The sequence below is a fragment of the Streptomyces sp. NBC_00158 genome, assembly GCF_045160885.1.
GTDB lineage: Bacteria > Actinomycetota > Actinomycetes > Streptomycetales > Streptomycetaceae > Streptomyces.
Map to the genome: position 1 here is coordinate 5,590,530 of NZ_CP108161.1, position 55,950 is coordinate 5,646,479.

The 55,950-nt window shown below is 72.3% G+C and carries 52 protein-coding genes (1 of these 52 cut by a window edge); 31 read left to right on the forward strand and 21 right to left on the reverse strand.

Annotation, left to right across the window (positions count from 1 at the left end; genetic code table 11):
* Positions 1–90: 90 nt before the first annotated feature.
* Positions 91–1,746, forward strand: a complete 1,656-nt coding sequence (gene pgi, locus OG553_RS25730; protein ID WP_405983132.1) for a glucose-6-phosphate isomerase — start codon at positions 91–93, stop codon at positions 1,744–1,746.
* A 73-nt stretch (positions 1,747–1,819) separates the two neighbouring features.
* Here the strand turns inward: pgi and pgl are convergent, their stop codons facing one another.
* The 5 genes from pgl to tkt all read right to left on the reverse strand — a co-directional run bounded on the left by pgl (position 1,820) and on the right by tkt (position 8,842).
* Positions 1,820–2,602 (reverse strand): 6-phosphogluconolactonase, encoded by a 783-nt coding sequence (pgl, locus tag OG553_RS25735; RefSeq protein WP_405981251.1) that lies wholly within the window; start codon positions 2,600–2,602, stop codon positions 1,820–1,822.
* Positions 2,603–2,961: 359 nt separating this feature from the next.
* Entirely contained in the window at positions 2,962–4,071 is a 1,110-nt protein-coding gene (opcA, locus tag OG553_RS25740) for a glucose-6-phosphate dehydrogenase assembly protein OpcA (RefSeq protein WP_405981252.1), read from the reverse strand.
* Positions 4,068–5,597, reverse strand: coding sequence for a glucose-6-phosphate dehydrogenase (zwf, locus tag OG553_RS25745; protein WP_401253616.1), 1,530 nt, complete (start codon positions 5,595–5,597; stop codon positions 4,068–4,070). Before zwf ends, opcA begins: the two co-directional genes overlap by 4 nt.
* A 2-nt stretch (positions 5,598–5,599) precedes the next feature.
* Positions 5,600–6,718 carry a transaldolase gene (gene tal / locus OG553_RS25750; protein WP_405981253.1) on the reverse strand — a complete coding sequence of 373 codons (1,119 nt, stop codon included), beginning with the start codon at positions 6,716–6,718 and terminating at the stop codon, positions 5,600–5,602.
* A 36-nt stretch (positions 6,719–6,754) separates the two neighbouring features.
* A complete protein-coding gene (gene tkt, locus OG553_RS25755) occupies positions 6,755–8,842 on the reverse strand; it encodes a transketolase (protein ID WP_405981254.1) in 2,088 nt (695 codons plus the stop codon).
* Positions 8,843–9,163: 321 nt separating this feature from the next.
* On the opposite strand from tkt, the gene OG553_RS25760 reads away from it, so the two are divergent.
* From OG553_RS25760 to OG553_RS25770, 3 genes are all read left to right on the forward strand, one after another.
* Positions 9,164–10,105 carry a heme o synthase gene (locus OG553_RS25760; RefSeq protein ID WP_125817115.1) on the forward strand — a complete coding sequence of 314 codons (942 nt, stop codon included), beginning with the start codon at positions 9,164–9,166 and terminating at the stop codon, positions 10,103–10,105.
* Positions 10,106–10,120: 15 nt separating this feature from the next.
* A complete protein-coding gene (locus OG553_RS25765) occupies positions 10,121–10,498 on the forward strand; it encodes a hypothetical protein (protein WP_405981255.1) in 378 nt (125 codons plus the stop codon).
* Between the two features lie 122 nt (positions 10,499–10,620).
* On the forward strand, positions 10,621–11,715 hold the full coding sequence (locus OG553_RS25770) for an amidohydrolase family protein (RefSeq protein WP_405981256.1): 1,095 nt from the start codon (positions 10,621–10,623) through the stop codon (positions 11,713–11,715).
* A gap of 32 nt (positions 11,716–11,747) precedes the next feature.
* Here OG553_RS25770 and OG553_RS25775 read toward each other — a convergent pair whose 3' ends face one another.
* The 4 genes from OG553_RS25775 to OG553_RS25790 all read right to left on the reverse strand — a co-directional run bounded on the left by OG553_RS25775 (position 11,748) and on the right by OG553_RS25790 (position 15,709).
* A complete protein-coding gene (locus OG553_RS25775) occupies positions 11,748–12,737 on the reverse strand; it encodes a COX15/CtaA family protein (protein WP_405981257.1) in 990 nt (329 codons plus the stop codon).
* Positions 12,738–12,741: 4 nt separating this feature from the next.
* On the reverse strand, positions 12,742–13,884 hold the full coding sequence (locus tag OG553_RS25780) for a hypothetical protein (protein WP_405981258.1): 1,143 nt from the start codon (positions 13,882–13,884) through the stop codon (positions 12,742–12,744).
* Between the two features lie 134 nt (positions 13,885–14,018).
* Positions 14,019–14,786, reverse strand: a complete 768-nt coding sequence (locus tag OG553_RS25785) for an ABC transporter permease (RefSeq protein ID WP_405981259.1) — start codon at positions 14,784–14,786, stop codon at positions 14,019–14,021.
* Positions 14,783–15,709, reverse strand: coding sequence for an ABC transporter ATP-binding protein (locus OG553_RS25790; RefSeq protein ID WP_405981260.1), 927 nt, complete (start codon positions 15,707–15,709; stop codon positions 14,783–14,785). Before OG553_RS25790 ends, OG553_RS25785 begins: the two co-directional genes overlap by 4 nt.
* A gap of 261 nt (positions 15,710–15,970) precedes the next feature.
* Between OG553_RS25790 and OG553_RS25795 the strand changes: the two genes are divergently transcribed.
* From OG553_RS25795 to OG553_RS25835, 9 genes are all read left to right on the forward strand, one after another.
* Entirely contained in the window at positions 15,971–16,708 is a 738-nt protein-coding gene (locus OG553_RS25795) for a helix-turn-helix transcriptional regulator (RefSeq protein ID WP_405983133.1), read from the forward strand.
* Entirely contained in the window at positions 16,705–18,120 is a 1,416-nt protein-coding gene (gene sufB / locus OG553_RS25800; protein ID WP_125594328.1) for a Fe-S cluster assembly protein SufB, read from the forward strand. Before OG553_RS25795 ends, sufB begins: the two co-directional genes overlap by 4 nt.
* A gap of 83 nt (positions 18,121–18,203) precedes the next feature.
* On the forward strand, positions 18,204–19,382 hold the full coding sequence (gene sufD, locus OG553_RS25805; RefSeq protein WP_405981261.1) for a Fe-S cluster assembly protein SufD: 1,179 nt from the start codon (positions 18,204–18,206) through the stop codon (positions 19,380–19,382).
* Positions 19,382–19,699, forward strand: a complete 318-nt coding sequence (locus OG553_RS25810; protein ID WP_042820167.1) for a bifunctional 3-phenylpropionate/cinnamic acid dioxygenase ferredoxin subunit — start codon at positions 19,382–19,384, stop codon at positions 19,697–19,699. The genes sufD and OG553_RS25810 overlap by 1 nt, the downstream gene beginning before the upstream one ends.
* Before the next feature lie 7 nt (positions 19,700–19,706).
* Positions 19,707–20,471, forward strand: a complete 765-nt coding sequence (sufC, locus tag OG553_RS25815) for a Fe-S cluster assembly ATPase SufC (protein ID WP_365156108.1) — start codon at positions 19,707–19,709, stop codon at positions 20,469–20,471.
* Positions 20,468–21,724 carry a cysteine desulfurase gene (locus tag OG553_RS25820; protein ID WP_362468568.1) on the forward strand — a complete coding sequence of 419 codons (1,257 nt, stop codon included), beginning with the start codon at positions 20,468–20,470 and terminating at the stop codon, positions 21,722–21,724. The genes sufC and OG553_RS25820 overlap by 4 nt, the downstream gene beginning before the upstream one ends.
* Positions 21,725–21,746: 22 nt before the next feature.
* Entirely contained in the window at positions 21,747–22,208 is a 462-nt protein-coding gene (gene sufU, locus OG553_RS25825) for a Fe-S cluster assembly sulfur transfer protein SufU (protein WP_405981262.1), read from the forward strand.
* Positions 22,205–22,549, forward strand: coding sequence for a metal-sulfur cluster assembly factor (locus tag OG553_RS25830; RefSeq protein ID WP_007263433.1), 345 nt, complete (start codon positions 22,205–22,207; stop codon positions 22,547–22,549). The genes sufU and OG553_RS25830 overlap by 4 nt, the downstream gene beginning before the upstream one ends.
* Positions 22,550–22,796: 247 nt before the next feature.
* A complete protein-coding gene (locus OG553_RS25835) occupies positions 22,797–24,104 on the forward strand; it encodes a hypothetical protein (protein WP_405983134.1) in 1,308 nt (435 codons plus the stop codon).
* Here OG553_RS25835 and OG553_RS25840 read toward each other — a convergent pair.
* Entirely contained in the window at positions 24,091–24,939 is an 849-nt protein-coding gene (locus OG553_RS25840; protein WP_405981263.1) for a hypothetical protein, read from the reverse strand. The genes OG553_RS25835 and OG553_RS25840 overlap by 14 nt on opposite strands.
* A 106-nt stretch (positions 24,940–25,045) precedes the next feature.
* Here OG553_RS25840 and OG553_RS25845 point away from each other — a divergent pair, with 106 nt between their 5' ends.
* Together OG553_RS25845 and OG553_RS25850 are read left to right on the forward strand one after the other, a co-directional pair.
* A complete protein-coding gene (locus tag OG553_RS25845) occupies positions 25,046–25,369 on the forward strand; it encodes a DMT family transporter (protein WP_405981264.1) in 324 nt (107 codons plus the stop codon).
* On the forward strand, positions 25,369–25,899 hold the full coding sequence (locus OG553_RS25850; RefSeq protein ID WP_405981265.1) for a TetR/AcrR family transcriptional regulator: 531 nt from the start codon (positions 25,369–25,371) through the stop codon (positions 25,897–25,899). Before OG553_RS25845 ends, OG553_RS25850 begins: the two co-directional genes overlap by 1 nt.
* Positions 25,900–26,073: 174 nt before the next feature.
* Here OG553_RS25850 and OG553_RS25855 read toward each other — a convergent pair whose 3' ends face one another.
* On the reverse strand, positions 26,074–26,949 hold the full coding sequence (locus OG553_RS25855; RefSeq protein ID WP_405981266.1) for a winged helix-turn-helix transcriptional regulator: 876 nt from the start codon (positions 26,947–26,949) through the stop codon (positions 26,074–26,076).
* Positions 26,950–27,045: 96 nt separating this feature from the next.
* Between OG553_RS25855 and OG553_RS25860 the strand changes: the two genes are divergently transcribed.
* Together OG553_RS25860 and dapD are read left to right on the forward strand one after the other, a co-directional pair.
* Positions 27,046–28,302, forward strand: a complete 1,257-nt coding sequence (locus OG553_RS25860) for an MFS transporter (RefSeq protein WP_405983135.1) — start codon at positions 27,046–27,048, stop codon at positions 28,300–28,302.
* Between the two features lie 9 nt (positions 28,303–28,311).
* Complete coding sequence (dapD, locus tag OG553_RS25865; RefSeq protein WP_405981267.1) at positions 28,312–29,292, forward strand: 2,3,4,5-tetrahydropyridine-2,6-dicarboxylate N-succinyltransferase; 981 nt, start codon at positions 28,312–28,314, stop codon at positions 29,290–29,292.
* Positions 29,293–29,391: 99 nt separating this feature from the next.
* Here the strand turns inward: dapD and OG553_RS25870 are convergent, their stop codons facing one another.
* From OG553_RS25870 to OG553_RS25880, 3 genes are all read right to left on the reverse strand, one after another.
* Positions 29,392–30,009, reverse strand: coding sequence for an RICIN domain-containing protein (locus OG553_RS25870; RefSeq protein ID WP_405981268.1), 618 nt, complete (start codon positions 30,007–30,009; stop codon positions 29,392–29,394).
* A gap of 339 nt (positions 30,010–30,348) precedes the next feature.
* The gene (locus OG553_RS25875; protein ID WP_405981269.1) at positions 30,349–30,603 is read right to left on the reverse strand and encodes a hypothetical protein; all 255 of its coding nucleotides are present in this window, start codon (positions 30,601–30,603) and stop codon (positions 30,349–30,351) included.
* 244 nt (positions 30,604–30,847) lie between these two features.
* Positions 30,848–32,689: an endonuclease/exonuclease/phosphatase family protein gene (locus tag OG553_RS25880; RefSeq protein WP_405981270.1), complete on the reverse strand. Its 1,842-nt coding sequence runs from the start codon at positions 32,687–32,689 to the stop codon at positions 30,848–30,850.
* A 387-nt stretch (positions 32,690–33,076) separates the two neighbouring features.
* Between OG553_RS25880 and OG553_RS25885 the strand changes: the two genes are divergently transcribed.
* Both OG553_RS25885 and OG553_RS25890 read left to right on the forward strand, forming a co-directional pair.
* Complete coding sequence (locus OG553_RS25885) at positions 33,077–34,579, forward strand: hypothetical protein (protein WP_405981271.1); 1,503 nt, start codon at positions 33,077–33,079, stop codon at positions 34,577–34,579.
* Positions 34,580–34,799: 220 nt separating this feature from the next.
* Positions 34,800–36,248, forward strand: a complete 1,449-nt coding sequence (locus OG553_RS25890; protein ID WP_405981272.1) for an alkaline phosphatase PhoX — start codon at positions 34,800–34,802, stop codon at positions 36,246–36,248.
* Positions 36,249–36,302: 54 nt separating this feature from the next.
* On the opposite strand, the gene OG553_RS25895 is transcribed toward OG553_RS25890, so the two are convergent.
* From OG553_RS25895 to OG553_RS25910, 4 genes are all read right to left on the reverse strand, one after another.
* A complete protein-coding gene (locus OG553_RS25895; protein ID WP_405981273.1) occupies positions 36,303–36,479 on the reverse strand; it encodes a hypothetical protein in 177 nt (58 codons plus the stop codon).
* 113 nt (positions 36,480–36,592) lie between these two features.
* A complete protein-coding gene (locus OG553_RS25900) occupies positions 36,593–37,786 on the reverse strand; it encodes a TerD family protein (protein WP_405981274.1) in 1,194 nt (397 codons plus the stop codon).
* A 53-nt stretch (positions 37,787–37,839) separates the two neighbouring features.
* A complete protein-coding gene (locus tag OG553_RS25905; RefSeq protein WP_405981275.1) occupies positions 37,840–38,061 on the reverse strand; it encodes a hypothetical protein in 222 nt (73 codons plus the stop codon).
* 97 nt (positions 38,062–38,158) lie between these two features.
* Positions 38,159–39,685, reverse strand: a complete 1,527-nt coding sequence (locus tag OG553_RS25910; RefSeq protein WP_405981276.1) for an aldehyde dehydrogenase (NADP(+)) — start codon at positions 39,683–39,685, stop codon at positions 38,159–38,161.
* A gap of 136 nt (positions 39,686–39,821) precedes the next feature.
* Between OG553_RS25910 and OG553_RS25915 the strand changes: the two genes are divergently transcribed.
* The 9 genes from OG553_RS25915 to OG553_RS25955 all read left to right on the forward strand — a co-directional run bounded on the left by OG553_RS25915 (position 39,822) and on the right by OG553_RS25955 (position 48,907).
* Positions 39,822–40,622, forward strand: a complete 801-nt coding sequence (locus OG553_RS25915; protein ID WP_405981277.1) for an IclR family transcriptional regulator — start codon at positions 39,822–39,824, stop codon at positions 40,620–40,622.
* Positions 40,623–40,715: 93 nt separating this feature from the next.
* Positions 40,716–41,723, forward strand: a complete 1,008-nt coding sequence (locus OG553_RS25920; RefSeq protein WP_405981278.1) for a hypothetical protein — start codon at positions 40,716–40,718, stop codon at positions 41,721–41,723.
* Positions 41,724–41,793: 70 nt separating this feature from the next.
* Positions 41,794–43,134, forward strand: coding sequence for a sensor histidine kinase (locus OG553_RS25925; protein WP_405981279.1), 1,341 nt, complete (start codon positions 41,794–41,796; stop codon positions 43,132–43,134).
* Positions 43,131–43,796 (forward strand): response regulator, encoded by a 666-nt coding sequence (locus OG553_RS25930; protein ID WP_405981280.1) that lies wholly within the window; start codon positions 43,131–43,133, stop codon positions 43,794–43,796. The genes OG553_RS25925 and OG553_RS25930 overlap by 4 nt, the downstream gene beginning before the upstream one ends.
* A gap of 62 nt (positions 43,797–43,858) precedes the next feature.
* Positions 43,859–45,307, forward strand: coding sequence for a peptidoglycan D,D-transpeptidase FtsI family protein (locus tag OG553_RS25935; protein ID WP_405981281.1), 1,449 nt, complete (start codon positions 43,859–43,861; stop codon positions 45,305–45,307).
* Positions 45,308–45,369: 62 nt separating this feature from the next.
* The gene (locus tag OG553_RS25940) at positions 45,370–45,861 is read left to right on the forward strand and encodes a GNAT family N-acetyltransferase (protein WP_405981282.1); all 492 of its coding nucleotides are present in this window, start codon (positions 45,370–45,372) and stop codon (positions 45,859–45,861) included.
* A gap of 62 nt (positions 45,862–45,923) precedes the next feature.
* Positions 45,924–46,631, forward strand: a complete 708-nt coding sequence (locus tag OG553_RS25945) for a DsbA family oxidoreductase (RefSeq protein WP_405981283.1) — start codon at positions 45,924–45,926, stop codon at positions 46,629–46,631.
* A 229-nt stretch (positions 46,632–46,860) separates the two neighbouring features.
* Positions 46,861–47,733, forward strand: a complete 873-nt coding sequence (locus tag OG553_RS25950) for a DNA/RNA non-specific endonuclease (protein ID WP_405981284.1) — start codon at positions 46,861–46,863, stop codon at positions 47,731–47,733.
* 106 nt (positions 47,734–47,839) lie between these two features.
* Complete coding sequence (locus OG553_RS25955; protein ID WP_405981285.1) at positions 47,840–48,907, forward strand: aminotransferase class V-fold PLP-dependent enzyme; 1,068 nt, start codon at positions 47,840–47,842, stop codon at positions 48,905–48,907.
* A gap of 47 nt (positions 48,908–48,954) precedes the next feature.
* On the opposite strand, the gene OG553_RS25960 is transcribed toward OG553_RS25955, so the two are convergent.
* Complete coding sequence (locus OG553_RS25960) at positions 48,955–50,028, reverse strand: pyridoxal-phosphate-dependent aminotransferase family protein (protein ID WP_405981286.1); 1,074 nt, start codon at positions 50,026–50,028, stop codon at positions 48,955–48,957.
* Between the two features lie 64 nt (positions 50,029–50,092).
* On the opposite strand from OG553_RS25960, the gene OG553_RS25965 reads away from it, so the two are divergent.
* Both OG553_RS25965 and OG553_RS25970 read left to right on the forward strand, forming a co-directional pair.
* Complete coding sequence (locus OG553_RS25965) at positions 50,093–51,187, forward strand: amidohydrolase family protein (protein WP_405981287.1); 1,095 nt, start codon at positions 50,093–50,095, stop codon at positions 51,185–51,187.
* A 216-nt stretch (positions 51,188–51,403) separates the two neighbouring features.
* A complete protein-coding gene (locus OG553_RS25970) occupies positions 51,404–52,333 on the forward strand; it encodes an SCO1860 family LAETG-anchored protein (RefSeq protein ID WP_405981288.1) in 930 nt (309 codons plus the stop codon).
* A 13-nt stretch (positions 52,334–52,346) separates the two neighbouring features.
* Here OG553_RS25970 and OG553_RS25975 read toward each other — a convergent pair whose 3' ends face one another.
* Positions 52,347–53,534, reverse strand: coding sequence for a CapA family protein (locus OG553_RS25975; protein ID WP_405981289.1), 1,188 nt, complete (start codon positions 53,532–53,534; stop codon positions 52,347–52,349).
* A gap of 630 nt (positions 53,535–54,164) precedes the next feature.
* Positions 54,165–54,419 carry a hypothetical protein gene (locus OG553_RS25980; RefSeq protein ID WP_405981290.1) on the reverse strand — a complete coding sequence of 85 codons (255 nt, stop codon included), beginning with the start codon at positions 54,417–54,419 and terminating at the stop codon, positions 54,165–54,167.
* Positions 54,420–54,764: 345 nt separating this feature from the next.
* Here OG553_RS25980 and OG553_RS25985 point away from each other — a divergent pair, with 345 nt between their 5' ends.
* Positions 54,765–55,950: the 5' portion of a transcriptional regulator gene (locus tag OG553_RS25985; RefSeq protein WP_405981291.1), read on the forward strand. It continues 59 nt past the right edge of the window; the window shows 1,186 of its 1,245 coding nt (coding positions 1–1,186); it begins with the start codon at positions 54,765–54,767; the stop codon falls past the right edge of the window.

Genomic DNA, 55,950 nt, shown 5'->3' on the forward strand with positions numbered 1-55,950 from the left:
GCCCCTTTGTGTGCGTTGGCCCCCTTCCGATCCCTTAGGTTGGACGGTGGCGGGGCACGACAGGACGGAAGAAGTGGGTTGATGTCCGAGATGAACGCAGACAGCCGTACGAGGCTCAACCGGACCCCCGAGTGGCACGCACTCGGCGAGCACCGGGAAGAGCTGGGGCAGACGCATCTGCGGGAGCTTTTCGAGTCGGACCCGGACCGGGGCACCGGCTACACGCTGCGGGTCGGCGACCTGCACATCGACTACTCGAAGCACCTCGTGACCGACGAGACGCTCGGGCTGCTGCGCGAACTGGCGTCGGCCACCGGCGTGGCCGGGCTGCGGGACGCGATGTTCCGCGGCGAGAAGATCAACGTGACGGAGGGCCGCGCGGTCCTGCACACCGCGCTGCGCGCCCCCCGGGGAGCGGTCGTCGAGGTGGACGGCGAGGACGTCGTCCCCGGCGTGCACGAGGTCCTCGACAAGATGGCGGCCTTCTCCGACCGGATCAGGTCGGGGGAGTGGACCGGGTCCACCGGCAAGCGCATCAAGAACGTGGTCAACATCGGCATCGGCGGCTCCGACCTCGGCCCCGCCATGGCGTACGAGGCGCTGCGCGCCTTCACCGACCGCGGCCTGACCCTGAAGTTCGTCTCCAACGTGGACGGCGCCGACCTCCACGAGGCCGTGCGCGAGCTCGACCCGGCGGAGACGCTGTTCATCATCGCCTCGAAGACCTTCACCACCATCGAGACCATCACCAACGCCACCTCGGCGCGGGAATGGCTGCTCGCGGGACTCGGCGGCGACCAGGCCGCCGTGGCACGGCACTTCGTGGCCCTGTCCACCAACGCCGAGAAGGTCACCGAGTTCGGCATCGACCCGGCCAACATGTTCGGCTTCTGGGACTGGGTCGGCGGACGCTACTCCTTCGACTCCGCCATCGGCCTCTCCTTGATGATCGCCATCGGTCCGGACTCCTTCCGCGAGCTGCTCGCCGGCTTCCACGCCATGGACGAGCACTTCCGCACCGCGCCGGTCGAGAGCAACGCCCCGTTCCTGCTGGGCCTGTTGGGCATCTGGTACGGGGCCTTCTTCGACGCGCAGTCGCACGCGGTGCTCCCGTACAGCCACTACCTCTCGCGTTTCACCGCCTACTTGCAGCAGCTCGACATGGAGTCGAACGGCAAGTCCGTGGACCGGGACGGCAATCCGGTGGACTGGCAGACCGGCCCGGTGGTGTGGGGCACGCCCGGCACCAACGGACAGCACGCCTACTACCAGCTGATCCACCAGGGCACCAAGCTGATCCCGGCGGACTTCATCGGCTTCGCCCGCCCGGTCGCGGAGCTCTCGCCGGCGCTGGAGGCCCAGCACGACCTGCTGATGGCGAACTTCTTCGCCCAGACGCAGGCCCTGGCCTTCGGCAAGACCGCCGACGAGGTCCGCGCCGAGGGCGTCGCCGAGGCGCTCGTCCCGCACAAGACCTTCCAGGGCAACCACCCGACGACGACCATCCTCGCCACCGAGCTCACCCCGTCGGTGCTGGGACAGCTCATCGCGCTGTACGAGCACAAGGTGTTCGTCCAGGGGGCGGTGTGGAACATCGACTCCTTCGACCAGTGGGGCGTCGAGCTCGGCAAGGTCCTCGCCAAGCGCGTGGAGCCGGCGCTGACCGAGGGCTCGCACGTGGAGAGCCTCGACCCGTCGACGCGGGCGCTGGTGGCCACGTACCGGGAGCTGCGCGGGCGCGGCTGACCCGTGGACGGGGAAGGGCCCCGCACCGGATGCGATCCGGTGCGGGGCCCTTCCCCGTTCGCGAGGCCCTCGTTCAGGCGGAGGCCGGGGGGTAGAGCCCGGCGGGCAGCTTGGCCGCCGCCGCGCGGTCCAGCAGCCACAGGGTGCGGCTGCGGCCGTACGCGGCCGCGGCCGGGGCCTGGACCTCGCCGGCACCGCCGAGGGCGATGGCGACCGCCCCGGCCTTGTCCTCGCCGGCCGCCAGCAGCCAGACCTCGCGGGCCGCGCGGATCGCGGGGAGGGTGAGCGAGACGCGGGTCGGCGGCGGCTTCGGGGCGCCGTGGACGCCGACGACCGTGCGCTCGGTCTCCCGGGCCGCGGGGTGCTCGGGGAACAGGGACGCCACGTGGGTGTCCGGGCCCACGCCCAGCATCAGCACGTCGAACGTGGGCACCGGGCCGTGGTCCTCCGGCCCGGCGGCCTTCGCCAGTTCTGCGGCGTACGCGGCCGCGGCGGCGTCCACGTCGTCCCCGTACGGGCCGTCGGAGGCGGGCATCGCGTGCACGCGGGCCGGGTCCACGGGGACGGAGTCCAGCAGCGCCTCGCGGGCCTGGACGTGGTTGCGCTCGGGGTCGTCGGAGGGGACGTAGCGCTCGTCGCCCCACCACAGGTCGATGCGGGACCAGTCGATCGCGTCCCGCGCGGGGGCGGCGGCGAGGGCCGCGAGCAGGCCGTTGCCGTTGCGGCCGCCGGTGAGGACGACGGAGGCGCTGCCGCGGGCGGCCTGCGCGTCCACGATCTTCGTGATGAGCCGGGCCGCCGCGGCCTGCGCCATCAGCTCCTTGTCCCGGTGGACGACGACCTGGGGAGTCGTCATACCCATGTGCTGCCGCCTTCTTGGTAGTTCTGGTTGGTGTGCCCGCTGCGGGGCCCCTGTGGGGTGTGTCGCGGGTGCGCGGGTGCGCGGGTGCGCGGGTGCGCGGGTGCGCGGGTGCGCGGGTGCGCGGGTGCGCGGGTGCGCGGGTGCCGCTGCGCGGAGCCCTTCCCCACCCCGCCCCTTCCCGAAACCGGGGCTCCGCCCCGGACCCCGTACGGGCGCTGCGCGCCCGTCGCCTCAAACGCCGGCGGGGCTATTCATAGCCCCGCCGGCGTTTGAGGCGCGGGTCCGGGCGGAGCCCGGGGAACGGTGGAAGGGCGGGTAGGGGACCGCTCCGCGCAGCGGCCCCCGCCCTGCTGCTACTGCTTGGCCGCAGCCCGCTTGGCCGGCTTCCCCGCCGGCTTCGCGGGAGACCCCTTGCCGTCGGAACCGGCGTCGGCCTCGGCACGGGTACCGGACTCGGCGTCGGCGTTCGCACCGGCACCGGCGTCGGCCGCCTCGGCACGGGCGCCCCCGGCAGGCTTCGGCTTCGCCGTGCCCGCCGTCGCCGCCAGCCGGTCGACGCCGAACTTCAGCGACGCCTCGTACGTGTTGTCCGGGTCCAGCCGGCGCAGCTCCTCCGCCAGGAGTTCCGCCGTGTCGCGGCGCTTGAGCGCCACCGCACGGTCGGGCTGGCCCGGCATGCACAGCGTCGCCAGCGCGCCGTCCGCGCGGTCCAGGACGATCACGCCGTCCTTGGTCTCCAGACGTACGGCCGTCAGCCCCGGACCGTCCGACAGGGTCCGCTTGACCGGGACCCCGAGGCGGTCCGCCAGCCACATGGCCAGCAGCTCGCAGCTCGGGTTCTCGTCCTCGCCCTCGACGGTCGCGGAGACCACCGAGACCGTCTGCTGGTCGAGCGCGGCGGCCAGCATGGAGCGCCACGGGGTGATCCGGGTCCAGGACAGGTCGGTGTCACCCGGCGCGTACGCCTCCGCCCGCAGGCCGAGGGCCCCGATGGGCTCCTCGGAGGAGTACGTGTCCGTGATCCGGCGCTGCCCCAGCGCGCCCAGCGGGTCGCCCGCCAGGTCCGCGGGAGCACCCTCCGGCCACCAGACCACCACGGGGGCGTCCGGCAGGAGGAGCGGCAGCACGACCGACTGGGCGTGGTTGACCAGTTCGCCGTGCAGGCGGAGCACGACCGTCTCCCCGGTGCCGGAGTCCGCGCCGACGCGGATCTCCGCGTCGAGACGGGCGTCGCGGCGGCTGCGCGGGGAGCGGCTGACCCGCTTGACCACGACGACGATCCGCGAGGGGTGTTCGTGGGACGCGTCGTTCGCCGACTTGAGCGCGTCGTACGCGTTCTCTTCGTCGGTCACGATCACCAGCGTGAGGACCATGCCGATGGCCGGCGTGCCGATGTCCCGGCGCGCCTGCACCAACGCGGCGTTGATCTTGCTGGAGGTGGTCTCCGTGAGGTCGATCTTCATGGCCGGCGCCAGCTCCGTCCGTCTCGTGCGAGCATCTCGTCCGCCTCGACCGGCCCCCAGGTGCCCGCCGCGTACTGCGCGGGCTTGCCGTGCTTGTCCCAGTACTCCTCGATCGGGTCGAGGATGTTCCAGGACAGCTCGACTTCCTGGTGACGCGGGAAGAGGTTCGCGTCGCCGAGGAGGACGTCGAGGATGAGCCGCTCGTAGGCCTCGGGGCTGGACTCCGTGAAGGACTCGCCGTAGGCGAAGTCCATCGTGACGTCCCGGACCTCCATGGAGGTTCCCGGCACCTTCGAGCCGAAGCGGACCGTCACGCCCTCGTCCGGCTGGACCCGGATGACCAGGGCGTTCTGCCCCAGCTCCTCGGTCGCGCCCGATTCGAAGGGCAGGTACGGGGCCCGCTTGAAGACCACCGCGATCTCGGTCACCCGGCGGCCCAGGCGCTTGCCCGTCCGCAGGTAGAACGGGACGCCCGCCCAGCGGCGGTTGTTGATCTCCAGGCGGATGGCCGCGTAGGTGTCGGTCTTCGACTTGGGGTCGATGCCGTCCTCTTCGAGGTACCCGACGACCTTCTCGCCACCCTGCCAGGCCGCCGAGTACTGGCCGCGCACGGTGTGCTTGCCCAGGTCCTCGGGGATCTCGACGGCGCTGAGCACCTTCAGCTTCTCCGCGACCAGGGCCTTGGGGTGGAAGGAGCCGGGCTCCTCCATCGCCGTGAGCGCCAGCAGCTGGAGCAGGTGGTTCTGGATGACGTCACGGGCCGCGCCGATGCCGTCGTAGTAGCCGGCCCGGCCGCCGATGCCGATGTCCTCGGCCATGGTGATCTGCACGTGGTCGACGTACGACCGGTTCCAGATCGGCTCGAACATCGTGTTGGCGAAGCGGAGCGCCAGGATGTTCTGGACGGTCTCCTTGCCGAGGTAGTGGTCGATCCGGAAGACCTCGTCACGGGGGAAGACCTCGTGGACGACCTGGTTGAGCTCTTCCGCGCTCTTCAGGTCGTGGCCGAAGGGCTTCTCGATGACGGCACGCCGCCAGGAGCCCTCCTTCTGCGCCAGCCCGTGGTTCTTGAGCTGCTGGACCACCTTGGGGAAGAACTTCGGCGGCACCGACAGGTAGAAGGCGAAGTTGCCGCCCGTGCCCTGCGCCTTGTCGAGCTCTTCTATGGTCGCCTTGAGCGTCTCGAAGGCCGCGTCGTCGTCGAACTCGCCCTGCACGAACCGGCAGCCCTGCACCAGCTGCTGCCAGACCTCCTCGCGGAAGGGGGTACGCGAGTGCTCCTTGACGGCCTCGTACACCTCCTGGGCGAAGTCCTCGTCCTGCCACTCGCGGCGGGCGAAGCCGATCAGCGAGAAGCCCGGGGGCAGCAGGCCGCGGTTCGCGAGGTCGTAGACGGCGGGCATGAGCTTCTTGCGCGACAGGTCACCCGTAACGCCGAAAATGACCAGGCCGGACGGCCCCGCGATGCGCGGGAGCCGCCGGTCCTGTGCGTCACGAAGCGGGTTCGCTCCGTTTACCGACAAAATACTCAGTCCTCCGCGGGGGCGAGGCGCGTGAGCTCCGCCTCGGTCGACTTCAGCAGGTCGTTCCAGGACGCCTCGAACTTCTCGACGCCTTCGTCTTCGAGCAGCTGCACCACATCGTCGTACGAGATGCCGAGCTCCGCGACCGCGTCCAGCTCGGCGCGCGACTGCTCGTAGGTGCCGCGGATGGTGTCGCCGGAGACCTCGCCGTGGTCGGCGGTGGCCTCCAGGGTGGCCTCGGGCATGGTGTTCACGGTGCCGGGCGCGACCAGGTCCACCACGTACAGGGTGTCCTTGTACGCCGGGTCCTTGACGCCGGTCGAGGCCCACAGCGGGCGCTGCTTGTTGGCCTGCGCCTTGTCGAGGGCGGCCCAGCGCTCGCTGCCGAACACCTCTTCGTAGGCCTCGTAGGCCAGACGGGCGTTGGCGAGGGCCGCCTTGCCCTTCAGGGCCTTGGCCTCATCGGTGCCCACGCCGTCGAGGCGCTTGTCGATCTCGCTGTCCACGCGGGACACGAAGAAGGAGGCGACCGAGTGGATCTTGGAGAGGTCCAGGCCGGCGGCCTTCGCCTTCTCCAGGCCCGCCAGGTACGCGTCCATGACCGCGCGGTAGCGCTCCAGCGAGAAGATCAGCGTGACGTTGACGCTGATGCCCCGGCCGATGACCTCGGTGATCGCCGGCAGGCCGGCCTTGGTCGCCGGGATCTTGATGAGCGTGTTCGGGCGGTCCACCAGCCAGGCGAGCTGCTTGGCCTCGGCGATGGTCGCCGTCGTGTTGTGCGCGAGGCGCGGGTCGACCTCGATCGACACGCGGCCGTCCTGGCCGTCGGTCGAGTCGAAGACCGGACGCAGGATGTCGGCGGCGTCCCTGACATCCGCCGTCGTGATCATGCGGATGGCCTCGTCGACGGTGACCTTGCGGGCGGCGAGGTCGGCGAGCTGCTGCTCGTAGCCGTCACCGCTGCTGATCGCCTTCTGGAAGATCGACGGGTTGGTGGTGACACCGACCACGTGCTGCTGGTCGATGAGCTCGGCGAGGTTGCCGGACGTGATGCGCTTGCGGGACAGGTCGTCCAGCCAGATCGCCACGCCCTCGTCGGAGAGGCGCTTGAGTGCGTCTGCCATGGGAATTACATCTCCTACTGGTTCAGGTACCGGTCTTCAGCGCGCGGCGGCGGTGAGGGAGGCCTTGGCGGCCGCGGTCACGGCTTCGGCGGTGAGGCCGAACTCGCGGAACAGGACGGCGCCGTCGGCCGAGGCACCGAAGTGCTCCAGGGAGACGATCCGGCCCGCGTCCCCGACGTAACGGTGCCAGGTCAGGCCGATGCCGGCCTCGACCGCGACTCGCGCCTTCACCGAGGGCGGCAGGACGCTGTCCTTGTACTCCTGGGTCTGCTCCTCGAACCACTCGACGGAGGGCATCGAGACCACGCGCGCCGGGACGCCCTCGGCCTGCAGCGCCTCGCGCGCGGCGACGGCGAGCTGCACTTCGGAGCCGGTGCCGATGAGGACGACCTGGGCGGGACCGCCCTCCGCCTCGAACAGCACGTAGCCGCCCTTGGCCGCGTCCTCGTTGCGCTCGTACGTGGGAACGCCCTGGCGGGTGAGGGCCAGGCCGTGCGGGGCGCCCTTGCCGTACACCTTGGTGTGGCGCTTGAGGATCTCGCGCCAGGCGACGGCGGTCTCGTTCGCGTCCGCCGGACGGACGACGTTCAGACCCGGGATGGCGCGCAGCGAGGCGACGTGCTCGACCGGCTGGTGGGTCGGGCCGTCCTCGCCGAGGCCGATGGAGTCGTGCGTCCACACGTACGTCACCGGCAGGTGCATCAGCGCGGACAGGCGGACGGCGTTGCGCATGTAGTCGGAGAACACCAGGAAGGTGCCGCCGTAGATGCGGGTGTGGCCGTGCAGGGTGATGCCGTTCATCACGGCGGCCATCGCGTGCTCGCGGATGCCGTAGTGGATGGTGCGGCCGTACGGGTCGGCCTCCGGCAGCGGGTTGCCCACCGGCAGGAACGAGGAGTTCTTGTCGATGGTCGTGTTGTTGGAGCCGGCCAGGTCGGCCGAGCCGCCCCACAGCTCCGGGATGACCGCGCCGAGCGCTTCCAGGACCTTGCCGGAGGCGGCGCGGGTGGCGACGCCCTTGCCGGTCTCGAAGACGGGGAGCTTCTCCTCCCAGCCCTCGGGCAGCTCGTTGGCCTCGATGCGGTCGAAGGCGGCGGCGCGCTCGGGGTTGGCGGTGCGCCAGGCGGAGAACTCCTTCTCCCAGGCGGCGCGGGCGTCACGGCCCCGGTCGACCAGACCGCGGGTGTGGCCGAGGACCGCGTCGGAGACCTCGAAGGTCTGCTCCGGGTCGAAGCCGAGCACGCGCTTGGTCGCGGCGACCTCGTCGTTGCCGAGGGCCGAGCCGTGGGAGGCCTCGGTGCCCTGGGCGTGCGGGGCGGGCCAGGCGATGATCGAGCGGGCCGCGATGAAGGACGGGCGGCCGGTCTCGGCCTTGGCGGCCTGGAGGGCGGCGAACAGGGCCTTCGGGTCGAGGTCGCCGTTCTCCTGCTGCTCGACGCGCTGGACGTGCCAGCCGTACGCCTCGTAGCGCTTCAGGGTGTCCTCGGAGACGGCCGTCTCCGTGTCACCCTCGATGGAGATGTGGTTGTCGTCCCACAGCAGCACCAGGTTGCCGAGCTTCTGGTGGCCGGCCAGCGCGGACGCCTCGTGGGAGATGCCCTCCTGGAGGCAGCCGTCGCCCGCGATCGCGTAGACCATGTGGTCGAACGGGGACGCGCCCTCGGCGGCCTCCGGGTCGAACAGGCCGCGCTCGTAGCGGGCGGCCATGGCCATGCCCACCGCGTTGGCGATGCCCTGGCCCAGCGGGCCGGTGGTGGTCTCCACGGCGGCCGTGTGGCCGTACTCCGGGTGGCCGGGGGTCTTGGAGCCCCAGGTGCGGAAGGCCTTGAGGTCGTCCAGCTCGAGGCCGAACCCGCCCAGGTAGAGCTGGGTGTAGAGCGTCAGGGACGAGTGCCCCGCGGAGAGCACGAAACGGTCACGCCCGACCCACTCCGGGTCCGAGGGGTCGTGCCGCATGACCTTCTGGAAAAGCGTGTACGCGGCGGGGGCCAGGCTCATCGCCGTACCGGGGTGTCCGTTCCCGACCTTCTGGACCGCGTCGGCGGCCAGGATGCGGGCGGTGTCGACGGCCCGCTGGTCCAGTTCGGTCCACTCGAGCTCTGGGGTGGTCGGCTTGGTGCTCACCGTAGGTCAGGGCTCCTCTCCACATGTTGTTTTTGCCGGTGACGAACGGTGACACCGGCGCGATTCCGAGCCTACCCCCGCCAGGGCGTGCGGCTATTCGAGTGCACGCAGTGCGTCGCCGTCCCGGCGCCCGCCGTTCACCTGGGATCCGCCGTCGGTGATCTTGCCATCGGTCCGATCGGCTCAACACGAGGCGACCCCCGCGCGGGGCGGGGTAAGAGCTACGTCTACAGTGGCGTGGTACGCGCAAGCCTTTACCGAGCCTTCATTTACTGGAGGCATCGCTTCGGAAGCTTGCTGGATTCTCTCTCAGGGGTGTGCGTGACGGCCGTCGAATCCCGTCCAGCGGGGGTGCTCGGGACGAGCCCCGGTCACCGGCCGTTCGGGGCCCGGGTCATGGCTTTCGTGGCTTTGACCAAGCCGCGGATCATCGAACTTCTGCTGATCACCACAGTGCCGGTGATGTTCCTCGCGGAGCAGGGCGTGCCGTCGCTGTGGCTGGTGCTCGCCACCTGCTTCGGCGGTTACCTGTCCGCGGGCGGCGCCAACGCGCTGAACATGTACATCGACCGCGACATCGACGCGCTGATGGACCGCACGTCGCAGCGGCCGCTGGTGACCGGCATGGTGAGCCCGACCGAGTGCCTGGTGTTCGGCATCTCGCTCGGCGTCGTCTCGACGCTGTTCTTCGGGCTGCTGATCAACTGGCTGTCGGCCGCCCTCGCGCTCGGCGCACTCCTCTTCTACGTGGTCGTCTACACGATGCTGCTGAAGCGGCGCACCGCGCAGAACATCGTCTGGGGCGGGATCGCCGGCTGCATGCCGGTGCTCATCGGCTGGTCGGCGGTGAAGAACGAGGTCTCCTGGGCCGCCGTGATCCTCTTCCTCGTGATCTTCTTCTGGACGCCGCCGCACTACTGGCCGCTGTCCATGAAGGTCAAGGACGACTACGCGCGGGTCGGCGTGCCGATGCTGCCGGTGGTGGCGGGCAACAAGGCCGTGGCGCGCCAGATCGTCCTCTACAGCTGGGTGATGGTGGCGGTCTCGCTGCTGCTGACCCCGCTGGGGTACACCGGCTGGTTCTACACCTCCGTGGCGCTGCTGGCGGGCGGCTGGTGGCTGTGGGAGGCGCACGCGCTGAGCGCCCGGGCCAAGGCCGGGGTGACGGGCGCGAAGCTCAAGGAGATGCGGCTGTTCCACTGGTCGATCACCTATGTGTCGCTGCTCTTCGTCGCCGTGGCCGTGGATCCCTTCCTCCGCTGATTACTCGCCGGTAGCATGCCGTCCATGGCAGAGACCGCAGACACCGCAGACACCTCCGGGGCCGCAGCGCCCGCGGACAAGAAGCACAGCCGTACGGCCGCGAAGCTGGCCCGGCAGATCGGCGCCTTCGCCAAGCAGCACGGCGGCGCCGAGGGCCAGCTCGCGCACATCGGCCAGGCCGGCACCCGGATCGTCCTCGTGGGCACCGACGGCGGCTGGGGCGACCTCGTCGCCCCGACGTACGCCGTGGCCCAGCTCGCCGCCGAACAGGCCGGGCTGACCCTCCACGAGGAGTTCGACGGGGAGTTCGCCGCCCGGGTGAAGACCGGCCCGTACGAGTGGACCCGGATGGCCGGGATCCAGATCGGCGGCCCCGCCAACCCGACGGCCTGAATCCCCGGCCGTCGAAATCCGCAGAACGCGGGTCGGTCAACAGAGCGGGCAATACTTCACACCCCGCTCACCCGTTAGGACGTGTGGAAGCCGCTTCCCCACGTCCGCAACGGGATGACCGGATGATCGAAACGCCGCCCCTGGTGGACCAGCACTGCCGCGGGGTGCTCCGCGCCGAGCTGGGCATCGCCACCTTCGAGGCCCAGCTGGTCGGCCCCGCCGGTGCGCCCGCCCCGGGCACCACCTTCTTCGACACGCAGACCGGCTTCGCCGTGCGCCGGTGGTGCCCGCCGCTGCTCGGCCTGGAGCCGCACTGCCCGCCCGCCCGCTACCTGGCCCGGCGGCGCGAACTCGGCACCGCCGAGAGCACCAGACGGCTGCTGCGGGGCTCGGGAACGGGCGCGTACCTCGTCGACACCGGAGCCCCAGGGGACCTCACCGGGCCCAAGGAGCTGGCGCTCGCCGGGGACGCGGAGGCCTTCGAGGTGGCCCGGCTGGAGTTACTGGCCGAGCAGGCCGCCGACACCTCCGGGACCGTCGCCGCCTTCCTCGCCAACCTCGCCGGAGCCGTCCACCACGCCGCCGCCGGAGCCGTCGGCTTCGCCTGCGGGGCCCGTACCGGCTGTTTGGCCGCCCTCGCCGCCGCCCCGGAACCGCCCGGGCCCGTTGAGGTCAGGGCGGCGGCCGGACGCTGGCTGGCCGGGCGCGCCAGGGGAGGGGAGCTACGGGACCCCGTACTGCTGCGGCACCTCGTGTGGAGCGCGGTGGCCTCCGGGCTGCCGCTCCAGCTGCACACCGGCGGGGCCGACCCCGAACCGCTGACCGGGTTCGTACGGGCCACCGCCGGCCTGGGCGCCCGGCTGGTGCTGAGCGGCGGCTACCCGCACCACCGGCGGACCGCCCGCCTGGCGGCGGAGCACCCGCACGTCCACGCCGACCTCGGCCCGGCCCTCGCCCGCACCGGTGCGCGGGCCGCCGCCGTACTGGCGGAGCTGCTGGAACTCGCGCCGTTCGGCAAGGTGCTCTACTCCAGCGGCGGGCGGGACCTGCCCGAGCTGCACGCGGTGGGCGCCCTGGTGTTCCGCGAGGCGCTCGGCCGGGTCCTGGGGGGCTGGGTCGCCGAGGGCGCATGGTCCTGGCAGGACGCGCAGCGCGTCGCGGGAATGCTCGCGGCCGGCAACGCCCGGCGCGTCTACCGGCTCGACGAGCGCGGCTGACGGCGCCGGGCGGAGCCGGCCGGACGGCGGCGTCAGACCGCCGAGAGCTGCTCCTCGTCCCGCGCCGGGGCCTGCGGTCGGTCGGCGGAGCGCTCGCGCAGGCTCAGGGCCAGGCGCAGCACCGCGATCCACACCAGGCAGGAGCCCAGCATGTGCACGGCGACCAGCACCTCGGGCAGTTTCGTGAAGAACTGGACGTAGCCGATCGCACCCTGGGCGAGCAGGACGACCAGCAGGTCGCGGGCGCGTGCCCGGGTGTCGGCGGGGGCGTCGACCACGCGCAGCACCAGCCACATCGCGACGGCGAGCGCGCAGACCAGCCAGGCGGCGATGGCGTGCACGTGTGCGGTGGCCGCCCAGTCGAACGGCATGCGCTTGATCTCGCTCTTGTCGCCGGCGTGCGGACCGGAACCGGTGACCACCGTGCCCGCCGCGATCAGCACCAGGGTGGTGGCGATCAGCGCCCACGACAGCTTGCGCACGGGCCCCGGCACGCGCGGCCGGGGGGCGCCGTCACCCTCGCGGGTGCGCTGCCAGGAGACGGTGGTGACCGCGATCAGGGCGGTGGCGAGCAGGAAGTGCCCGGCGACGCTGTACGGGTTGAGCCCGGTCAGGACGGTGATGCCGCCGAGGACCGCGTTGCCCATCACCAGGGCGAACTGGGTCCAGCCGAGCCTGGTCAGCGAGTGCCGCCACGGCTTCGAGGCGCGCGCCGCGAGGATGAACCAGCCGACGGCCGCGCACAGCACGTACGTCAGCATCCGGTTGCCGAACTCGATGGCTCCGTGGAAGCCCTGGGCCTGGGTGACGACGAGGCTGTCGTCGGTGCACTTGGGCCAGGTGTCGCAGCCGAGACCGGATCCGGTCAGCCGCACCGCGCCGCCGGTGACGATGATGGCCACGCTCATCAGGAGCGCGGCGGACGCGGCCCGCCGGAGCGTCCGGGGTGACGGCGTCCAGCGGTCGGCGATGTATGCGAATGGGTTCAACACGGCGCCTATCGTATGCGGCGCCTTGTGCAAAGTTTCACGAGGGGGTACCGGCGGGAGCGTCGGGCCCGAGCGTCAAGCGGAACCTGGCCCCCGCCGGATCCCCCTCCTCGTGCCACCACACCAGCACCCGCCACAGACCGCCCTCGCCGGGGTGCAGCGGGGACCCGGCGAACTCCCGCACCAGGCCGGAGCCCACCTCCTCGGCGGTCAGCCCCCGCACCTGCGCCGATCCCTGCCACGGGTCCGGCTGTACGCTCCACAGCCCGTCGGCGCCCCGCACCTCGACCCGCCACACCGCCAGCCACGGGGTCACCTCCAGCATCGTGGCGACCTGCTCGGCGTCCAGCCCCAGCCCGCCCCCGATCACCGCCGCGGGCACGCCCTGGATCAGGGCCGCCACCACCGCCTGCGGCAGCAGCCGCTCGGGCAGCAGCCCGTCGGCGCGGAGCCCCGCCAGCGCGTCGAAGTCCAGGAAGCGCAGCCGCAGCTCCAGCTGGCGGCCGATGTGGTCCAGGGCCTCCTCGGCCTCCTGCGCCGCCTCGGGAGCGGGGTCCGCGAGCAGCAGCCGGCGGAACCCGGCCTCGGCGTCCACCGCCCAGGCGACCGCCTGGGCGGCCGAGCCCAGCTCCGCGAGCCGGTCCGCGAGGAACACCTTGGCCTGTGCGAGCCCGCGCCGGTTGACGGGGTCCTCCTGGTCCAGCCCGGCCCAGACCTCGACGGCGGCCCGCGTCACGTCACGGGCGCGTTCGCCGGCCGCCCGCTCCATCGCACCCGGGCCGCTCTCGCCGCCCGCGCCCAGCGGGTGCAGCGGCAGCCGGGCCCGGTCGCTCAGCGGCCACGCCAGCCAGACCCCCTGGTTGATGAGCCCCCGCGCGTACCAGCGGGCGTACTCGGGCGCGTGCGGCGCGGCCCGCCGCGCGTGGCCGAGCCCCTCCTCGGCGGCGGCCAGCGCCCCGGCCCGGTCCCCGCCGCCGAACCGGCGCGCCGCGAGGTCGCCCAGGCGCAGCCCGAGCCGGGCGGCGCACTCGGGGTCGGTCCGCGCGGGCCCGCGGAGCGCGCCGATCAGCTCGCGCAGCAGCCGTTCGCTCTCGGCGGGCCCGGCCCGCTCGGCCCCCGACCTGATCCGGGCCCACTGTTCGTCCAGCCGCAGAGCGGCCTCCCGCTGAGCCTGAGCCATGCCAAGTCCCCCGGCGTTCCGATGTGCGGAGGCTGGTCGACCTCCCGCCGGGCCAACGTCCGGGAGCACCGATTCACTCCCGGGACGGCGGCCCGCACCGGGTGGTCCGGCTCACTTCCACCGGCTCCGCCGGCCTACTCCCAGCGGAACCACTTCGCGGCGGCGCCGAGCCCCAGGACCGCCCAGACGCCCAGTACGGCCGCGTCGCCCCACGGCAGCGCGGCCCCTTCGCGGAGCACCTCGCGCAGCCCGTCGGAGAGCGCCGAGATCGGCAGCAGGCCGAGTGCGGACCGCACCGCTTCGGGGAACTTCTCCAGCGGCACGATCACCCCGCCGCCGACCAGCAGCAGCAGGAACACCAGGTTGGCCGCGGCCAGGGTCACCTCGGCCTTGAGGGTGCCCGCCATCAGCAGCCCGAGCCCGGAGAAGGCGGCCGTGCCGAGCAGCAGCAGTACCGCGACCGACAGCGGGTTCCCGTGCGGGGACCAGCCCAGCGCGAGGGCGATCACCGTCAGGAGGGCGACCTGGAGCACCTCGGTGACCAGCACCGACAGGGTCTTGGCGGTCATCAGCGCCCAGCGCGGCAGCGGGGAGGCCCCGAGCCGCTTGAGCACCCCGTAGCGGCGGTCGAAGCCGGTGGCGATGGCCTGGCCGGTGAAGGCCGTGGACATCACGGCGAGCGCGAGGACGCCCGGCGCCAGGAAGTCGACGGACTCGCCCTCTCCCGTGTCGACGATGTCGACGGCGGAGAAGAGGGTCAGCAGCAGCGCCGGGATGATCACGGTCAGCAGCAGCTGCTCGCCGTTGCGCAGCAGCATCCGGGTCTCCAGCGCGGTCTGCGCCCAGATCATCCGGGACACCGGCGCGGCCCCCGGCCGGGGGGTGAACGTACCGGCGCTCATGCGCGCAGCTCCTTACCGGTCAGTTCGAGGAAGACGTCTTCGAGGGTGTGCCGCTCCACGGAGAGGCTGTCGGGCATGACCCCGTGCTGGGCGCACCAGGAGGTGACGGTGGCCAGCAGCTGCGGGTCCACGTCGCCGGTGACCCGGTAGGCGCCGGGGGTGATCTCGGCGGCCTGGGTGCCGTCGGGCAGGGCCTTCAGCAGGGAGGCGAGGTCGAGGGAGGGGCGGCCGGTGAAGCGCAGGGTGTTCTCGGCGCCGCCCCGGCACAGCTGCTCGGGGCTGCCGTGCGCGATGACCTTGCCGGCGTCCACGATGGCGACCTCGTCGGACAGCTGTTCGGCCTCGTCCATGTGGTGGGTGGTGAGGACGACGGTGACGCCGTCGGCGCGCAGTTCGCGTACGAGGTCCCAGGTGGCGCGGCGGGCCTGGGGGTCGAGGCCGGCGGTGGGCTCGTCGAGGAAGACCAGCTCGGGGCGGCCGACGACGGCCATGGCCAGGGCGAGCCGCTGCTGCTGGCCGCCGGAGAGCCTGCGGTAGGTGGTCCGGCCGCAGCCGCCGAGGCCGAGGCGTTCCACGAGGGTGTCGACGTCGAGGGGGTCGGCGTACAGCTTCGCCATGTGGCGCAGCATCTCCACGGCGCGGGCGCCGGAGTAGACGCCGCCGGACTGGAGCATCACGCCGACGCGCGGGCGCAGCCGCCCGGCCTGGGCGACGGGGTCGAGGCCGAGGACGCGTACGGTGCCGGCGTCGGGGCGGTGGTAGCCCTCGCAGGTCTCGACCGTGGTGGTCTTGCCCGCGCCGTTGGGGCCGAGGACCGCGGTGACGGAGCCGCGCGGGACGGTGAGGTCCAGGCCGTCCACCGCCGTTTTGGGGCCGTACCGCTTCACCAGTCCGCGGATTTCCACGGCGGGGTCGTTGCTCATGGTGACTGAGTCTACGGAGCCGGGGAAGAGGGCCCCGTCCCCGGGGTGGACCGGTGCGGAAAGGCGGAATCGATTCGAACACGGTGTCTCGGAGACGGTTCCTTCCGGCGGGAATGGAAGCGGAATTCCATCTACCGATTAACTCTCCGTAGATAAATAAGGTAACCCTTAGTGATGGACGCCACCGGGCGTGGCGTCCGTCACGGCTTGTCGGGGCTCGCTTAATTACGCAACAATGGCGTTGTGAAAAACGGCGAACGGATGAGCGAGGCCCCGCAGGGGGAGCTCGCGACCGGGGAGCGGTCAACCCGCAACCGGGTCGCGCGGTCCATCCTGGACCACGGCCCCTCCACCGTCGCCGACCTCGCGCAGCGCCTAGGCCTCACCCAGGCCGCCGTCCGCCGCCACCTCGACGCGCTCGTCGCCGACGACGTGGTCGCACCCCGTGAGCAGCGTGTGTACGGCACGCGCACCCGGGGCCGGCCCGCCAAGGTCTTCGCGCTGACCGACTGCGGCCGGGACGCCTTCGACCAGTCCTACGACACCCTCGCCGCGGACGCCCTGCGCTGGATCGCGCAGTCCGTCGGCGGCGGCGACGAGGGCGAGGCGGCCGTGGCCGCCTTCGCGAGGGCGCGGATGGAGAACCAGGCGCGGACCTACCGGGAAGCCGTGGAGGCGGCCGCACCCGCGGCCCGCACCGAGGCCCTGGCCAAGGCGTTGACCGCGGACGGGTACGCTGCTACGGCGAAGAGCGCTCCCGGTCCGCACAGCGGTGAACAGCTCTGTCAGCACCACTGCCCGGTCGCACACGTCGCCGAGCAGTTCCCGCAGCTCTGCGAGGCGGAGACAGAGGTCTTCTCCCGCCTGCTCGGGACGCATGTGCAGCGCCTCGCCACGATCGCCCACGGCGACGGGGTGTGCACCACGTTCATCCCGCGAAGCGCCACACAGACCGACACATCAGCATCTGCAAGTACGGCCGGGAGGAACCCCGCATGACCACGGAGACTGCTCACCCTGAGCTCGAGGGTCTGGGCAACTACGAGTACGGCTGGGCCGACTCCGACGCGGCCGGTGCCGCTGCCAAGCGGGGTCTGTCCGAGGACGTCGTCCGCGACATCTCGGCGAAGAAGTCCGAGCCGGAGTGGATGCTGAACCTCCGCCTCAAGGGCCTCAAGCTGTTCGGCAAGAAGCCCATGCCGATGTGGGGTTCCGACCTCTCCGGCATCGACTTCGACAACATCAAGTACTTCGTGCGTTCCACCGAGAAGCAGGCCGCTTCCTGGGAGGACCTGCCCGAGGACATCAAGAACACGTACGACAAGCTCGGCATCCCGGAGGCGGAGAAGCAGCGCCTCGTCGCCGGTGTCGCGGCCCAGTACGAGTCCGAGGTCGTCTACCACCAGATCCGCGAGGACCTGGAGGAGCAGGGCGTCATCTTCCTCGACACGGACACCGCGCTCAAGGAGCACCCGGAGCTCTTCCAGGAGTACTTCGGCACGGTCATCCCGGTCGGCGACAACAAGTTCGCGTCGCTGAACACCGCCGTGTGGTCGGGCGGCTCCTTCATCTACGTCCCCAAGGGTGTCCACGTGGACATCCCGCTCCAGGCCTACTTCCGCATCAACACGGAGAACATGGGCCAGTTCGAGCGGACGCTGATCATCGTCGACGAGGACGCCTACGTCCACTACGTCGAGGGCTGCACCGCCCCGGTCTACTCCTCGGACTCGCTGCACAGCGCCGTGGTCGAGATCATCGTGAAGAAGGGCGGCCGCTGCCGCTACACGACCATCCAGAACTGGTCGAACAACGTCTACAACCTGGTCACCAAGCGCGCCGTGGCGTACGAGGGCGCGACCATGGAGTGGATCGACGGCAACATCGGTTCCAAGGTCACCATGAAGTACCCGGCCGTCTACCTGATGGGCGAGCACGCCAAGGGCGAGACCCTGTCCATCGCCTTCGCGGGCGAGGGCCAGCACCAGGACGCCGGCTCCAAGATGGTCCACATGGCGCCGAACACCTCCTCCAACATCGTCTCCAAGTCGGTGGCGCGAGGCGGCGGCCGCACCTCCTACCGCGGTCTGGTCGAGATCGGCGAGGGCGCCGCGGGCTCCAAGTCCAACGTGCTGTGCGACGCGCTCCTCGTCGACACCATCTCCCGCTCGGACACCTACCCCTACGTGGACGTCCGCGAGGACGACGTGACGATGGGCCACGAGGCCACCGTCTCCAAGGTCTCCGACGACCAGCTCTTCTACCTGATGCAGCGCGGGCTCACCGAGTTCGAGGCCATGGCCATGATCGTGCGCGGCTTCGTCGAGCCGATCGCGAAGGAGCTGCCGATGGAGTACGCGCTGGAGCTCAACCGGCTCATCGAGCTGCAGATGGAGGGCTCGGTCGGCTAGTCCCGACGGCGGCCGGCTCGCCCCGGCCGCCCCCGCCCCGCAGCACATTCGTCACACGTATGGAAGAGAGCAAGACGACAGCCATGGCTGAGGCTCAGAACATTCCGGCGGGCTCCACCACCGCCGGCGCGATCGCGGTGGCCGCCGAGTCCACCGTCGCCACCCGGATGAGCGCGCCCCCGTCCTTCGACGTGGCCGACTTCCCCGTTCCGCACGGCCGCGAGGAGGAGTGGCGGTTCACCCCGCTGGCCCGCCTCAAGGGTCTGCACGACGGCACCGCGGTCGCCAACGGCACCATGAAGGCCCAGATCGACGCCCCCGAGGGCGTGACGGTCGAGTCCGTCGAGCGCGGCGACGAGCGGATCGGCAAGGCCGGCACCCCCGTCGACCGCGTCGCCGCGCAGGCCTTCTCCTCGTTCGCCAAGGCCACGGTCGTCACCGTGCCCAAGGAGACCGTGCTCGCCGAGCCCATCCGGGTCGCGCTCCACGGTGAGGGCGGCACGACCTTCGGGCACACCGTCTTCGACATCAAGCCCTTCGCCGAGGCGATCATCGTGATCGACCACACCGGCGACGGCGTCCGCGCCGCCAACGTCGACATCCTCGTCGGCGACGGCGCCAAGGTGACCTTCGTGTCCGTCCAGGACTGGGACGACACCGCGGTCCACACCTCGCAGCACAACGCCCTCGTCGGCCGCGACGCCAGCTTCAAGTCCGTCGTCGTGACCTTCGGCGGCGACCTGGTCCGCCTGCACCCGCGCGTCAGCTACGCGGGCCCCGGCGGCGAGGCCGAGATGCTCGGCGTCTACTTCACGGACGCGGGCCAGCACCAGGAGCACCGCCTCCTGGTCACCCACGACGCCCCGCACTGCAAGTCCAACGTGGTCTACAAGGGCGCGCTCCAGGGCCAGGACGCCCACGCCGTCTGGATCGGTGACGTGCTCATCGAGAAGACCGCCGAGGGCACCGACACCTACGAGATGAACCGCAACCTCGTCCTCACGGACGGCGCGCGCGTCGACTCGGTGCCGAACCTCGAGATCGAGACCGGCGAGATCGTCGGCGCCGGCCACGCCTCCGCGACCGGCCGCTTCGACGACGAGCAGCTCTTCTACCTCCAGGCCCGCGGCATCCCGGCCGACGAGGCCCGCCGACTGGTCGTCCGCGGCTTCTTCGCCGAGCTCGTCCAGCAGATCGGTGTCGCGGACATCGAGGAGCGCCTCATCGCCAAGATCGAGGCCGAGCTGGCGGCGGCCGTCTGATGACGTACGTCAAGGCCTGTGCGCTGAGCGAGCTGGAGGAGAACACCCCCAAGCGGGTGGAACTCGACGGCACGCCGGTGTCCATCGTCTCCACCGAGGGGGAGGTGTTCGCGATCAACGACATCTGCTCGCACGCGAACGTCTCGCTCTCGGAGGGTGAGGTCGAGGACTGCATGATCGAGTGCTGGCTGCACGGGTCGGCCTTCGACCTGCGCACCGGCAAGCCCTCCGGTCTGCCCGCGACGCGCCCCGTCCCCGTTTACCCCGTCAAGATCGAAGGGGACGACGTGCTCGTCTCCCTCACCCAGGAGTCCTGAGGTACCCATGGCAACGCTTGAAATCCACGACCTGCACGTCTCCGTCGAGGCCGAGAACGGCGCCCGCGAGATCCTCAAGGGTGTCGACCTGACGGTCAAGCAGGGTGAGACGCACGCCATCATGGGCCCCAACGGCTCCGGCAAGTCCACCCTGGCGTACTCCCTCGCCGGTCACCCGAAGTACACCATCACCGGTGGCACCGTGACCCTCGACGGCGAAGACGTCCTGGAGATGTCCGTCGACGAGCGCGCCCGCGCCGGCGTCTTCCTCGCCATGCAGTACCCGGTCGAGGTCCCCGGCGTCTCGGTCTCCAACTTCCTGCGCACCTCCGCCACCGCCATCCGCGGCGAGGCCCCCAAGCTGCGCACCTGGGTGAAGGAGGTCAAGTCCGCGATGGAGCAGCTCCAGATGGACCCGGCCTTCGCCGAGCGCAACGTCAACGAGGGCTTCTCCGGCGGTGAGAAGAAGCGCCACGAGATCCTCCAGCTGGAGCTCCTCCAGCCGAAGATCGCGATCCTCGACGAGACCGACTCCGGCCTCGACGTCGACGCCCTGCGCATCGTCTCCGAGGGCGTCAACCGCGTCCGCGAGGGCGGCCAGGTCGGCACCCTGCTCATCACCCACTACACGCGCATCCTGCGCTACATCAAGCCCGACTTCGTGCACGTGTTCGCGAACGGCCGCATCGCCGAGTCCGGCGGCGCCGAGCTCGCCGACCAGCTGGAGAACGAGGGCTACGACAAGTACGTGAAGGGTGGCGCGACCGCGTGACACAGCTGCCTGGCCTCCTCGACATCGAGGCGATCCGCAAGGACTTCCCCCTGCTGGATCGTGTGGTCCACGACGGGAAGAAGATCGTTTACCTGGACAACGCGGCGACCTCGCAGAAGCCGCGCCAGGTGCTCGACGCGCTGAACGCGTACTACGAGCGGCACAACGCCAACGTCCACCGCGGCGTGCACGTGCTCGCCGAGGAGGCCACGGCACTGTACGAGGGCGCCCGCGACAAGGTCGCCGCCTTCATCAACGCGCCGAGCCGCGACGAGGTGATCTTCACCAAGAACGCCTCGGAGTCGCTCAACCTGGTCGCGAACATGCTCGGCTGGGCGGACGAGCCCTACCGGGTCGACCGCGACACCGAGATCGCCATCACGGAGATGGAGCACCACTCCAACATCGTCCCGTGGCAGCTGCTCTCGCAGCGCACCGGCGCGAAGCTGAAGTGGTTCGGCCTCACCGACGACGGCCGGCTCGACCTGTCCAACATCGAAGAGGTCATCACGGAGAAGACGAAGATCGTCTCCTTCACGCTGGTCTCCAACATCCTGGGCACGGTCAACCCGGTCGAGGCGATCGTCCGCCGCGCGCAGGAGGTCGGCGCGCTGGTGCTGATCGACGCCTCGCAGGCCGCTCCGCACATGCCGCTGGACGTCCAGGCCCTCGGCGCCGACTTCGTGGCCTTCACCGGCCACAAGATGTGCGGCCCGACCGGCATCGGCGTCCTGTGGGGCCGCCAGGAGCTCCTGGAGGACCTGCCCCCGTTCCTCGGCGGCGGCGAGATGATCGAGACCGTCTCGATGCACTCCTCCACGTACGCCCCGGCGCCCCACAAGTTCGAGGCGGGCACGCCCCCGATCGCCCAGGCCGTCGGCCTCGGTGCGGCCGTGGACTACCTGACCTCGATCGGCATGGAGAACATCGCGGCGCACGAGCACGCGATCACCGAGTACGCGGTCAAGCGCCTCCTGGAGGTGCCCGACCTGCGGATCATCGGCCCGACCACGGCCGAGGACCGCGGCGCGGCGATCTCCTTCACGCTCGGTGACATCCACCCGCACGACGTCGGCCAGGTGCTGGACGAGCAGGGCATCGCGGTCCGCGTGGGACACCACTGCGCGCGCCCCGTGTGCCTCCGCTACGGAATTCCCGCGACCACGCGAGCGTCTTTCTACCTGTACTCCTCTCCCGCCGAGGTCGACGCGCTGATCGACGGGCTGGAGCACGTACGGAACTTCTTCGGCTGACGAAGGCGACGAGGACGAGGCTGTGAAGCTGGATTCGATGTACCAGGAACTGATCCTGGACCACTACAAGCACCCGCACGGGCGCGGCCTGCGCGACGGCGACGCCGAGGTGCACCACGTCAACCCGACGTGCGGCGACGAGATCACGCTCCGCGTGAAGTACGACGGGGAGACGCTCACCGACGTCTCCTACGAGGGCCAGGGCTGCTCCATCAGCCAGGCCAGCGCGTCCGTGCTGAACGAGCTGCTCGTCGGCAAGGAGCTCGCCGAGGCGCAGAAGATCCAGGGCGTGTTCCTGGAGCTGATGCAGTCCAAGGGCAAGCTGGAGCCGGACGAGGAGATGGAAGAGGTGCTGGAGGACGCGGTCGCGTTCGCCGGCGTCTCCAAGTATCCGGCGCGCGTGAAGTGTGCTCTGCTGAGCTGGATGGCCTGGAAGGACGCGACCGCCCAGGTGCTGGGCGACGCGGAGAGGAAGACGGCATGACCGAGAACGCGACGCCCGAGGCGTCGATCAAGCCGGCCACCGAGGAGGAGGTCCGCGAGGCCCTCTACGACGTGGTCGACCCCGAGCTGGGCATCGACGTCGTCAACCTGGGCCTGATCTACGGCATCCACATCGACGACGCGAACATCGCCACCCTCGACATGACCCTGACCTCGGCGGCCTGCCCGCTGACGGACGTCATCGAGGACCAGGCGAAGTCGGCGACCGAGGGCATCGTCAACGAGCTCCGCATCAACTGGGTCTGGATGCCCCCGTGGGGCCCGGACAAGATCACGGACGACGGCCGTGAGCAGCTGCGCGCGCTCGGCTTCAACGTCTGAGCGACGCGGTCGCGTGAGGGCCCCCGGCACGGTCGTGCCGGGGGCCCTCCCTGTTCTCGTTCTCGGGGGTCTCCGGGGATTTTCCCGGGCCGACGCGTGACGTGCACCGGGAGTTGGCCGCCATGGCCGAATCTTCTCGACGGCCGTCACAGCGTGACGCCGTGAGGGAGAGGACGTCACCTTGAAGAAGCAGCTCGGCATCGCCGGTACCGCGGGCACCGCCGCACTGATCGTCGCCGCGACGGTCATGCCCGCGCACGCGGTCACCTACGGGACCCCGACCATCTCGCTGTCCGCCGGCTACCTGTCCGGCTCCGTGAACGGGGTCGGCGACCAGACCGTCGACGTCACCGTCGGGCAGAGCGGTGCCGACGCCTCCGCACTGACCGTCAGCGCCTCCGCCTCCAGCAAGGCCTCCGTCGCCGGCACCGGGGACGTCACCGTCACCGGCACGGGGGCCGTACGGCAGCTGGCCGTCACCGCGCACGCCCGCGGCTACACCAACCTGACGGTCAAGGTCACCGGGCTCGGCGGCAAGACCGCCACCAAGACCCTCTCCTACGCCGCCTCCGCGGCCGTCCAGAACCCGGCCGACGCCCGCTACTTCAGCGGCGCCTCCGACACCTCGGCCGCCGTCGACGTCGGCGGCGGCTACACCGTCGTCGCCGACGACGAGAACAACGTGCTGCGCCTGTACGACCGTTCCCGCTCCGCCGCCCCCGTGCGCACCTGGGACTTCAGCTCCCAGCTCGGCGTCACCAAGGAGGTGGACATCGAGGGCGCCACCAGGATCGGCAACACCATCTACTGGACCGGGTCCCTCGGCAACAACAAGGACGGCGAGTACAAGGCGCCCCGCAACACGGTGTTCACCACCACCGTGGGCGGCTCCGGCGCGGCCACGCAGCTCGCGTACGGGCGCTCCTACAAGAAGCTCCGCGACGACCTGGTCGCCTGGGACACCGCGAACGGCGACCGGTACGGCTTCGCGGCGGGCACCGCCGCCGGCGAGGCGCCGAAGCAGATCGACGGCTTCAACGTGGAGGGCCTGGAGTTCGCGCCCGGTTCCACGACCACCGCCTACCTGGGCTTCCGCGCCCCGCTCGCCCCGGCCGTGCCCGGCGGCAAGGCCCTGCTGGTGCCGGTCACCAACTTCGACCAGGTGCTGTCGAGCGGCGCCAAGGCCGTCTTCGGCGCGGGCGTCGAGCTCGACCTCGGCGGGCTGTCGGTGCGGGACGTCAAGAAGAACGCCGCGAACCAGTACCTGATCCTGGCCGGCTCCTGGGCGGCGGACGACAACTCCGACCCGTACGCCCTCTACCAGTGGGACGGCGTCCCCGGCCACGCCCCCGTCAAGCGCGCCGACCTGCCCACCACCGACCCCGGCGGCTGGGAGGCCATCGTGGAGGTGCCGGACCTGAACGCATCCGGCGCCCGCGTGCAGGTGGTCACCGACAGCGGCTCCGCCGACCTGTACGGCGACGGCGTCGAGGCCAAGGACCTGACGCACCCGGAGTGGAAGAAGGCCCGCGCCGCCTGGTTCACCCTGAACTGAACGCCCCGGCGTCGGGGTCCGTCGCGAGCGCCTCGGCGAGGTGCTCGCGGCGGACCCGCCGGTCCACGTAGAGCAGGCCGGCGGGCAGCTGCGGGAACGCCGGCAGCAGCACCAGCGCCGACAGCGCCCCGGCCAGGCCGAACCAGGCCTGGAGCGCGTACCCGGCCGCGCAGGTGAACGCCACCGCCGGGGCCGTGACCGCGAGGGTCCGCCACCACGCGCCGCGCACCAGGTGCGCCGAACGCCGCAGCGCCGCCACCGGCCCGAGCCCCTCGAACCCGGCGGCGGTGGGAGCCAGGGCGAACAGCACCCCGAGCCACAGGGCCACCGGGAGCAGCGGCAGCAGCGCGGGCGCCGGCAGCCCGGCCGCCCCGCCCGCCACGAGGGGGGCCGTCGCGGCGAGCAGCGCCAGCAGCTGCGCGCCGAGCACGGCCGGGGTCCGGGCCAGGCCCGCCCGCAGCAGCCCCGGCACGGTCACGGCGCGGCCGAGCACCGCCGGGCGCAGCAGCACCGCGATCAGGGCGGTCGCCAGGGCGCAGGTGAACAGCAGGAACAGGGTCGCCGCGGGGAACAACGTCCACACGAAGACCCGGCTGCCGGAGCTGCGGCTGAGGGAGGCCAGGGTGGCCGCCCCCGCAGCCGCGGCGACCAGCAGGGCCCCCGCGAGCTGGCCGAGGAGCAGCGCGCCGCACAGCGCCCCGCCGTACCGGCGCAGGGTGGTGGCGGCGCCCGCGAGGATCTCCCCGGGCCCCAGGGGCCGCAGCGGCACCACGCCGGGCCGGGGCCGCCGAGGGGGCAGCCAGCCGCCGCCCGCGTGGGTCCAATGCTGCGCCATGAGCGGCCCCCCGTCCCCTGAGGGGGACACCGTAGCCCCGTTGCGCGCGGGTGTGACCGGGCGTGCGTGTGTACATGTGTACGCATCGATGTGTACTGTCGTACACATGCCCTACGTACTGCTCGCCATGGCCATAGCCGCCGAGGTCGCCGGGACCACCGCCATGAAGTACAGCGACGGTTTCACCCGGCTGTGGCCCTCGCTGGGCACCCTGCTGGGCTACGTCATCGCCTTCTCCCTGCTCGCGCAGACGCTCAAGTCGATGTCGGTGGGCACCGCCTACGCGATCTGGGCCGGGGTCGGGACCGCCGCCATCGCCGCGATAGGGATGGTGTTCCTGGGTGAGGCCGCCACCGCCGCGAAGATCGCCGGCATCGCGCTGGTCATCGGCGGCGTGGTGCTGCTGAACCTGGGCGGGGCGGCGCACTGATGGCCGCCGGAGCGCGCCGACACGACCCCGACCGCAGGCAGCGGATCATCGACGCCGCGATCCGGGTGGTGGGGGCCAAGGGGATCGCGGGGCTCAGCCACCGCAGCGCGGCGGCGGAGGCGGACGTGCCGCTGGGCTCGACGACCTACCACTTCAACACCCTGGACGACCTGCTGGTCGCCGCCCTGCGGCAGGCCAACGAGGCGTACGCGCCCCCGCTGGTGCTCCGCGAGGGCGAGGACCTGGCCGGGGCGCTGGCGCGGCTGCTGGGGGAGGTCCTGGCGGCCGACCGGGGGCGTGCGGAGCTGGAGTACGAGCTGTACCTGGCGGCCCTGCGCCGCCCGGCGCTGCGGCCGGTCGCCGCCGAATGGTGCGAGGCGGTTTCCGCGGCCCTGTCGGAGCACACCGACCCGCTGACGGCGCGGGCGCTGGTGGCCCTGATGGACGGCATCACCCTCCAGGTCCTCCTGACGGACACCCCGTACGACGAGCCGTACGCCCGCGAAGTCCTGTCCCGGGTCCTGCCCTAGCCCCGGCGGGGCCGTATGCAGCCTCGCCGGCGTTTGAGGCGCGGGGGTGCGGGGGCGGAGCCCCGCAAGGGGTCCGGGCGCAGCCCGGGGAACGGGCGAAGGGCGGGTCGGGGACCTCGCCCCGCGCAGCGGCCACCCGCACCCGCACCCGGCCCGCAGCCCGAGGGGTTCCGGCTACCCCGCGGAGCGCACCGCGGCCAGCGCCGCCGCCACGCTCGCCTCGATGTCGGTCACCGGATAGAACACCTCCCGCACCACCCGCTCCCGGTCCACCACCAGGGTGACCCGCTTGATCCGGCTCACCCCCGCCGCGCGGAACGTCGGCAGCCGCAGCGCCGTCACCAGCTCCAGCCCGGCGTCCGACAGCAGCGGGAACCGCAGCCGCTCCTGCTCCGCGAACTCCCGCTGCTCGTCCGGCCGCTGGGTGGAGACGCCGTGCACGGTGGCGCCGGCGGCGGTGAACTCCGCCAACTGGTCGCGGAACGTGCACGATTCGAGCGTGCAGCCCTTCGCACCCGGGATCCCGGCCCAGCCGGGAGGGTAGGACTCGGCCCGCGCGTACGCGCCTGGGAAGCAGTACAGGACGGTGAACGGGGTGCTCGCCACCGGGTCGCGGAGCTCGCCGAACCGGTCCGGCAGCAGCAGCTCCGGCAGCCGGGTCCCGCGCAGCGCGTGGACGCGTGCGGCCTCCTTCGAGGACTCCTCGGTCGTCGCCGTCATCTCTCCCTCTCCCAGGACCCAGGTGTCACCCCAGTCCTGGAGGGCCACCAGGACCGGCAGCAGCCCCCGCCCGCGCGGGGTCAGCCGGTACTCGTGCCGCACCGGGCGCTCCTGGTACGGCTCGCGCGTCAGCACCCCGGCCTCGACCAGCAGCTTCAGCCGCTCGGCGAGCACCTTCCGGGACACCCCCAGCTCGCGCTGGAGCTCCTCGAAGCGGTACAGGCCTCGCGCGGTGTCCCGCACGATCAGCAGCGTCCACCAGTCGCCCACGACGTCGAGGGCCTGGGCGATGGAGCAGTCCGCGTCGCCGAGGTGCGTGCGCTGGGCCATGGGAACTCCTTTGTCCGTTGACCCAAGGCTGTCATGCTGACATAGTCCGTTCCCAAAAGGAACTGACCACGGACGAACGCGGGGGACACGGGTGTGCTGCAGGGGTTCAAGGACGTACCGAGGGTCGTGTGGCTGCTGGCTGCGGGGGTCTTCGTCAATGCCGTCGTCAGCTTCACCTTCGTCTTCGTCTTCCTCTACCTGACCGGCCCGCGCGGCCTCGGCGCCGCCCAGGCGGGCCTGGCCACCGGCATCGGCGGCATCGGACTCGTCGCCGGCAACTTCACCGGCGGCTGGTACGGCGACCGCTTCGGCCACCGCCGCGTGCTCCTCGCCGCCTCCGCCCTCGGCGGACTCGCCCTGATGTCCTTCCCCGTGCTGCCCGCCCCGCTGCTGTACGCCGCCCTGACGGTGGCCCAGTACGCCTCGGGCGTCATCCGGGCGGCGAACTCCGCCCTGGTGGCCGTCACCGTGCCCGAGGGGGCCCGCCGCCAGGCCTTCGCCGTCGTCCGCTGCGTCTCGAACGGCGGCTTCACCCTCGGCCCGCCGCTGGGCGCCCTGCTCGCCTCCGGGCTCTCGTACGACTGGCTCTTCCTCGCCGACGGCCTCGGCACCCTCTTCTTCGCCGCCTGGACCTCCCGCGTCGTCCCGGCGCGCGGCGCCGCCCGCACGCCCTCCGCGGCCCCGGACGGGGGTCTGGGCCGCGGCGGGGTGTGGGCGGCACTACGGGCGCGCCCCGGCGTCCTGGTGCTGCTCGGCGCGGTCCTCGTCGTGGACGTGGTCTACCGCCAGCAGTACTCCCTCTTCCCCGTATTCCTCGCCGACCACGGCCTCGACGTACGGGCCTTCGGGCTGATCGTCGCCCTCAACGGCGCCGTCATCCTGCTGCTGGAACTGCCCGCGGCCGTCGCCCTGCGCGACCGGCCGCCGCTGGCGGTCATCGGCAGCGGGCTCGTGCTGGTCGGCGCCGGGTACGCGGCCCTGCTCCTCGGGGCGGGCGTGGCGACCGCCGTCGCCATGATGGTGCTGCTCAGCCTCGGCGAGATCCTCTACAAGACCACCGCCACCGCCTACGTCGCCGACCAGGCGCCCGAGCACGCCGTCGGCCGCTTCCAGAGCCTGTACGCCGGGGTCTCGGTCAGCGGCACCGTCCTCGCCCCGCCCGCCGGCGGAGCCCTGTACGCGGCCGCGCCCGGCTTGCTGTGGCCGCTGTGCGCGGCCCTGGCGGCAGCCGCAGGCGCGGTCGTCCTGGCCAGGCACCGCACCGAGGCGCGCGCCGCCCGGCGGCGCGCGGAGCGACACGCCGCGCGCCCGGCACATGAGACCGGTTCGCGACCGCGGCCCGTCGCCGGTTAGGTTTCGGGCATGACTGCTACGCGTACCACCGGCGCCGTCGCCGCCGGACTTGCCACCATCACCGCCGACGGCACCGTCCTCGACACCTGGTTCCCCGCCCCCGAGCTGGCCGACGCCCCCGGCCCGGCCGGCACCGAGCGCCTCACCGCCGAGCAGGCCGTGGAGCTCCTCGGCGCGGCCGCGGCCAAGGCCGTCCGCTCGGACGCGGTCCGCGGCGTCGAGGTCGTAGCCGTCCGCACCGTCATCGCCTCCCTGGAGGACAAGCCGCTGGACGCGCACGACGCGTACCTGCGCCTGCACCTGCTGAGCCACCGCCTGGTCAAGCCGCACGGCCAGAACCTGGACGGCGTCTTCGGCCTGCTGACCAACGTCGCCTGGACCTCGCTCGGCCCCGTCGCCGTCGACCAGGTCGAGACGGTCCGGCTGAACGCGCGCGCCGAGGGCCTGCACCTCCAGGTCACCTCGATCGACAAGTTCCCGCGCATGACCGACTACGTCGCCCCCAAGGGCGTGCGCATCGCCGACGCCGACCGCGTCCGCCTCGGCGCGCACCTCGCCGAGGGCACCACCGTCATGCACGAGGGCTTCGTCAACTTCAACGCCGGCACCCTGGGCACCTCCATGGTCGAGGGCCGCATCTCCGCGGGCGTCGTCGTCGGCGACGGCTCCGACATCGGCGGCGGGGCGTCCACCATGGGCACCCTCTCGGGCGGCGGCAAGCAGATCATCTCGATCGGCGAGCGCACCCTGGTCGGCGCCGAGGCGGGCATCGGCATCGCGCTCGGCGACGAGTGCGTCGTCGAGGCCGGCCTCTACGTCACCGCGGGCACCCGGGTGACCCTGCCGGACGGCCAGATCGTCAAGGCCCTGGAGCTCTCCGGCGCCGACAACATCCTCTTCCGCCGCAACTCGGTCACCGGCGCCGTCGAGGCCCGCCCGTACAAGGCGAACTGGGGCGGCCTCAACGAGGTCCTGCACAGCAACGACTGACGCCGCGCGGGCAGTGCCCGCCGTACGTCCGCGACGAGTGCCCTCCCGCCTGAGGCGGGAGGGCACTCGTCTTTTCGGCGGGAGCAGGGAGGGGTCCGCTCAGCCGACCAGCCGCAGGAACCAGCGGCGCGAGGGGTGGGTGTCGCAGGTGAACTGGACGAGCGGGTGGTTGTTGGCGGTGGTGGACCCGCCCGCCACGGTGGCGCACTTGCCCGTCTGCGCGTTCACGAGCTGGAAGGACGTGCCGTCGCCGTTGGTGATGCGCCAGCGGCGCGAGGGGTGTTCGTCGCAGTCGAACTGGACCAGCGGGTGGTTGTTCATGTCGGTGGTCCCGCCCGCGACGGTGGCGCACTTGCGCGTCTGACCGTTGACGATCTGGAAGGCACCGTCCTCCTCGTTCGTCACCTGCCAGCGGCGCGAGGGGTGCGTGTCGCAGTCGAACTGGACGAGCGGGTGGTTGTTGGCGGTGGTGGACCCGCCCGCCACGGTGGCGCACTTGCCCGTCTGGACGTTCACGAGCTGGTACGTGCCCTCCGGGACGTCGGCCACCGTGACCGTGGGCGCGGCGGCGGGTTGTGCCGCCGTGCCGGGCGCGGGCAGCAGCATGAGGCCTCCGGCCGCGAGAACCGACGCGGTCGTCAGGAGGCGGCGTACCCGGGTCCCGGGGCGTATGGGGTGCGTGGGATGTGTGGGGAGCATGGGGCGCTTGGTGTGCATGGGGGTGCTCCTCTCGGTCCTGCGAAAGGGATCGGCAGGGCTCCGCGCCGCGCGTGGGTGGGTGACCCGGCCGGTCGCCGGGTGGGGATCGGTGCAGGGGAGGGGGAGCGCCCGTGGGGCTCGTGCCGTCGCGGCCCGTCGGATCGTCCGCGGCGCGCGTCCGGCGCCCGGCCCCGGTGATCAAGGCGCGGCTGCCTCTCCCACTATCGGCGCGCGTGACCGGCCCCGCAACCGAGGGCGGCGGCGCCGCCCGGACGTGCCGGAACGCCCCTCGCGCCGGGAAGGGCGAGGGGCGTTCCGGGAGGTTTCGGAGGGTTCCGGGGGCGGGCGCGCGCCCGGTCAGTTCAGGGCGATCGTGCGGATCAGGCCCGCGAAGGCCCGTTCCTCCGCCTCGGTCAGCTCCACCGACTCCATCGGGTGCGTCTGGGCGGTCCGCTGGGCCGGGATCACCGGCAGGCCCTCGTAGGCGCCTGGCTCCGGGTGGTGGAAGCGGCTGTCCCACAGCATGTGACCGAGGCCGACGAGCCACACGAGGGCTGCCACGGCGAGGACGGCGAGGCCTATTTCCTGGGCGAGGGACATGGACGGGAACACGCGGTCCTCCCGGGAGTGCGGGGGTACAAGGAGGGCAAGTTCGGGCGTGGGGACACTCAACACCACAACCGGAAGATTTTGGCCCCTGTGTGTCCAGCGTCACGCCAGGGCCGAAGGTCCCGACCTACGGTCCCAGGGCCGGCTTGAAGCCCTCGTGTCCGCGCGCGAAGCCCGGGCGCTCGTAGGACCCGCTCGTGCTCCGCGGGGCCCGGCCGCGGACCGCGGCCGGGCCCCGCGGCCCGGGTTACGGACGGAAGCGCAGCACCTGCGGGTCGTGGTCGCTGTTCTGCGCGGCGAACTCGGCGTTGACGTGCACGCTGTCGTACGTGAAGTTCTTGATCGACGGGCTGGTCAGGATCTGGTCCAGAACCTGGGCGTTGCCCTGGTACACGTACGAGTAACGTTCCGCCTTCGGCAGCGACTTGATCGCCGAGTAAAGTGCGCCGCCGTCCTCCAGCGCCTTCGCCGTACCGGAGAACTCGAAGTCGTTGATGTCGCCGACCGCGAGCACGGCCGCGTTCTTGTCGACCGCCAGCAGCTGCTTCACGAACCCGTTGACGGCCTGCGCCTGCAGGAGCCGCTTCTCCTCCGACTTGCGCGCCGGCGGCTGGTGGTGCGAGGTCAGGCCCTCGTCGCCGCCCTTCGAGCCGAAGTGGTTGGCGATCACGAAGACGGTGCGGCCGCGGAAGAGGAACTCGCCCGCCAGCGGCTTGCGGCTGTCGGCCCACGCCGGGTTCGCCGGGTCGATCCGGCCGGGGGAGTGGGTCAGGGCGGCCTTGCCCTTCTCCGTCGTCACACCGGTCGCCGTCACCGCGTCGCCCGCGGCACGGTCGGTGAAGGAGACCCGCGCCGGGTTGAACAGGAACACCTGGCGGATGTTGCCGCCGGGCTCGCCGCCGTCCTTGTTGTTCTCGGGGGCGATGGAGCGCCACTGGTAGGCCGGGCCGCCCGCCGCCTTGATCGCCTCGGTGAACTTCGTCAGCGTCTGCTCGGCCGAGACGGTGCCGTCGTTCTTGGCGCCGTTGTCGTCCTGGATCTCCTCCAGGGCCACGATGTCGGGCGAGGCCAGGTTGGTCACGACCGCCTTGGCGAGGTTGTCGAACTTCTCCTGCGAGTCGGTCGGGTCGAGGTTCTCCACGTTGTACGTGGCCACCGCGAGCTCGCCGGGCGACTGGGCCTTGGTCTTCTCCGGGGCGATGGTGCCCGCCTTGACCGTGCCGAGGGCGCGCGCCACCAGCGTGTAGCCGCCGAACTGGTTGAAGTCCAGCGGGCCCTCGGTGGTGCCGGTCAGCTTGTCGCCGACGTTGGCCACCGGGAAGGGCTGCTGCGCGAGCGGCGCGAGCTGCTGGACCTGGAGGCGGCCGGTGTTCTGGGACTCGTACGAGCCGTAGACGGTGCCGCCGCGCTTGGCGGTGTTCTCCCAGCCCTTGACCGTCACCCACAGCTCGCCGTACGCGTCGGTGGCACCGACCACGCGCGAGGTGCCGATCTTGACGTTCATGCCCTCCAGGGACTCGTAGAAGTCCAGGGCGTAGCGGGAGGGCTCCAGGGTCAGGCCGTTGATGCTGCCGCCGGCCGCCGGGTCACCCGCGGGGGCGTACTCCGCGGGGACGGAGTACTCGTTGACCGCGGTGGCCTCGGGCAGCGCGTTGCCCGAGGAGAGCACCGTCACCGTGGGCTTGGAGATCTGGGTGACGGACTGGTTGCCGGAGTTCACGCCGCCCGGGACGTACTCGCCGACCGTGCCGGAGACCTTCACGGCGTCGCCGACGGCGACGGTCGGGACGGAGCTGGTGAAGACGAAGACGCCCTCGCTGGTGGCGGGGTTGTCGTCGGCGTCCGGGTCCTGGATCCAGAAACCGCGCGAGCCGTAGGTGCGCACGCCCGTGACGATGCCCTGGACGTCGGCGACCTGCTTGCCGTTCAGGGGGGAGATCCGGGTCGTGCCCTGGATGTCGTGGATGCGTATCGGATCGGCGGACACGGCGCCTTCGGCCGCGTCGGCGGTGCCCGCGAGCAGGCCGGTGGCCAGGGCGGTGGCGACGAGGGCCGCGACGGCGGCGGAACGGGGATGCGAGGGGCGCATGGGCGGGAACTCCGGTGTGTGGAGGAGAAAGTGCGGGCGCTTGACGGCCCGTGTACATCTACGCGCGTCAATTTCCTGGGTGACCAGGGAAGTTGTCAAGGCCTCCAGGGGATACGGAGGCTGACTGTGGGATGAACCAAAGGTGATGGCCGCCGGGGCCACCCCGATTGCGTCTACGCTGGGTCGCCGCAACGGGCCTGGCGACCCGTCCGCATGTGTTTTCGGCCACACGGCCGGACGGCATCCCGTCGCCCGGACACCGCAGGCCCGCCCGCCCCACCGTTCAGCCCGCCCCACCGCCCCACCGCCCCACCGCCCCACCGCCCCACCGCCCCACCGCCCCACCGCCCCACCGCCCCGTGCGTCCCGTCCGAGGAGAACCACCCCATGTCCGCAGAGCCGCACCCCACGCTGCCGCCGGTACGGCTGCACTCCGATGCGGAGCTGGCCCGCGACGCCCTCGTCGCCCCGCTGTTCGCCCGCGCCGTACGCCTCGCCCGCTGGTCCGGCCCCGACACCCGCGTGGACGTCGGCGGCGAGCTCGCCCCGGACCAGCTGCCCGAGGCCGTCGCCGTCCTCGGCCTCGACGCCGCCGACGAGGACTCGCCCGTCTACGCGAGCCAGGCCTGGCGGGTCGCCGTGGACACCGGCCTCGTCGACGTGACCGAGCCCGAGGAGGACAGCGGCGACGGAGCCGACGCGGGCGAGCCCGAGTACGGCACCGCCACCCCCGGCGAAGACCTCGCACTGCTCGCCGGCGGCGCCCCCGGCGACGTGCTCGACCTGTGGCTCGCCGCACTGGACACCGTCCTCGCGGACGCCGCCGTACCCGACCTCGACGACCTCGTCGACGCCCTCGACGCGGGCGGCGAGATCGACTTCGACCGCCTCGACTGGAACCCCCAGAGGGAAGCCGACTTCCTCGACGGGGTCCTCGCCAACCTCTACCTGCTCACCGTCACCGAGGGCGGCGCCGGCGAGGGCCCGGTGCCGCTGCCGGTGCTCGCGGCCTCGATGATCGTCCCCGACGAGATGGGCGACCCCACCGACGCCGTCCTCGAACAGGTCTCGGACGCGATGATGCGCCTCGACGACCAGTTCCGGCAGCTGGAGCCCATCGGGCTGGTCGAGTACCGCCCCGTCGACGAGGCGCTGCTCGCCGAAGCGGACGACCCCGCCTCCGCGGAGGCCGGGCAGGGCGCCGCGGCGGGGCCGGAGGACGACGAGGACGTGTCCCGGTACGGGATGGTCCGGCTGACCCCGCTCGGCCTGTACGGCGTCCGCGCCCGGATGCTCGAAGCCGGGGTCGAAGCCCCCGCCGTCGGGGAACTGGCCGACAAGGGCGCCGACGCGCTGCTCGACGCCGTCTCGTACTACCCGGAGGACGCGGCCCAGGCCGAGATCGAGCAGTGGCTGGCCGGACGCGAGCTGCCGGACGCCGTCGCCGAGCTGCTGGCCGCCGCCCGCGGCGACGACGAGGGCGCCCCGCTGCGCCGGCTGCGCTGCCAGCAGGCCCTCGCCCCGGCCGGTCCGGAGGCCGAGCCGGCGGTCCGCGCCGTCCTGGACGACCCGGAGCTCGGCGGGCTCGCCCGGGTCTGGCTCGCCGAGCACGGCGTGGCCGACGTACCGGTACCGGACGAGACCATGGTGTTCTGGCTGACGGTGGACACCATCGCGGCGCAGCTCGCGGCGGACGGGGAGACCGAGGAGCTGCCGCTGCTGATGCGGAGCCTGACGGAGCACCACGCCGGGTTCTTCGAGCGGGCGTGGCGGGTGGAGCACCCCGCCACCGCCTACGTCCTGGAGGCCATGGGCCGGCTGCACCCGGACAAGAAGGCCTCCAAGGAGGCGCGGAAGGCCGCGTTCAAGGCCCGCTCCCGGCAGCCCTGACCGGTACGGCGGTTCGGCGGGGGACCGGGGCGGTTTCAGGGGAGGGTTTCGGGGAGGGTGCACAACAGGCCGATTCCGGGGCCGGAGTTCGCCATTCCGGCGGCCGGAAAGGGCTCGGCCCGCATTCGCGGGTAGTTCAGCCGCCGTTCACGTGCGGGCGGGAGCGTGTGCGCCTGCGACCGTACGTCAGGCGCACCACCTCCCCACCCCTGGAGACCCGATGCCCCTCAGCCGCAGAGACTTCACCGCCCGCACCGTCATCGCCGGTGCGGGCGTCGCACTGACCGGGACGGTCGGCGCCCTCGCCACCGCCCCCGGTGCACTCGCGGCGGACGACCCCCGGCCCGACGCGCTCGACGCGCACGGCCGCCCGCACTCCCCCGGCTACGGGCCGCTCTTCGCCGACCCCGCCGGACTGCTGGCCCTGCCCGCCGGGTTCACCTACCGCGTCATCACCCGCAGCGGCGTCACCACCCTCGAATCCGGTGAGAGCACCCCCTCCAACCACGACGGGACCGCCGCCTTCGCGGGCCACCACGGCGTCACCCTCCTCGTCAACAACCACGAGCTGAAGGGCCCGCGCGCCGGCTGGGCGCACCCCGTACCGCTCGCCGAGGGCCTCGTCTACGACCCGGCCGCCTCCGGCGGCTGCACCGTCGTGGAGGTCCGGCGCGGCGGCGAGGTCGCCGAATGGGTGGGCGTCGCCGGCACGTCGACCAACTGCGCCGGCGGCGCCACCCCCTGGGGCACCTGGCTGACCTGCGAGGAGACGGAGGACCTGGCCGGGAAGAACGGCATGACCAAGGACCACGGCTACGTCTTCGAGGTCGACCCGCACGACCGCCGCGCCAACCGCGACCCGCAGCCGGTCAAGGCCTTCGGGCGGTACGCCCACGAAGCGGTGGTCATCGACCCGCGCCAGGGTCACGCCTACCTGACCGAGGACGCCTCCGGCCCCAACGGGCTGCTCTACCGCTGGACCCCGCCGCACGGCTTCCGGCACGGACGCGGCCGGCTGCGCACCCTCGCCCCCGACGCCGGGGTGCTCGCGGCAGCCAAGTGCTTCGACAGCCAGGGCCGTTTCGTGGACGACCTCTCGCGCGCCACGAAGACCGGCACCGTGTACGGGGTCGACTGGGTGGAGGTGACCGACCGGGACGCGCGCAGCCTCTCGGTGCGCAAGCAGTTCGCGGCCGGCTCGGTGACCAGGGCCCGCAAGCTGGAGGGCATGTGGTGGGCCGACGGGGGCGCCTACTTCGTCTCCTCCTACGCGCGAGAGGAGAGCCCGGGCGCCGCGCACGACGGCCAGGTGTGGTTCTACGACCCGAAGCGGCGCACGGTCCGCCTCGTCGTCCTGATCGGCGTCAACCGGGACCCGGCCGCCGACGGCGGCTACGACGGCCCGGACAACATCACGGTGTCGCCGTACGGCGGCCTGGTCATCGCCGAGGACGGCGAGGGCCTGCAACACCTGCTCGGCGCCACGGAGTCGGGCCGCGTCTACCCGCTGGCGCGCAACGAGCTCAACATCGGCACGGCCGAGAAGCCGGAGTACTCGGAGTTCACCGGGGTCTGCTTCTCTCCCGACGGGCGCACCCTGTACGCCAACATCCAGGACCCGGGCATCATGCTGGCCATCACCGGCCCCTGGCGGCGCTCCCCGCGCTGACGCGGGCGCCGGGTCCGGCGGTCCCGGGGCACCCCTGTGCCCCGGGGACGCCGGCTACTGGACGGAGGCCAGCTCCTCGGCGCGGGAGGCCACTGCCCACTCTTCGAGCAGGAACTCGTACGCCTCCGAGGGCCACTCCCCGTCCCAGGTCTCGACGAGGTGCCGTATCGCCTCGTTCGCCTCGGCGGCGGACGGGCGCGCGGGACCCGCGGGCCGGAGTGTGTTCTGCATGCCTCCAAGGCTACGGGCGGGCACTGACAGCCACCTCCGGATTACGCGTGGCTTCCATCACCCGGATGGCCGCCCGCCCGCTCTCCGGTGTCGGCATATGCCCGCCCACCTGCTCAGAGTGCCTGCGAGGCGGGCTTGACCATGCCGCGCACTGTGCGGGACTTCACAAACTCGCCCATGGCCGTCATCTCCCATTCGCCGGAGAACTGCTTGATGAGCTTGGCCATCATGACCCCGGTCTGCGGCTCGGCACCGGTGAGGTCGAAGCGGACGAGCTCCTCCCCGCTCGCCGCGTCGATCAGCCGGCAGTAGGCCTTGGCGACCTCGGTGAACTTCTGGCCGGAGAAGGAGTTCACCGTGAAGACCAGCCCGGTGGCCTCGGCGGGCAGCCGGCCCAGGTCCACGACGATCACCTCGTCGTCCCCGGCGCCGTCACCCGTGAGGTTGTCCCCCGAGTGCTTGATCGCTCCGCCCAGGATCGACAGCTTGCCGAAGTAGCAGCTGTCGATGAAGTTGCGCTGCGGGCCGTAGGCGATGACGGACGCGTCGAGGTCGATGTCGCGGCCGCCGTAGGCCGGCTCCCAGCCCAGGCCCATCTTGACCTGGGAGAGCAGCGGGCGGCCGCCCTTGACCAGGGACACGGTCTGGTTCTTCTGGAGGCTGACCCGGCCCTTGTCGAGGTTGATCTTCCCGCTGCCGACGGGGGCGGGGGCGGGCGGCGCGGCGGGTGCCGGAGGGGTGGCGGCCGGGGCGGCGACGGGAGCGGCCGGGGCGACCGGAGCGGCCGCCGCGGGCGGGGCCGGCTCCTCGTCCACCGAGACCCCGAAGTCGGTGGCGATGCCCGCGAGGCCGTTGGCGTACCCCTGGCCGACCGCGCGCACCTTCCAGGCACCGCCCCGCTGGTAGATCTCCACGACCACGAGGGCCGTCTCCGCGCCGAGCCGCGGCGGCGTGAAGGTGGCGATCACCGCGCCGCCGGCCGCGTCCCGCACGGTGGCCGTGGGCTCGATGCCCTGGAAGGTCTGTCCGGCCGCGTCGGGGCTGGCGGTGACCACGATCCGCTCGATGCCGGGCGGCAGCGCGCCGGTGTCCACGGTGATGGAGTCCGGCGCCGAACCGCCGCCGGACCGGTAGCTGACACCGGGCCCGGAGGGCTGGTTGTAGAAGATGAAGTCGGCATCGGAGCGCACCTTGCCGTCCGCCGCGAGCAGGAGCCCCGACACGTCGAGACGCACCGGGGCAGCCACGTCCACCGTCACGCGGACGGTGTCGAGCGGCAGGTTGGAACCAGGGGTCATAGCGGTCATGCCCGGAGAACGACCGGAGCGGCTTTGCCGTTCCCTTACCCTCGGCGGGATTTTCAGCGCCGGTTGCGGGGGTGGTCGCGGGCGGTGCGTTCGTTGCCGAACTTGTACGAGCCGGTCCAGCGGGCCATCACCAGCTGTGCGTCACCGGACTCGACCTCGGCCAGGAACTTGTCCGCCCGGGCACCCCGCAGGGTGCTCGCGGCGCGGCCCCGGTGCGTGATGCGGACGGTGCGGTCGCTGTGCACCTCGTACGTGAACCCCTGCGGTTTCGGCATGGGGCGCAGCCTGCCCCGCCGGGGGCGGGGCGGCAACGGAATTACCCGGCGCCGGTCGGCCGGCGCCCCTCATGCGGCTCCGGTCAGGGCCTGCCGGTCAGGCCGCGCCGGTCACCCGGCGCGGCAGGCCCAGCGGGTTGGCCTCGCGCAGCTCCGGCGGGAGCAGCGCGTCCGGGACCGACTGGTAGGCCACCGGGCGCAGCCAGCGCTCGATGGCGGTGCCGCCGACGGAGGTGGAGTGCGAGGTGGCCGCCGGGTAAGGGCCGCCGTGGTGCTGGGCCGGGGCCACCGCGACGCCGGTCGGCCAGCCGTTCACCACGATCCGCCCCGCCAGCCCGGTGACCTGCGCGATCAGCGCGGCGGCCGGTCCGGGCGCGCCCTCCGTCTCGGCCCGCGAGAGCTGGAGGGTGGCGCTCAGGTTGCCGCCGAGCCGGTCCAGGACCGCGGCGGCCTCGCCCTGGCCGGCGTACCGGACGACGACGGTGACCGGGCCGAAGCACTCCTCCAGGAGCACCTCGTGGGCGCCGCCCTCCAGCAGGGTGGCCGCAGGGAGGCTCAGGAAGCCGGCGCCGACGGTGTGCTCGTCGCCCGGCCCCGGGGCGACGGGCGCGGTGACACCGGGCAGGGCGGCCCGTTCCCGGACGCCGGCCAGGAAGTTCTCCCGCATCCGGTGGTCGAGCAGGACCCCGGGGCCGCTCTCGCCGAGGGACTTGCCGAGGACGCCGGCGAGCCGGTCGCCGTCGGGGCCCTCGGGGACCAGGACCAGGCCGGGCTTGACGCAGAACTGGCCGACGCCGAGGGTGACCGAGCCCGCGAGCCCGGAGCCGATCTCCTCGGCGCGCTCCGCGGCGGCCGCCGGGGTGACCACGACGGGGTTGAGGGAGCCGAGTTCGCCGTGGAAGGGGATCGGCACCGGCCGCGCCGCGGCCGCGTCGAACAGGGCGCGGCCGCCCCGGATGGAACCGGTGAACCCGGCGGCGGCCACCAGGGGGTGGCGTACCAGTTCCACGCCGGCGTCGAAGCCGTGGAGGACGGTGACCAGTTCCGCCGGCAGCCCGCACGCCACCGCGGCCCGGCGCAGCAGCGAGGCGCACAGCTCGGAGGTGGCCGGGTGGTCGGGGTGGGCCTTGACCACCACCGGGCACCCGGCCGCCAGCGCGCTCGCGGTGTCGCCGCCGGGCACGGAGAAGGCCAGCGGGAAGTTGGAGGCGGCGTAGACCGCGACCACGCCGAGCGGCACCTTGTAGCGGCGCAGTTCGGGGCGCGGCGGGCTGAGGGAGGGGTCGGCCCGGTCGATGCGGATGTCGAGGTGGGAGCCCTCCTCGACGGCGTCGGCGAAGGCGCGCAGCTGGCCGGTGGTGCGGGCCAGCTCGCCGGTGAGCCGGCCGGTGCCCAGCGCCGTCTCGGCGTCGGCGGCCTCGACGACGGCCTGCCCGTCCCCGTCGAGGAGCTCGGCGGCGGTGCGCAGGAACCGGGCCCGGAGGGTGGCGTCCGCCAGGGCCCCGCGGGCGTCGTGGGCCGCGCGTACGGCCCTGTCCACGTCCTCGGGTGTGGCTTCCGCCGCAACCCGTCCGAGCTGCTTCCCGGTGCGGGGGTCCACACTCCAGACTGGTGTCCCTGCCATGGCCCGCTACCTCCTGGACCGTTCAGTATTCTGAACGCCGTTCCGGTGGATGAATGATCACTTCTGCTGCGGACTCTATTTCCGCGTCCACCGGGTGACAAGGGGCGATCAGAGCCGACCAGAGGGGAAGAGGCGTATGACGACAGCCGAGACGGCCGGTCCGGCCGGGCCGGGGGTCCCCGCGCCGGGGGCGCCGGTGAAGTCGGCGGTGCGTACCGTCCTGCTGCTGGAGCACTTCGCGGCACGGCCGGGCCTGCACAGCCTCGCCGACATCCAGAACGACCTCTCCCTGCCCAAGTCCAGCCTCTACATGCTGCTGCGCACGCTGGTGGGGCTGGGCTGGGTGGAGACCGACGCCACCGGTACGCGGTACGGCATCGGCGTACGGGCCCTGCTGGTCGGGAGCTCGTACATCGACGGCGACGAGGTGGTCGCGGCGGCCCGGCCCGCCCTGGACCGGCTCTCCGACGACACCACCGAGACCATCCACCTGGCGCGGCTGGACGGGACGAGCGTGGTCTACCTCGCCACCCGCCAGTCGCAGCACTACCTGCGGCCCTTCACCCGGGTGGGGCGCAGGCTCCCCGTCCACTCCACCGCGCTCGGCAAGGCGCTGCTGGCCTCGCACACCGACGAGGAGGTGCGGGCGCTGCTGCCGAAGCGGCTGGAGGCGGTCACGGAGCACACCATCACCGACCGGGAGCAGCTGGTGGAGGAGCTCGCGCTGGTGCGGGAGCAGGGGTACGCGGTGGACCGCGAGGAGAACACCCTCGGCCTGCGCTGCTTCGGCGTGGCCATCCCGTACCGGACGCCGGCCCGTGACGCGGTCAGCTGCTCGGTGCCGGTGGCGCGGCTGACGGGGGACCACGAACGGGCCATCAAGGCGGCGCTGTTCGAGGCGCGGGACCGGCTGTCGGTCGTGACCCGGCGCATGTGAGGACCCCGCCGGGAGCCGTCTCCCCCGTGCGGGGGAGGCGGTTCACCATCGTGGGGGAGGTGGCGGGGTGCCGGTGGGGGCGACCGTGGGGACATGACGACGACACGAGCAGTCCACGCGAACCGGCCGACCGGCACCACCATTGACACCACCGTTGGCACCTCCCCCCGCCTCGGGACCGGGCGGCGGGTCCTGCGGGCCGTCGCGCTGGCGGCCACCGTCCCCTACCTGGCCCTCAAGACGGCCTGGCTGGCCGGGAGCCACATCGGGATACCGGACGGCAGCCTGCTGCTGACGGGAGGGCTGCCGATCACCGTGGCCAACGCCGTGACGCTGGCCATGGACGCCACCGTCATCGTGCTCGTGCTGGCGCTCACCATGCCCTGGGGCAGACGGCTGCCGGGATGGCTGCTGCTCGTCCCGGCGTACGTGGCCACCGGGCTGCTCACCCCGATAGCCCTGGGGTTCCCGGCCCAGATGCTCCTCAAGGCCCTGGGACTGGGCGCGAGCGAAGCCGTGCAGGCGGCCCGGGCACCCTTCCTCGACCCCTGGGTGTTCACCGTCGTCTATGGCGGTTTCATCCTCCAGGGGACGGCCCTCGCCGGACTGTTCCTCGCCTATGCGCGGGAGCGCTGGGGCGGGGTCCGGCAGGGCGCGCCGGAGCGGCGGCTCCCGTCTCCCACGGGGGTGGTGGCCGGAGCCGCCGCGTCGGCGGGCGCCGCGTTGGGCGCGGCGTTCCTCTACTGGGCCTTCGGCGGGAGCGCCGGCCTGCCCGCCCGGCAGGTGGCCGCGTACTCGGCGGAGACGGGTGTGGTGTCGGCGGCGCACGCGGTGTGCGCGCTCGCCGCGGCGGTCGGGGCGGTGCTGCTCGCCCGGGGCGCCGGGGCAGGGGCCCGGTGGCCGCTGGCCCTCGCCTGGATCGGCTCGGCGGCGACGCTGACCTGGGGAGCGTGGATGCTGACCGCCTCACTCGGAGTGAATTTCGGAACGGACGAACAGGCCACTGCCGTCACCTACCTGACCTACGCTGGCCAGATGATCACCGGACTGCTGGCGGGGGCGGTGCTCACCCGCCACCTCCTCTCCCTCCGGGCACGCTGAGGCGGCGGGCCTCCGGGGGACGGGGACGAACGAACGGCTCGGGAAGTACGGAAGGGGACGGGGGACGGGCATGAGGGGGACGGGGGCGGTGCGCCGGCTGCCCGGGGCGGCGCTGGGGGCGAGGGCCCGGCTGCGCTGGGTGCACCTGATACTCGGCGGAGCCCTGCTGATGCCGTACTTCCTGCTCAGCCAGGTGTGGGTAGGGGTCGCCGCCGGCCGGGGCAACGTCCTGGCCTCCCTCCCGCTGACCCTCGCCTCCTACGCGGCCGCGCTGCCGCTGGCCGCCCTCACCGGGCTGTTCGGGCTGGTGCGGCCGCTGTCGGCGACGGCCGTACGGGCCATGTGCGGGGTACCGGGGGAGCTGCTGGCCGACGGGCCCGCCCGCTCGTGGGGCTCCAGGTGGCGGGCCTCCGCCTGGTGGACCCTGCACCTGGGCGTCGGGGCGGTGATCAGCGGGATGACCCTCGCGGCGACGCCCATGGCGCTGGTGCTGATCCTCGTACCGTTCTCCGCCGCCCTGCGCCGGGCATCGCTCGGGGCGGGCTGGTTCAGCAGCGGGGCGAACCCGTACGTCGCCCCCGTCCTCGGGGTGGGACTGCTGGTCCTGGTCGTCGCCGCCTCGGCCGCGGCGGGGGCGCTGCTGGCCCGCCTCGCGCCCGTGCTCCTCGGCCCGACCGCGGCGGACCGGCTGGCCGCCGCCGAGGAACGGGCCGCAGACCTCGCCGTCCGCAACCGGCTGGCTCGGGAGCTGCACGACGCAGTGGGGCACGCCCTGAGCGCCGTCACCCTCCAGGCGGGCGCGGCCCGGCGGGTGCTCGACCGCGACCCCGAGTTCGTACGGGAGGCGCTCGCCGCGATCGAGGAGACCACCCGGCGCACGGTCGGCGAGCTCGACACCGTGCTCGGCCTGCTGCGCGACGGAGACCCCGCCCGGGCCGACGCCGCGCCCGCCCCGACCCTCGCCGCCGACCTCGACGGGCTGCTCGCCCGCACCCGGGCCGGCGGCACCACCCTCACCGTCCAGCAGGACCCCGGTCCGGCCGGGGACTGGGAACAGCTCCCGGCCATCGCCTCCCGCGAGGCCTACCGGATCGTCCAGGAGGGCCTGAGCAACGCCCTGCGCCACGGCCTGGGCCCCATCGCCCTGCTGATCCGCGTCCACAGCCCCGACGGCCACCGCGAACTGGAGATCACCATGACCAACCCGCCCGCCCAGGCCCCGCCCGCCGACGAGGGCGAGCGGCGGCGCACCACCGGGGGCCGCGGACTGCGCGGCGCCGCCGAGCGGGCCGCCCTGCTCGGCGGCCGCGTCGACGCCGGCCCGCACGAGGGCCGGTGGCGGCTGCGCGCGGTCCTCCCCCTCGGCTCCGCGGCCGGAGCGGCCGCCACCACCGGCGGAGCCGGGCGATGAGCCGGCCGCCGCTGCGCGTCGTCGTCGCCGACGACGAGCGGATGGTCCGCACCGCCCTGCGGGTCATCCTCGACGCGGAACCCGACATGGAGGTCGTCGGCGAGGCGGCCACGGGCGCCGAGGCAGTCCCGCTGGTCCGCTCACTGACCCCCGACGTGGTGCTGATGGACGTCCGCATGCCCGAGATAGACGGCATCCGGGCCACCGAGCAGATCCTGCGCTCCATGCCCGACCCGCCCAGGATCGTGGTCGTCACCACCTTCGAGAACGACTCCTACGTCTACGACGCGCTGCGCGCCGGCGCCTCCGGGTTCCTCCTCAAGCGCGCCGACCCCGACGAGCTGATCGGCGCGGTCCGCCTCGTCGCCCGGGGCGACTCGCTGCTCTTCCCGGCCGCGGTCCGCGCCCTGGCCGCCGCGCACACGGCGGCCGCCGAGCCCCCGGCCCCCGCCTGGGCCGCCCGGCTCACCGACCGGGAGGCCGACGTCCTGCGCCTGATGGCCACCGGACTGTCCAACCAGGAGGTGAGCGAGCACCTCGGGGTGGGTCCGCAGACGGTCAAGACCCATGTGGCCGCGGTCCTCGCCAAAACCGGCTCCCGCGACCGCACACAGGCCGTCATAGCCGCCTACGAGGGGGGCTTCATCATGAAGAAAGGCTGAGAACCCGGCCACAATCGGGGCAGAGCGGAACGGCTGCGGCCGCTGATACGTCCTTCTGGGGGATGAACAAGACGATCAGGCGTGCGTCGGTCTTCTGTCTGCTTCTGGTGCTGGCCCTCATGGTGCGGGTCACCTGGGTGCAGGCGTACCAAGGCCAGGCCCTCGCAGACGACAAGAACAACCGGCGCAACCTCATCGGGCAGTACGAGAACCCGTTGGGGAACATCATCGTGGGCGGTGAGTCGATCACCGGCTCCACGAAGACGGGCGGCAAGGACTTCGGGTACAAGCGGACCTACGTGGACGGCCCGCTCTACGCCCCGATCACCGGCTACAGCTCCCAGGCCTACGGCACGACGATGCTGGAGGGCGTCTACAAGAACGTCCTCAACGGCTCGGACACCCGGCTGAAGACGATGATGGACATGCTCACCAACAAGCGGGCCGACCCGGGCAACGTCCTCACCACCATCGACAAGGGCGTGCAGAAGGCCGCCTACGACGCCCTGGGCGGCAAGCAGGGCGCGGCCGTGGCCATCGACCCGGCGACGGGCCAGATCCTCGCCGTGGTCAACAACCCGTCCTACGACCCGGGCCGGATCACGGGCGCCAACGACAAGGCCGCCTGGGACGAGCTGTCCGCCGACAAGGGCAAGCTCATGGAGAACGTGGCACTGCGCAAGCCGCAGGCGCCCGGCTCCACCTTCAAGCTGGTCACCCTCGCCGCGGCCATCGAGAACGGCCTGGTGACGAACATCGACACGCCGACGGGCGTGCAGGGCGCGTACACGATCCCGGGTACCCGTACGCCGCTGCCCAGCGAGGCGGGCAACGAGGCCTGCAACAACGTCTCGGCCCGCACCGCCCTGAAGCTGTCCTGCAACAACGTCTTCGCGGACCTCGCCTCCAAGCTCGGCCAGGACAAGATGCGGGCGATGGCGGAGAAGCTCGGCTTCAACACGCAGATCGACACCCCGGTCCGCACCAACCCGCCGAGCAAGTACCCCACGAAGAAGATGTCGGTCGACCAGGTCGCGCAGACGGGTATCGGCCAGTTCGACGTGCAGGCCACCCCGCTCCAGATGGCCATGGTGACCGCCGCGATCGAGAACGGCGGCAAGCTCGTCGCCCCGCACATGGTCTCCGAGGTGACCGACGCCGACGGCAACGTGCTGGAGGGCTTCAAGGACCCGAAGACCGAGCAGGTGATGAGCCCGAAGACGGCCTCCATGCTCCAGGACGCCATGCGCACGGTGGCCACCGAGGGCGGCGGCAAGCCCGCCCAGGTCGCGGGCGCCGAGGTGGGCGGCAAGACCGGTACGGCCCAGCGCGGCGTCAACAACAACATCCCGCCGCTGGCCTGGTTCACCTCGTACGCCAAGGCGGGCGGCAAGCAGATCGCCGTCGCCGTGATGATCGAGAACTCGGACACCGACCGTTCCGAGATCGGCGGCGGCAAGCTGGCCGCGCCGATCGCCCAGAAGATCATGGCGGCGTGGCTGAAGAAGTAGCCGCCGCCCGCCGGGACCGACGCGCCGGGAACCGACACGGTTCCCGGCGCGTTCCCCATCCCATGATCCGGACCGCGCTCGCCAGCGACCTCGACGCCATCGCCGCCCTGCACACCCGGGCCAGGGCCACCTACTACCGGGGCCGCGTCCCCGAGCAGGCCTACGCGGGTGAGACCGAGACGGCGCGCGCCCGCGAGGGCTGGGAGCGGGCGGTGGCCCGCCCGGCGGCGCAGGGCCAGGTGCTGTGCGCCGAGCGGGACGGACGGGTCACCGGAGTCGCGGCGTTCCTCACGGCCGACGGCGTGACCACCCTCACCCAGCTCCACGTGGACCCCGACCAGTGGCGCCGGGGCACCGGAGCCGCCCTGCACGCGGCCTGCCTCGCCGCCTGGCGGCGGGCCGGCATCGAGCGGGTCCGCCTGGAGGTCTACGAGCACAACCTGCGCGCCCAGGCCTTCTACGCCTCCCACGGCTGGCGTCCCGACCCGGCGGGCACCCCCGCGGGCTCCCACCGCACGCTCTGGCTGGAGGTCGGTCGGGCGTCCGGGGAATGAGACGGGACCCCCGGATGGTTGAACCGGAAACCGTCCAGTCGTACCCGGAGAGAAGAAGGAACATGCGCGTCGAAATTTGGTCCGATATCGCCTGCCCCTGGTGCTATATCGGAAAGGCCCGGTTCGCCAAGGGCCTGGCCGGGTTCGCGCACCGCGACGAGGTGGAGGTCGTCTTCCGCTCCTTCGAGCTGGACCCGAACGGCCCCAAGGGCGTCACCGCCCCCGTCCTGGAGATGCTCGCCCGCAAGTACGGACGCACCCTCGACGAGGCCCGCGCCATGGAGGAGCACGTCGCCGCCAGCGCCCGCGCCGAGGGGCTGGAGTACCGCACCGACGGCCGCGACCACGGCAACACCTTCGACATCCACCGCCTGCTGCACCTGGCCGCCGCCCGCGGCCGGCAGGAGCAGCTCCTCGACCTCGCCTTCCGGGCCAACTTCGCCGAGGAGCGCTCCGTCTTCGACCCCGAGGTGCTGCTCGCCCTGGCCGTGGAGGCCGGACTGGACGAGGCGGAGGCCCGCGAGGTCCTCGCCGACGACTCCGCCTACGCGGACCGGGTGCGGGCCGACGAGCGCGAGGCGGCCGAACTGGGCGCCAACGCCGTACCGTTCTTCGTCCTCGACCGCCGCTACGGCATCTCCGGCGGCCAGCCCGCCGAGGTCTTCACCCAGGCGCTGGAGCAGGCCTGGGCCGGCCGCGAGACCGTGGAGACGGCCCCCGGCGCCGAGGCCTGCGAGCCCGACGGAGCCTGCGCCGTCCCCCAGGGCTGAACCGCCGCGACCGTCCCCGGGGCGCCCGCGTACTCCCGTACCGGGCGCCCCGGCGCACGTCCCGCCGCCGGACCGCTCGGCGCCGGACCGCTCGGCGCGCCCGCCCGGCGGCCCGGCCGTAGGCTGGACGTACACGCGCATGACGCGGGCCCCGCCCTGCCCGCGGTACCGCAATTCGCTTCCGTTTCAACCAACTCGGGGACCGACTCCTTTGCGGAAGGAGACCCCGATGACCGCCAAGATCACCCTGGAGGCGCCGTCCAGCGTCTCGCCGGAAGCAGCCCTGACCGGGTACGACCCGGGCTTCCTCGCCGTACCCGTCGGCACGCCGTCGCTCGACCCGTCGATCAAGGACACCGCGGTGCGGCTCGACGGCTCCGAGGTGATTGCGTACACCCACTTCTCACTGGCGCTGAGCAAGCTGCGGCGCTTCGCGATCTGGGTGGCCTGGAACGTGGACGGCGGCGCGCTCAAGAAGCTCGACCGCCCGAAGGACTTCAAGACGGACCCGCGCCTGCCGTCCGGCGTCCAGGTCGACAACGAGCTCTACAAGGACAAGGGCGGCAAGACCAACCGCCTCGACCGGGGCCACATAGCGCGCCGCGCGGACGTCTGCTGGGGCCCGTTGCCCGAGGCGCAGCGGGCCAACAAGGACTCGTTCTTCTACACCAACATCGCCCCGCAGATGGACGACTTCAACCAGAGCCTGCGCGGCGGCATCTGGGGAAAGCTGGAGGACGCGGTCTTCGAGGACGTCGAGGTCGACGACCTCAGGGTCAGCGTGTTCGGCGGGCCGGTCTTCCAGGACGACGACCGGGAATTCCGCGGCGTGCGGATCCCACGAGCTTTCTGGAAGGTCATCGCCTACTCCGCGCACGGCGCGTTCAAGGCCAAGGCCTTCCTGCTGGCGCAGGACCTCGTGCTGCGGGAAGCCCTGGAACTGGACGAGTTCCGGGTGTTCCAGGTCAAGCTCACCGAGGTCGAGAACCGGGCCCACATCGACTTCCCTGCCGTCATGACGGACGCGGACGACCTGGTGGTGCCGGAATCCCTGCGGGAGCGGGCCCCGCTGGAGCGCCAGGAGGACATCGACTGGAGCTGAGCCCCTCGAGCACCATTCCGGAACGCCATTCCATAAGCATTCCTTTGAGTGTGTGTGCAAAACTAACCAATGGACTTTTGGTTGGCGGCGGCGCAGAGTGGACGTTATGGATCTTCCGCTCTCCCATGTGTCCCGCGTCTGCGCCGCCGAGTTCGCGCACTCCACCACCTACCTCAACACCGCGGGCGCCGGAGTGCTCCCGAAGGCCTCCGTCGCCGCGGTACGGGAACTGGCCGAGGCGGCGGGCGCCGGACTGCCCGCCGGAGCGGGCGACTTCGGCGTCGTCGAGCGGGTCCGGGCCGCCTTCGCCCGGCTGGTCTCGACCGACCCGCGACGCGTCGCCGTCGGCTCGTCCGTCGCCGTCCACGTGGGCCTGATCGCGGCCTCCCTGCCCGCCGGTGCCGAAATCCTGGTGCCGGAACGGGACTTCGCCTCCGTCATGAACCCCTTCGTGCTCCGCGGCGACCTCAAGGTCCGCTTCGCCCCGCTGGAATCCCTCGCCGAAGCCGTCCGCCCCGACACCGCCCTCGTCGCGCTCAGCGCCGTCCAGTCCGCCGACGGCCGCGCCGCGGACCTCGCCGCGGTCCGCACCGCGACCGCCGCGCACGGGGCGCGGATGCTCGTGGACGCCACCCAGGCCGCCGGCTGGCTCCCCTTCGACGCCTCCCCGTACGAGTACACCGTCACCGGCGGCTACAAATGGCTCCTCGGCGGCCGCGGCGCCTCGTACCTGACCGTCTCGGAAGAAGCCCAGCCCGGACTGACCCCGCTGCACGCCGGCTGGGTGGCCGCCGAGTCCAAGTGGGACGCCGTCTACGGCCCCATGCGGCAACTGGCCGCGGACGCCCGCCGCTTCGACGAGTCCGCCGCCTTCCTCCCGTACCACGCCGCCGAACCCTCACTGGCACTGCTGGAACGGGTCGGCATCGAAGCCGTCCACGCCCACGACACCGCCCTCGCCGCCCGCTACCGGGAAGGACTCGCCCGCCTCGGCCACGAGCCCGTCCCCGGCGACGCCCCGATCGTCTCGGTGCCCGGCCTGGCCCACCGCCAGCCCGACCTGGCGGCCGCCGGGGTCCACACCTCCGCCCGCGACGGAGCCCTGCGGGCCTCCTTCCACCTCTACAACACCGAGGCGGACGTGGACCGGCTGCTGGACGCACTGGCCGGCTGACCGGGGCCGGCTGACCAGAGCCGGCCGACGTTCCCGCGGGTCCGGAGCTACGCCGCCCAGGCCGCCGAAGCCGCGGCCAGGGCCGGCGCCGGATCGGCGCCCAGGGCACGGGCCAGCGCACCCAGCGCCGCCCCGACCGCCTCCGGCGAGGCCGCCGGACCGTAGTGGTTCACCCGCACCATCTCCCCGGCCAGCGCCCCGCCGCCCGCCGCGAGCGGGGCCGCCGGATCCACCGCCAGGGCCTTCGCCACCACCAGCGAGGCGTCCGCCACCCGCAACGTGGTCGCCACCGGCGCGGCCTGCGCGGGGTCACCGACCCACGGCGCGACACCGAGCGCGGCCGCGCCCGCCCGGGTCGCCCGCGCCGCCGAGACGTGCCGCCCCAGCACACCCGCCAGACCCTCGGCCCCGATCCGCTCCAGGCAGGCCTCCAGCGCCAGCATCTCCAGCTGCGCGGGCGCGTGCAGCAGCGCCTTGCGGCCGCCGTCGATCCAGCGCTCCTTCCAGTCCAGCAGCGACAGGTACGAGCGGCGCGGCGCCGCCGGGTTGGCCGCGAACCGCTCCCAGGCCCGGTCGCTCACCGACACCGCCGAAACCCCCGCCGGACCGCCCATCGCCTTCTGGGCGCCGATCACGCACAGGTCCACGCCCCACGCGTCCGGCAGCAGCGGCTCCGCGCCCACCGACGCCACCGCGTCCAGCATGAACAGCGCCCCGTGGGCCCGTACCGCCTCGCCGATCTCCGCGACCGGATTGGTGTTGCCGGTGGCCGCCTCGGCGTGCACCAGCGACACGAAGTCGATCTCCGGGTGCTCCGCCAGCGCCCGGGCCACCTGCTCGCCGCTCACCGCCGTGTCGAAGGGCACCGCCAGGTCCACCACGTTCGCCCCGGCATCGCGCAGCCAGTTGCCGAACGTGGTCCCGTACGGCCCGGTGACGACGTTCAGCGCCGTCGAACCCGGCCGCGCCCCCGACCGGATGCACCCCTCCAGCGGCAGCAGCGCCTCGCCCTGGGTGACCACCACGTCGTGCCGGGTGTCCACCAGCCGCGCCACCCCCCGCTCGATCGACGCGAAGTGCTCCGCGGTCAGCGGCGGGAGGTCCAGCAGGGGATGGGTCACGGCGGTGCTCTCTTCGTCCGGGGTTACCAGCCGAGCCTACCGAGCGCGCACGTACAGTGCGGACATGAGTGATCACAACGGTGTGCTCCATGTGAAGGGGCGCGTACTCGTCGGGCCCCACGAGGCGCGCGACGAACTGTGGGTCGTCGGCGGACGGATCTCCTACGAGCGGCCGACCGCCGCCCGCGAGGTCACCACGGTCACCGGATGGGCCCTGCCCGGCCTCGTCGACGCGCACTGCCACGTCGGCCTCGACGCCCACGGCCCGGTCGACGCCCCGACGGCCGAGGCGCAGGCCCTCACCGACCGGGACGCCGGCACCCTCCTCGTCCGCGACGCCGGATCCCCCTCCGACACGCGCTGGATCGACGACCGGGACGACCTGCCGAAGATCATCCGGGCGGGCCGGCACATCGCCCGCACCCGCCGCTACATCCGCAACTACGCCCACGAGATCGAGCCCCCGCAGCTCGTCGAGTACGTCGCCCGCGAGGCACGGCGCGGCGACGGCTGGGTCAAGCTCGTCGGCGACTGGATCGACCGCGACGCCGGAGACCTGACGGCCTGCTGGCCGCGCGAGGAGGTCGAGGCCGCCATCGCCGAGGCGCACCGCCTCGGCGCCCGGGTCACCGCGCACTGCTTCGCGGAGGACTCGCTGCGGGACCTCGTCGAGGCGGGCATCGACTGCATCGAGCACGCGACCGGGCTCACCGAGGAGACCATCCCCCTCTTCGCGGAGCGCGGGGTCGCGATCGTCCCCACCCTCGTCAACATCGCGACCTTCCCCAGGCTGGCGGCGGGCGGCGAGGCCAAGTTCCCCCGCTGGTCGGCGCACATGCGCAGGCTCCACGAGCGCCGCTACGACACCGTCCGGGCCGCCTGGGACGCGGGCGTCCAGGTGTACGTGGGCACGGACGCGGGCGGCTCCCTGCCGCACGGCCTCGTCGCCGCCGAGGTCGCGGAACTCGTCAAGGCCGGAATCCCGCCGCTGGACGCCCTCTCGGCGACGGCCTGGGCGGCCCGCGAATGGCTCGGCCGCCCGGGCCTCACCGAGGGCGCCCCGGCCGACCTCGTCGTCTACGCCACCGACCCGCGCACCGACGTACGCGCCCTGGCCCAGCCGGACCGGGTCATCGTCAACGGCGTGGTCCGCGCCTAGCGGCTGCTCTGGACGGGACTCCTGAGAGTTTCTGAGACGGATGGTGCGTCACAAATCGAAAACACGCGTGGAATCCACCCTTTGGGGTGAACTCACGTCGGGTCGCTGACCGTTCACTCCCTGTGCGTAAGGATTTCGAACGTCGAAGCCGTCGGCGTGTGCGATGTCCCCCATTGGCGCCCCGGCGGCACCCAACTCCCCGGGGGTTCCACCAACTTGAACAGCAACACCTTCCGCATGCCCGCGGCCGTTCTGCTCGCCACGGGAGCGGTGGCCCTGCTCACCGCGCCGCCCGCCCTCGCCACGGGCGGCGGCGCCGGGAGCGAGGGCACGTCCGGAGCCGTCGTCCTGCGGGCCGGACTGGACGTACGCCTGCTCAACAACGCCGTGCACGTCCCGCTGAAGACCACCCTCAACGAGGTCACGGCCCCCGCCACCGCCGAGAAGACGGCCCTCACCGTCACCCTCGACGGCGCCGAACAGGGCCGGCCCGTCAGCGTCCTGAAGGCGGACGCCGCCACCGCCAAGGCCACCGCCGACAAGAACGCCGCCCGGGCCGAATCGAACCTCGCCCACGCCAAGGTGCACGTCCCCGGCCTGCCCGTGCTCTCCCTCATCGAGGTCGAGAAGGTCACCTCCAAGGCCGTCTGCGAAGCGGGCAAGAAGCCCGTCGCCACCTCGAACGTCCTCGGCACGGTCACCGCCCTCGGCAAGAAGGTCACCGTCACCGCCGGCGGCCCCGCCACCAAGATCGACGTACCCGGCGTCGGATCCGTCTCCCTGGAGCTCTCCGGTACGCAGACCACCTCCACCACGGCCGCCGCGGCCGCGCTGCGCCTGAAGGTGGCGGTCAACCCGCTCGACCTGAACGTGGCCCAGGTCGACGGCGAGATCGTCCTGGCCGAAGCCCACTGCGAAGCCCCCAAGGCCGCCGGGCCGGAGACCAAGCCGGACACGAAGCCCGATGCGAAGCCCGACGTCAAGCCGCAGACCGCGGCACAGACCACGAAGCAGACCGCCACGCAGGCCAACCTCGCCGAGACCGGAGCCGGTTCGGTCACCCCGTACGTCGCGGGCGGCGCGCTCCTCCTGCTCGGCATCGGCGCGGGCGCCCTCGTCGTGACCCGGCGCGGCAGGACCCAGTAGCCGCAGCGGCCCCTCAGCGGGTGGCGCGCTCCAGACCCTGGCCGACCGCCCCGCGCGAGGTGACGGCCGCCGTGACCTCCTTGTCGACCTTGGCGTAGTCGGCACGGTCCGGCGTACACGAGGCGCAGACGACCCGGAACGGCGGCTTCATGTCCGAGAACTGCGTCAGGTACTCGGCCTTCACCACCTCCCAGCGGCCACTGTTCTTCGCCGACGGGGCGAAGGTGAACCGGGGGATCGAGGACATGTTGCCCCGCGCCTTCTCCGGCTCGTAGAAGCTCGCGATCTGGTCGCCCATCCCGAACACCACCCAGGTGCCGTTGATCTTCTCGTAGGGCTGCGGCACGTGGTTGTGCGTACCGAGGACCAGATCGATGTCGGGCAGGCCGTCCGCCCCGCGCGAGGCGGTCAGCGCCTGGGCCAGGTCCTTCTGCTGCTGGTCGGGAGCCGTCTGCCACTCGGTGCCCCAGTGGACGCTGAGGAGCACGACGTTCGCGCCGGCCGCCCGGGCCGCGCGGGCGTCGGCGATGATCCGGGCCTGGTCGATCAGGTTGACGGACCAGGGCTTGCCCGCCGGGACCGGTATGCCGTTCGTCCCGTACGTGTAGTCCAACTGGGCGACCTTCGCGCCGCCCGCCGAGAGCAGGGCCGGCGCCTTGGCCTCCTCGGCGCTGCGCGCCGAGCCGACGTGCTTGAGGCCGACCCGGTCGAGGTGGTCGAGGGTGCGGGTGAGGCCGTCGTAGCCGTCGTCGAGGGTGTGGTTCGAAGCGGTGGAACAGCTGTCGTAACCGGCGTCCTTGAGGGCGTCGGCCAGCTGGTGCGGGGCCTTGAAGGCCGGATAGCCGGTGTAGGGGCCGCCGGGCCGGCCGTACGGTATCTCGTGGTGGCATATCGCCAGGTCGGCGGCGGACACGATGGGCTTGACGCCCGCGAGTATCTTCCGGAAGTCGTACTCGCCCGGCTTGCCGCCGGCGTCGTCCGCCGCGCGCTGGATGATCGAGGGGTACGGGATGATGTCGCCGGTCGCCACCAGCGTGAACGGCGTCCCGGCCGGCCCCTTGGCCGTCCCCGGCTTCCCCTGCAACCGCTGCTCGGCGGCCGCGTCCACGCCGTCCCCGAGCAGCCGGGGAACGGCGTAAACACCCCCGCCGACCAGTGCCAGCGCCGCCACCCCGATCCCTATCCGCCCCGCCGTCCTCATGCCCCGCCCCCAGCTAGTCGTTTGCTCCGGCCATGTTAGGCGCGAGGTTGGCGGCCCGCCGCCGGGGGCTTCACGGCGGGGGCGCGCCATCTCCCCCGCGAGGTGGTGGGGGCGGGTCGGTGGCTGCCCACCCGCCCCCGTCTGCGGGTCCGGGGCAGGGGGAGCGGGGTGCCCTTGGACGGTCTCGTGGCTGGTTTGGGGGTTTCCCGTCAGTCCCATCGTCCTTCCGTGTCGGGCCGGCCTGTCAAGGGCGCTCCCTTCGGTCGCGTCGCTTCGCGATGGCCTTCGGCCACCCTTGACAGACCGACCCGCCCCGGAAAGCCGAAGAACTGACGGGAAGCCCCCAAAAGAACGGTCACCGGACAGAAGACAAGGGACGGGCCCGTCAGCGATGAGGAGAGGGGCCGGGGCCCGGCCCGCCGGGCATCCGAGCCCTCACGAAGTTCCCATTCCGGGCCGGGGGCGCGGCTACCCGCACCAAAAGGCGACCCGAGCGACCTGCGGAGCCCCCAGGCGCGACAGATCGCTACGCGCTCCTCTTTCCTCGGCGTCTGCGGCCCGTCTTGGGCTGATACCTGCACCAGAGGACGACCAGGGCTGGCCCGGCATGCGCAGGGGCGCGGTAGATCGCTACGCGCTTCTCTGGTCTCGGCGGGTGGCGGCCGTCTTGGGCTGGTCCGGGGCGGGTTCGATGTTGGTGGCGGCGGTGGTGAATTCGCGGCCGGAGGCGCCTCGGACGTAGGCGAGCTCGATCCAGCGCTCGATGCCGGTGTCCGAGACGTTCTCGTTGATCACGGCCATGAGATCGCCCTCGATGCCGGAAGCAATGTCACGGACGCGGCGACCCAGGAGACGGTGGGGCACGTACTCGTAGCGCTCACTCATCGGACGCCCCCTCGAAGGTGACGAGGAACCGCTCCCAACCGGCCAAAGCCCGGTCGAGGAGTTCCAGGCTGGGCGGCTCTACGACCCTCGCCCTCGGCAAGGGCTCGTCCCAACTGTCGACGCTTGGCACGTCTCGGGTGCGACCGGTCATGTCACTTCCTGCCGTGGTCAGTGGGCGGATCGCCCTGCTCCTGTTCGAGGTTCGAGGTTCGCCCTTAGGGGATGGCTCAGCTAGGACTTGTCGCGGTCTTCTGGCTGCCTATTTGAGGACTTCTGTTCCTCCGGCGGGGTAAAACATGGCTCTGGCGGGGACTTGTTGAGAGAGTGGTAGTCCACCTGGCACACATGCGGAGGTTGAGCGTGGCAAGGTCACCCGGGAACGTCCGATTCAAAGCCGCCCGTGTGGCTGCCGGATACCTCTCGCAGCAAGCACTTGTTGAGGCTCTCGCCGGCCGAGGCGTTTCCATCGACGTGCGCCAAGTCCGGCGTTGGGAGTCGGATGCGCCTCCCTGGCCCTACGCTGCGGCCCAGCACGCACTCACGGAGCTGCTCGGACAGGATGTCGAGGCCCTCGGTTTCACCCCACCCGCCGGGCACGATCGCACGCTGATGGTCAGACGCGTACCCGTCGCTTCGGCGTTGAGGCTCCCGGTGCAGCATCCGGCGACGGCGCAGCCCGCGAGTGCGGCTGCCGACTACCTCGCCGTGACCCGGGCCCACCGGCGGCTCTACTGGACCGTGGCACCGGCGGTCCTTCATCCACCGGTCAGCGCCCACGCTGTCCTCGGCGAGGCTCTGCTCCCCGCAACAGCGGGCGCCACACGCCACGCCGTCGCGGCAGCACTGGCCGAGTCGTCTCTCCTTGCGGGCCGCATCGAGTTCTTCGACCTCCGAGAGCCCGAGCAAGCGGGCGAAACGTGGCTGCGTGCCCTTCAGGCGGCGGGAGAAGCGGACGATTCCGTGCTCGGCGCCGCCGTGCTGGCTCACATGGCCTTCATCCCGGGGTGGGCCGGAGATCGCTCCGGCGCCGGCGAGCGGATGGTGATGGCGCGGACCTATGCCCGCAGGGGCCCGGCTTCCGCAGAATTCCTGGCCTGGCTCGACGCGGTCGAGGCCGAATGCGAGACGAGGTGTGGGCAGACGCGGACGGCTTTGAACCTCATCAACCACGGCGAGGAGTTGCTGGCGGCCGGTTCGGAGCACGTCTCGCCTGACTGGATGGACTGGTTCAGCCCCGTCCGGCTGGCCGCGTTCAAGGGGAACACCCAGCTCGCAGCCGGGCACCTTCCGCAGGCCCGGGAGACGCTCATGGAGGTTCTCGAGGCCCTTCCGCCCGACGCTGACAAGCAGCGGACAGTGGTCCTCGCCGACCTGGGGGCCGTGGAGGCCGCTGCCGGAGTTCCCGAGGCAGCGTGTGCCTATGCGGTTCGGGCCCTGGAGCAGTTGGAGACGCACTGGTACGCGACCGGGATGGAGAGGGTCCGCGAGACGCGCCGTGCGCTCGCACCGTGGCAGCACGAGCAGTGCGTAC

Excerpts from the sequence above, each read along its gene's own strand:
- OG553_RS25920 (WP_405981278.1), top strand. The coding sequence starts at position 40,716 with ATGACGACGACACGAGCAGTCCACGCGAACCGGCCGACCGGCACCACC.
- OG553_RS25950 (WP_405981284.1), top strand. The coding sequence starts at position 46,861 with ATGACCGCCAAGATCACCCTGGAGGCGCCGTCCAGCGTCTCGCCGGAA.
- OG553_RS25955 (WP_405981285.1), top strand. The coding sequence starts at position 47,840 with ATGGATCTTCCGCTCTCCCATGTGTCCCGCGTCTGCGCCGCCGAGTTC.
- OG553_RS25890 (WP_405981272.1), top strand. The coding sequence starts at position 34,800 with ATGCCCCTCAGCCGCAGAGACTTCACCGCCCGCACCGTCATCGCCGGT.
- OG553_RS25790 (WP_405981260.1), bottom strand. The coding sequence starts at position 15,709 with ATGAGCAACGACCCCGCCGTGGAAATCCGCGGACTGGTGAAGCGGTAC.
- OG553_RS25785 (WP_405981259.1), bottom strand. The coding sequence starts at position 14,786 with ATGAGCGCCGGTACGTTCACCCCCCGGCCGGGGGCCGCGCCGGTGTCC.
- OG553_RS25965 (WP_405981287.1), top strand. The coding sequence starts at position 50,093 with ATGAGTGATCACAACGGTGTGCTCCATGTGAAGGGGCGCGTACTCGTC.
- OG553_RS25850 (WP_405981265.1), top strand. The coding sequence starts at position 25,369 with ATGGCCGCCGGAGCGCGCCGACACGACCCCGACCGCAGGCAGCGGATC.
- OG553_RS25940 (WP_405981282.1), top strand. The coding sequence starts at position 45,370 with ATGATCCGGACCGCGCTCGCCAGCGACCTCGACGCCATCGCCGCCCTG.
- OG553_RS25880 (WP_405981270.1), bottom strand. The coding sequence starts at position 32,689 with ATGCGCCCCTCGCATCCCCGTTCCGCCGCCGTCGCGGCCCTCGTCGCC.
- OG553_RS25870 (WP_405981268.1), bottom strand. The coding sequence starts at position 30,009 with ATGCACACCAAGCGCCCCATGCTCCCCACACATCCCACGCACCCCATA.
- OG553_RS25980 (WP_405981290.1), bottom strand. The coding sequence starts at position 54,419 with ATGAGTGAGCGCTACGAGTACGTGCCCCACCGTCTCCTGGGTCGCCGC.
- OG553_RS25935 (WP_405981281.1), top strand. The coding sequence starts at position 43,859 with ATGAACAAGACGATCAGGCGTGCGTCGGTCTTCTGTCTGCTTCTGGTG.
- OG553_RS25765 (WP_405981255.1), top strand. The coding sequence starts at position 10,121 with ATGCCGTCCATGGCAGAGACCGCAGACACCGCAGACACCTCCGGGGCC.
- OG553_RS25945 (WP_405981283.1), top strand. The coding sequence starts at position 45,924 with ATGCGCGTCGAAATTTGGTCCGATATCGCCTGCCCCTGGTGCTATATC.
- dapD (WP_405981267.1), top strand. The coding sequence starts at position 28,312 with ATGACTGCTACGCGTACCACCGGCGCCGTCGCCGCCGGACTTGCCACC.
- OG553_RS25855 (WP_405981266.1), bottom strand. The coding sequence starts at position 26,949 with ATGGCCCAGCGCACGCACCTCGGCGACGCGGACTGCTCCATCGCCCAG.
- OG553_RS25900 (WP_405981274.1), bottom strand. The coding sequence starts at position 37,786 with ATGACCGCTATGACCCCTGGTTCCAACCTGCCGCTCGACACCGTCCGC.
- OG553_RS25845 (WP_405981264.1), top strand. The coding sequence starts at position 25,046 with ATGCCCTACGTACTGCTCGCCATGGCCATAGCCGCCGAGGTCGCCGGG.
- OG553_RS25925 (WP_405981279.1), top strand. The coding sequence starts at position 41,794 with ATGAGGGGGACGGGGGCGGTGCGCCGGCTGCCCGGGGCGGCGCTGGGG.
- OG553_RS25830 (WP_007263433.1), top strand. The coding sequence starts at position 22,205 with ATGACCGAGAACGCGACGCCCGAGGCGTCGATCAAGCCGGCCACCGAG.
- OG553_RS25885 (WP_405981271.1), top strand. The coding sequence starts at position 33,077 with ATGTCCGCAGAGCCGCACCCCACGCTGCCGCCGGTACGGCTGCACTCC.
- OG553_RS25915 (WP_405981277.1), top strand. The coding sequence starts at position 39,822 with ATGACGACAGCCGAGACGGCCGGTCCGGCCGGGCCGGGGGTCCCCGCG.
- pgl (WP_405981251.1), bottom strand. The coding sequence starts at position 2,602 with ATGACGACTCCCCAGGTCGTCGTCCACCGGGACAAGGAGCTGATGGCG.
- OG553_RS25780 (WP_405981258.1), bottom strand. The coding sequence starts at position 13,884 with ATGGCTCAGGCTCAGCGGGAGGCCGCTCTGCGGCTGGACGAACAGTGG.
- OG553_RS25835 (WP_405983134.1), top strand. The coding sequence starts at position 22,797 with ATGCCCGCGCACGCGGTCACCTACGGGACCCCGACCATCTCGCTGTCC.
- sufC (WP_365156108.1), top strand. The coding sequence starts at position 19,707 with ATGGCAACGCTTGAAATCCACGACCTGCACGTCTCCGTCGAGGCCGAG.
- pgi (WP_405983132.1), top strand. The coding sequence starts at position 91 with ATGAACGCAGACAGCCGTACGAGGCTCAACCGGACCCCCGAGTGGCAC.
- OG553_RS25905 (WP_405981275.1), bottom strand. The coding sequence starts at position 38,061 with ATGCCGAAACCGCAGGGGTTCACGTACGAGGTGCACAGCGACCGCACC.
- OG553_RS25910 (WP_405981276.1), bottom strand. The coding sequence starts at position 39,685 with ATGGCAGGGACACCAGTCTGGAGTGTGGACCCCCGCACCGGGAAGCAG.
- OG553_RS25770 (WP_405981256.1), top strand. The coding sequence starts at position 10,621 with ATGATCGAAACGCCGCCCCTGGTGGACCAGCACTGCCGCGGGGTGCTC.
- OG553_RS25810 (WP_042820167.1), top strand. The coding sequence starts at position 19,382 with ATGACGTACGTCAAGGCCTGTGCGCTGAGCGAGCTGGAGGAGAACACC.
- OG553_RS25895 (WP_405981273.1), bottom strand. The coding sequence starts at position 36,479 with ATGCAGAACACACTCCGGCCCGCGGGTCCCGCGCGCCCGTCCGCCGCC.
- OG553_RS25975 (WP_405981289.1), bottom strand. The coding sequence starts at position 53,534 with ATGAGGACGGCGGGGCGGATAGGGATCGGGGTGGCGGCGCTGGCACTG.
- OG553_RS25840 (WP_405981263.1), bottom strand. The coding sequence starts at position 24,939 with ATGGCGCAGCATTGGACCCACGCGGGCGGCGGCTGGCTGCCCCCTCGG.
- sufD (WP_405981261.1), top strand. The coding sequence starts at position 18,204 with ATGGCTGAGGCTCAGAACATTCCGGCGGGCTCCACCACCGCCGGCGCG.
- tal (WP_405981253.1), bottom strand. The coding sequence starts at position 6,718 with ATGGCAGACGCACTCAAGCGCCTCTCCGACGAGGGCGTGGCGATCTGG.
- sufB (WP_125594328.1), top strand. The coding sequence starts at position 16,705 with ATGACCACGGAGACTGCTCACCCTGAGCTCGAGGGTCTGGGCAACTAC.
- OG553_RS25930 (WP_405981280.1), top strand. The coding sequence starts at position 43,131 with ATGAGCCGGCCGCCGCTGCGCGTCGTCGTCGCCGACGACGAGCGGATG.
- opcA (WP_405981252.1), bottom strand. The coding sequence starts at position 4,071 with ATGAAGATCGACCTCACGGAGACCACCTCCAGCAAGATCAACGCCGCG.
- OG553_RS25795 (WP_405983133.1), top strand. The coding sequence starts at position 15,971 with ATGAGCGAGGCCCCGCAGGGGGAGCTCGCGACCGGGGAGCGGTCAACC.